The sequence below is a fragment of the Aromatoleum toluolicum genome (assembly GCF_012911005.2).
In the GTDB taxonomy this organism is placed as follows: Bacteria; Pseudomonadota; Gammaproteobacteria; order Burkholderiales; family Rhodocyclaceae; genus Aromatoleum; species Aromatoleum toluolicum.
Genome location: NZ_WTVS01000001.1, coordinates 114,311 through 171,837, shown reverse-complemented (window position 1 = coordinate 171,837; position 57,527 = coordinate 114,311). Strand labels below are relative to the sequence as shown.

Below are 57,527 nucleotides of genomic sequence, written 5' to 3'. Positions count from 1 at the left end.
CCCGAGTTCTTCACGAACTTCCCTTCGCGGCGTGCCGCACAGGCAGGGATCTTGTCGGCGTGGGTGGGCTCGTTGCTCGTGATGCTCGTCACTGCGGTGTCGGCCGTCCCGCTGGGCGTCGCCTCGGGCATCTACCTCGAAGAGTACGCGCCGAAGAACCTGCTCACCGATATCATCGAGATCAATGTGACCAACCTCGCCGGTGTGCCGTCGATCGTGTATGGCCTGCTGGCGCTCGGGGTGTTCGTGTACACCTTCGGGTTCGGGCAAAGCATCCTCTCTGCGGGTCTGACGCTCGGTCTCCTCATCCTCCCCGTGGTCATCGTGGCGACCCGCGAATCGATCCGTTCGATTCCCTTGCACATCCGCGAGGCGGCCTACGGATTGGGTGCGACGCGTTGGCAGGTGACCCGCGACCACATCGTGCCTTATTCACTGCCGGGTATCATGACCGGAGTCATCATCGGCATGTCGCGGGCCATAGGCGAGACGGCTCCCATCATCACCATCGGAGCGCTGACCTTCATCGCGTTCCTCCCGGAGTCGCCCGTCGGTCCTGAGTTCCCCTGGGTGAACTTCGAGTGGCTGACGTCGGGTTTTACCGTGATGCCGATCCAGATGTTCAACTGGACTTCGCGTCCGGAAGAGGCTTTCCAGCAAAACGCTGCGGCAGCCGGTTTTATCCTCGTCCTCATGACATTGGCGATGAATGCGGTCTCTATCTGGATTCGTTACCACGTGCGCAAGGACATCAAATGGTAAGCGTTGCTACGATGCGAATGAGCGAACAAACTGCCGCGGACACTCAAGTGCAGCCTGATGCTGCCGCAGGCGCGGCGCGGAGCCTGAACTCCCCCGAGACAACGGCGCGGATCGGGAGCGGAGTGCCCGTGAAGGCTTCCGTGGAGAATTTCAGTTTCTATTACGGCGATTTCAAGGCGCTCAAGTCGATCAGCATGCCCGTGCATGAGAAGCGCGTGACCGCCCTGATCGGACCATCCGGATGCGGCAAATCAACGCTCCTGCGGACTTTCAACCGCATGCACGATCTCTATCCGGGCAATCGCTACGAAGGGACGATCCGGCTGCATCCGGACAATACCAACCTGCTGGATCCGGCCGTCGATCCCATCGAAGTGCGCATGCGCATCGGCATGGTCTTCCAGAAGCCCAACCCGTTCCCGAAGTCGATCTACGAGAACGTTGCCTACGGCCTGCGCATCCGGGGTGAGCGCAATCGCTCGGCGATCGACGACCAGGTGCGGGAGGCGCTGCGTGGCGCGGCCTTGTGGTCGGAGGTCGAGCACCGACTGCATGATCCGGCCACGGCATTGTCGGGTGGCCAGCAGCAGCGACTGTGCATTGCGCGTTGCCTCGCCACCCAGCCCGAGGTGCTGCTGTTCGACGAGCCGACGTCGGCGCTCGATCCGATCGCGACCGCCAGTATCGAGGAGCTGATCCACGAACTGCGGGACAAGGTCACGATCCTCATCGTCACGCATAACATGCAGCAGGCTGCCCGCGTGTCCGACTACACGGCATACATGTATCTCGGCGAGTTGATGGAGTTCGGCGAAACCAACCAGATCTTCGTCAATCCGACGCGCAAGGAAACCGAAGACTACATCACCGGCCGCTTCGGCTAGGTGCGCGGGCGGGACCTCGTCCGGCACTCACCGACTCTGGCGAACGACGGTCCCGAAGACATGGAATCGCCAGGGTGTATGTCGCGAGAAGAGGGGGCCTTCCAGTGGCCCCCGTCGGTCACGGTTCTCCCAGCCTTTCTTTACCTCGATGAGGCCTCACGTTACAATCGAAAAATTTCGCTGGGGCGCGGTGCATGAAACGAAAGCTAGTCGTCGGTAACTGGAAGATGAACGGCGACCGTGCGCGTAACAGTGCTCTGCTGGACCAGTTTCTGGGCGCCATGCCCGCGGGCGTCGACGTCGCGGTATGTCCGCCGTTTGCATATCTTTCACAGGTCGGAGAAATCCTGAGTGGCAGCGCTGTGGTGCTCGGCGCTCAGGATGTGAGCGAATTCCACGATGGCGCCTACACGGGCGATGTCAGCGTCACGATGCTTGCCGATTGGGGTGTCCGACTTGTAATTGTCGGCCATTCCGAGCGAAGGGCGTTGCATGGCGAGTCCGATACGGTAGTTGCCCGCAAGGCTGCTGCAGCACTCGATGGCGGGATTGTACCCATCGTCTGCATCGGCGAGACGCTGGCCGAGCGTGAGTCCGGGGTGACGGAGCAGGTGCTCCTGCGGCAACTGGACGCGCTTGCGGCTAATCTGTCGCCCGAGTTGCTGCAGCGTATCGTTCTGGCTTACGAGCCGGTCTGGGCGATCGGCACCGGTCGCGCTGCGACCGTCGAGCAGGTTCAGGCGGTGCTGGGATTCGTCAGGCGTTGGCTGGCGCGCCATCTCTCCGCTCCCGAGCGGATTCGCATCCTTTATGGCGGCAGTGTGAAGCCCGAGACGGCGAACGGGCTGTTCGGTTTGCCGGACGCAGATGGTGGCTTGATCGGTGGGGCTTCGCTTGATGCGCAGTCCTTTCTTGAAATCTGTCGAGCGGCAACGGTCGCGTAGGGCAGTTGAGATTCAAAACAGGGTCATATTATGAGCAATTACTTATTTTCTATTGTCCTGACCATTCATGTGTTGGTGGGGCTTGGCATCATTGCTCTGGTTCTGATGCAGCATGGCAAGGGGGCTGATGCGGGTGCAGCGTTCGGCGGTGGGGCGTCGGGCAGCGTGTTCGGGTCCTCCGGTTCGGCGAATTTCCTCAGTCGCACCACGGCAATACTCGCGGCGGTATTTTTCCTGACGAGCCTTGGGCTCAGCTACCTCAGTAACGGCAAGGCAGTTAAACCTTCCAGTGTCATGCAGGATGCTGCCGTGACCGCGCCGGCGTCCGCTGGGGATGCGGCCCCTGCTGGTGCGGCGGGCGACTCGAAGGCGCAGTCGATCCCGAAATAAGTTCCCCTCGGGTCTTTGCGGGATACGGGAAAGGTCGTATAATTTCTAGCTGTAACGAACGTGCCGACGTGGTGAAATTGGTAGACACGCCATCTTGAGGGGGTGGTGGCGAAAGCCGTGTGAGTTCGAGTCTCACCGTCGGCACCAGAACACTGAATCGCCCGCGAAAGCGGGCGTTTTCATGCAGTGGATTAATAAAAAAACTAAAACAATCTGAATTTAAGACGGGGTGTCACGCAATGCTGGAAAACTACTTTCCTGTTCTGATGTTCATCCTCGTGGGGCTTGGTTTCGGCCTTGTTCCTGTCATCCTTGGGCGGCTCGTCGCGCCCTATCGTCCCGGCAGCGAAAAGCTGTCTCCGTATGAGTGTGGCTTCGAGGCATTCGAAGATGCGCGCATGAAGTTCGATGTGCGTTATTACCTCATCGCGATCCTTTTTATACTTTTCGATCTCGAAATCGCCTTTCTTTTTCCGTGGGCGACGGTGTTCCAGGAATTCATTGCGGCCGGTCAGGTTGCATGGTTCGTCTTCGGTTCGGTTATGGTTTTCATCGCCGTGCTGGTCATCGGTTATGTCGTCGAGTGGAAAAACGGTGCGCTCGACTGGGAGTGATGCATGAGTATTGAGGGCGTCTTTCGCGAAGGGTTTGTAACTACTTCGCTCGATGCAGTAATCAACTGGACTCGCACGGGGTCCCTCTGGCCGATGACCTTCGGTCTGGCTTGCTGTGCGGTCGAGATGATTCATGCGGGTTGTTCTCGTTACGATCTCGATCGCTTTGGTGTCGTGTTTCGGCCCAGTCCGAGGCAGTCGGACCTGATGATCGTGGCGGGGACTCTCTGCAACAAGATGGCGCCGGCGCTGCGCAAGGTGTATGAGCAGATGGCCGAGCCGCGCTGGGTCATCTCGATGGGGTCGTGCGCCAACGGTGGTGGCTACTACCATTACTCGTACTCGGTCGTGCGCGGCTGTGATCGCATCGTGCCGGTCGACGTGTACGTCCCGGGTTGTCCGCCTACGGCTGAAGCGCTGCTCTACGGCATCATTCAGCTCCAAAACAAGATCAAGCGCACGAATACCATCGCGCGCTGACGGATGGTTCATCTATGAGTCCCAAGCTTGAGCGTCTGAGCCAGGCCCTGCAAGAGGTCCTGGGTGACAAGTTGCGGTCGATTGTGGTCGATCGTGGTGAGGTGACCATCGACGTTGCGCCCGAAGATTATCTCGGCGTTGCTCAGAGCCTGCGTGATCACGCGGATCTGTGCTTCGAAGAACTGATCGATGTGTCCGGTCTCGATTATTCGACGTACGGGAATGGCGCCTGGGGTGGAAAGCGCTTTGCGGTTGCCGTCCATCTCCTTTCGGTTGCGAAGAACTGGCGTCTGCGCGTGAAGGTCTTCGCGGCTGACGACGATTTTCCGGTGCTCGAATCCGTCGTCGGTGTCTGGCCGAGCGCCAACTGGTACGAGCGTGAGACCTTCGATCTGTACGGAATCATGTTCTCGGGTCACCCGGATCTGCGGCGGATCCTGACGGACTACGGTTTTGTCGGTCATCCATTCCGCAAGGATTTCCCGGTCACCGGGTACGTCGAGATGCGCTACGACGCGGAGCAGGGTCGGGTTGTCTATCAGCCCGTTACGGTCGAGCCGCGCGAAAACACGCCGCGCATCGTGCGCGAAGAGAATTACGGGGATGTCGGCCATGGCTGAGATTCGCAATTACACGATCAACTTTGGTCCTCAGCATCCGTCTGCGCACGGCGTGCTGCGTCTGGTTCTTGAGCTGGACGGCGAAGTCGTCGAGCGCGCCGATCCCCATATCGGGTTGCTGCACCGGGGGACGGAAAAGCTTGCTGAAACACGCACTTGGATCCAGTCGGTGCCCTACATGGACCGTCTCGACTACGTGTCCATGATGTGCAATGAACATGCGTACTGCATGGCGATCGAGCGCCTCCTAGGAATCGAGGTGCCGATCCGTGCGCAGTACATTCGCGTGATGTTCGATGAGGTCACGCGAATTCTGAACCACCTCCTGGGTATCGGTACGCACGCACTCGACATCGGCGCCATGACGATGGTGCTGTACACGTTCCGCGAACGTGAAGACCTCATGGACGTGTATGAAGCGGTGTCCGGTGCGCGGATGCATGCGGCGTATTACCGTCCGGGTGGCGTCTATCGTGATCTGCCTGACCGCATGCCCCAGTACGAGGTCAACAAGTTCAAGAACGCCAACACGGTTCGCCAGTTGAACGAGAGCCGCCAGGGTTCGATGCTGGACTTCCTCGAAGACTTTACCAATCGCTTCAACGGCTACTGCGACGATTACGAGACGCTGCTGACCGATAACCGGATCTGGAAGCAGCGGACCGTCGGCATCGGGGTCGTGACGCCCGAGCAGGCGAAGGCCTGGGGCTTCACCGGTGTGATGTTGCGCGGTTCCGGCGTGGCTTGGGATCTGCGCAAGAAGCAGCCTTACGAGGTCTACGACCAGGTCGATTTCGATGTGCCGGTCGGAAAGACGGGCGACTGCTATGACCGCTACCTCGTCCGGATGGAGGAGATGCGGCAGTCCAATCGCATCATCAAGCAGTGCATCGACTGGTTGCGCAAGAACCCCGGTCCCGTGATTGCAGACAATCACAAGGTTGCGCCGCCCCCGCGTGAGCGCATGAAGGCGAACATGGAAGAGCTTATCCATCACTTCAAGCTCTTCACCGAAGGCATGCACGTTCCGGCGGGCGAGGTTTATGCCGCGGTCGAGCATCCCAAGGGCGAGTTCGGCGTGTATGCAGTATCCGACGGCGCGAATAAGCCCTACCGCCTGAAGATGCGTGCGCCGGGCTTTGCGCACCTTGCTGCGATGGACGAAATTGCGCGTGGTCACATGATTGCTGACGTCGTCGCGATCATTGGAACCATGGACGTCGTGTTTGGCGAAATCGACCGCTGAACGCTTGGTCTTGAAACGTCGGCAGGCAACCCGGGAAGACGAGTACGAAATGCTGAGTCAGGAATCGCTACAACAGATCGATCGTGAGATCGCGAAATATCCACCCGAGCAGAAGCAGTCCGCCGCGATGTCGGCGCTGCGCATCGCGCAGGTCGAAAAGGGCTGGCTGCCGAAGGAAGTCATCGAGTTCGTTGCCAGCTACCTCGGCATGCCCGCGATTGCGGCCTATGAGGTGGCGAGCTTCTACAACATGTATGACCTCGAGCCGGTTGGGCGTCACAAGATCACCGTGTGCACGAACCTCCCCTGTGCGCTGTCCGGGGGTGTTCATGCGGCTGATTACCTCAAGGAAAAGCTCGGCATCGACTTCAACGAAACGACCCCGGACGGGAAGTTCACGCTGAAGGAGGGCGAGTGCATGGGTGCTTGCGGGGACGCCCCCGTGCTGCTGGTGAATAACCATCACATGTGCAGCTGGATGACGAAGGAAAAGATCGATCAGATCCTCGCGGAGCTGGAAGACAAATGAGCGGAAGCGGACTGATTCTCGCCGGCGTCGACGGCGATCGCGCCTGGGGGCTGCAGGACTATGTTGCACGGGGTGGCTACTCCGCGCTGCGCAAGGTCATCAGCGAAAAAATCCCGCCCGAGACGATCATCGCGGAGCTCAAGGCCTCCTCGCTGCGCGGTCGAGGCGGAGCAGGCTTCCCAACCGGGTTGAAGTGGAGCTTCATGCCGCGCTCCTTCCCAGGGGCAAAGTACCTTGCGTGTAACTCGGACGAAGGCGAGCCCGGTACCTTCAAGGATCGCGATATCCTGCGCTACAACCCGCACACGGTCATCGAAGGGATGACCATCGCGGCGTATGCGATGGGTTGCGAGCGGGGCTACAACTATATTCACGGCGAGATCTTCGAGGTCTACGAGCGTTTCGAAGCTGCGCTTGCCGAAGCACGGGCGGCCGGCCTGCTCGGGCAGAACATCCTCGGTTCCGATTTCTCGTTCGAGCTGTTCGCCCATCACGGCTACGGCGCCTATATCTGCGGTGAGGAAACTGCACTGCTCGAGTCGATCGAAGGCAAGAAGGGCCAGCCGCGCTTCAAGCCGCCTTTCCCCGCCAGCTACGGTCTGTACGGGAAACCCACGACGATCAACAACACGGAAACCTTCGCGTCCGTGCCGTTCATCATCAACATGGGCGGAGAGGCCTTCCTCAACCTGGGCAAGGCGAACAACGGCGGCACGAAGCTGTTCTCGGTATCCGGTCATGTGAATCGTCCCGGCAATTACGAAGTTGCCATGGGGACACCGTTCGCCGAGCTGCTCGAGATGGCTGGCGGGATGCGCGGCGGGCGCAAGCTCAAGGCGGTGATCCCTGGCGGTTCGTCGGCGCCCGTCGTTCCGGGCAACGTGATGATGGACTGCACGATGGACTATGACTCGATCTCGAAAGCGGGGTCGATGCTCGGTTCCGGCGCCGTCATCGTGATGGACGAAACGACGTGCATGGTCAAGGCGCTCGAGCGACTGTCGTACTTCTACTTCGAGGAGTCCTGCGGCCAGTGCACCCCTTGCCGGGAAGGTACGGGCTGGCTCTACCGCGTCGTCCATCGTATCGAAAACGGACTCGGCCGGAAGGACGACCTCGACCTCCTGAATTCGGTGACCGGCAACATCATGGGGCGCACGATCTGCGCGCTCGGTGACGCCGCGTCGATGCCGGTGCAGAGCTTCGTCAAGCACTTCGGTTCCGAGTTCGAGTACCACATCGAAAACAAGAAATGTCTAGTGCCGCCTGAAGTCCAGTATGAAGGCAGCCAAATCTACGTGAGACCGTGATGCTAGAGATTGAAATCGACGGCAAGCAGGTGACGGTCGAGGATGGCAGCACCATCATGGATGCTGCCACCAAGATCGGTGCTTTCGTTCCGCACTTCTGTTACCACAAGAAGCTCTCGATCGCGGCGAGCTGCCGCATGTGCCTCGTTCAGGTCGAAAAGGCACCCAAGCCGCTTCCCGCGTGCGCCACTCCCGTGACGAACGGGATGAAGGTGTGGACACGCTCGGAGCAGGCGGTGAAGGCCCAGAAGGGCGTCATGGAGTTTCTGCTCATCAACCACCCGCTGGATTGCCCGATCTGCGACCAAGGTGGCGAGTGCCAATTGCAGGATCTGGCTGTCGGCTATGGCGGCAGCCAGTCGCGTTACGAGGAAGAGAAGCGCGTCGTTCTGAACAAGAACCTCGGTCCGCTCGTTTCGACCGACATGACCCGCTGCATCAACTGCACGCGTTGCGTGCGGTTCACAACGGAAATCGCAGGCCAGATGGAACTGGGCCAGGCCTTCCGCGGCGAACATGCCGAGATCATGCCGTTCGTCGAAAAGACGGTGGACTCGGAGTTGTCCGGCAATATCATCGATCTCTGCCCCGTCGGTGCGCTGACCTCGAAGCCGTTCCGCTTCTCGGCCCGTACCTGGGAGCTTGCGCGCCGCCGTTCGGTGAGCCCGCATGATTCGCTCGGTTCGAACCTGATCGTCCAGGTCAAGCACGATGTGGTCAAGCGCGTGCTGCCGTTCGAAAACGAGGACATCAACGAGTGCTGGCTGTCCGACAAGGACCGTTTCTCGTACGAAGGTCTCAACGGCGAAGATCGTCTCACCGTCCCGATGCTCAAGCAGGACGGCGTCTGGAAGGAAGCCGACTGGCAGACGGCACTTGAGTTCGCTGCGAACGGTCTGCGCAAGACGGCCAAGCAGAACGGTCCGGATTCCATCGGCGCGCTGGCTTCGCCGCATGCGACGGTCGAAGAACTCTATCTTCTGCAGAAGCTCACTCGTGCCATCGGGTCGGACAGCGTCGATTTCCGCCTGCGTCAGAGCGACTTCCGTGCAGATGGCTTCCGCGAAGGTGCGCCGTGGCTGGGCATGCCCATCAACGAGGTGGCTGGTCTCAACCGTCTGCTCGTGGTTGGCAGCTTCCTGCGCAAGGACACGCCGCTGCTCGCGCAGCGCGTGCGGCAGGCGGCCAAGCGCGGCCTGCATGTGAGCGCGATCAATGCGAGTGCCGAGGATTGGCTGTTGCCGATGAAGAACCGCGTGCTGGCCGCTCCGTCCGCGATCGTCCCCGTGCTCCTGCAGGTGGTTGCCGTCATCGCGGCCGAGAAGGGTGCAAAGGTCGCCGAGCATCTTTCCGCGGCCATGCCCTCTGCGGTGTCCGATGAGGCGCGTGCGATCGCCCTGAGTCTGGCGTCCGGCCGCAAAGTCGCTGTCTGGCTCGGCAACCTTGCGGTGCAGAGTGAATATGCTTGCGAGATTCAGCAGCTCGCTGAGGAAATTGCGCGCCTGACCGACGGTGTTTTCGGCGTGATCGGCGAGGCAGCCAACAGTGTCGGCGGTTATCTTGCGAAGGCAGTGCCCCTGGTTGGTGGCCTCAATGCGCGGCAGATGCTGGAGCAGCCCCGCAAGGCCTATCTCCTGCTGAATGCCGAACCGGACATGGATTTTGCGAACCCGGCACTGACGCAGGCCGTATTGGAGGCTGCGCCGTTGGTGATCGCACTGTCGGCCTTCAAGTCGCCGTCCCTGCTTGCCGCAGCGGATGTGCTGCTGCCGATCGCTCCGTTCACGGAGACCTCGGGCACTTTCGTGAACTGCGAAGGGCGTGCGCAGAACTTCAACGCAGTCGCTCGTCCCGTCGGTGATACCCGTCCCGGCTGGAAGGTTCTGCGGGTTCTCGGAAATCTTCTCGAGTTCGAAGGCTTCGATCAGAACGATTCGGAGGCTGTCGCTGCGGAGGCGCTCGCAGATGGCAACCGTCCGGATCTCGGTAATCGTCTGTATGGCCTCGAGTTCAAGTTCGCCGGACAGGCGACCGCGGGATTCGAAAGGCTCAGCGATGTGCCGATCTACGCTGCGGATCCGCTGGTGCGACGCGCCACGTCGCTGCAGAAGACGCGCGACGCGAAGGCCCCGGTGGTGCGCGCGAGTGCGGCGACCCTTGCCGCGATCGGCGTTGAATCGGGCGCGCGGGTGCGCCTGAAGCAGGGGCAGGGGGCGGCCGAGGTCCTGATCGTCGCGGACGATTCGATCGCGGCGAACTGCGTGCGTGTTGCGGCGGCCAACGCGGCAACCGCCGCCCTCGGCGCAATGTGCGGCGAGATCAGCGTGGAGCGTGTCTGATGGAAGCGTTGCTGGAACCCGTGTCGCAGTTTTTCGGTCCCGCGTGGCCTGCCGTCTGGACGCTCGCAAAGATCGTCGCGATCATCGCGCCGCTCATGATCGGCGTGGCCTACCTGACGCTCGCCGAACGCAAGGTCATCGGCTACATGCAGGTCCGCATCGGCCCTAACCGTGTCGGCCCGAAGGGGCTGCTGCAGCCGATCGCCGATGGTATGAAGCTCCTCTTCAAGGAGATCATCATTCCTTCGGGCGCGAGCAAGGGGCTTTTCATCCTCGGGCCGATTCTCGCGATCGCCCCGTCCCTAGCGGCCTGGTCGGTGGTGCCCTTCAGCGAGGGGATGGTGCTCGCAAACGTGAACGCTGGCCTGTTGCTGCTGCTGGCAATCACGTCGATGGAGGTGTACGGCGTCATCATCGCCGGCTGGGCATCGAACTCGAAGTATCCGTTCCTCGGATCCATGCGGGCGGCAGCCCAGATGGTGTCGTACGAAGTGGCGATGGGTTTCGCTCTGATCTGTGTGCTGCTGATCTCGGCGAGCCTCAACCTGAGCGACATCGTGCATTCGCAGGGGCAGGGTAGGTTCCATGACATGGGGCTGTCTTTCCTGTCCTGGAACTGGCTTCCGTTGCTGCCGATGTTCATCGTCTTCCTGATCTCGGGTATCGCGGAAACCAACCGCGCTCCGTTCGACGTGGTCGAGGGCGAGTCGGAAGTGGTTGCCGGGCACATGGTCGAATACTCGGGGATGGCGTTCGCGCTGTTCTTCCTGGCCGAGTACGCGAACATGTTCCTTGTGTCGGTGATGACGGCGGTGCTCTTCATGGGCGGCTGGCTTTCGCCGATCGGCGCGATTCCTGACGGTTTCCACTGGCTGGCACTGAAGACTGCGTTCTTCCTGTTCGTGTTCCTGTGGGTACGTGCGACATTCCCGCGCTTCCGCTACGACCACATCATGCGGTTGGGTTGGAAGGTGTTTATTCCGATCACCCTGGTATGGGTGATTGTGGTGGCGGTGTGGATGATGTCGCCGCTGTCTATCTGGAAGTGAGAGGCTGAAGATGGGTGCCAAGGATTACATCGGTAGCCTGTTCCTGACGGAACTGATCAAGGGCTTGGCGCTTACGGGGCGTCACCTGTTCGCGCGCAAGATCACGGTGCAGTTTCCGGAGGAGAAGACTCCGCAAAGCCCGCGTTTTCGTGGCCTGCATGCCCTGCGACGCTATCCCAACGGTGAGGAGCGCTGCATCGCGTGCAAGCTGTGCGAGGCGATCTGCCCCGCAATGGCGATCACCATCGAGTCCGATCAGCGCGACGACGGTTCGCGACGCACGACCCGGTATGACATCGATCTGACGAAGTGCATCTTCTGTGGCTTCTGCGAGGAGGCTTGTCCCGTGGATGCGATCGTCGAGACCCGCGTGCTCGAGTACCACGGCGAGCAGCGGGGCGATCTGTATTACACGAAGCAGATGCTGCTCGCCGTCGGCGACCGGCATGAAGCCCAGATCGCTGCCGACCGCGAAGCAGACTCGAAGTACCGCTAAGGGAGGGCGCCTGCGGGCGCCGCAAAGGACATGGATTTCAAGACCCTCGTTTTCTACATCCTGTCGGCGATCATGGTGTTCGCCGCGCTTCGGGTGATTACGTCACGGAACCCGGTGCATGCCGCACTGTTCCTCGTGCTTTCCTTCGTAACCGCGGGCGGCATCTGGCTGCTTCTGGCCGCGGAGTTCCTCGCGATCGTACTGGTGATGGTGTACGTCGGTGCGGTCATGGTGCTCTTCCTGTTCGTCGTGATGATGCTTGACATCAACCTTGATCGGCTGCGCGAGGGCTTCTGGAGCTACCTGCCGGTTGGCGCGCTGATCGGAATCCTGCTGGTCATCGAAATGGCGTTGGTGCTTGGGGGCCGGTACTTCGGTCTCGAGGCGATGCCAGAACCGCCTGCAACGCAGGCCGGTTACAGCAATACGCGCGAACTGGGGCGTCTCCTGTACACCGATTACGTCTATCCGTTCGAACTTGCCTCGCTGCTGCTGCTGGTGGCGATGGTCGTTGCCGTGTCGCTGACCCTGCGCAAGCGCAAGGGGCTGCGTCAGGTGCATCCGTCGGATCAGGTGGCCGTCAAGCGTGGCGATCGCGTCGAACTCGTTTCGATGCCCGCCGAGAAAGAATAAGAACTGCGGCAGTTTCGCGGGAACTGGTGCAATCAAGGGGTTATAGATGCTTTCGCTTTCCCACTATCTGATTCTGGGCGCGATCCTGTTCGCGATCAGCGTGGTCGGGATCTTCCTGAACCGGAAGAACCTGATCGTGTTGCTGATGGCGATCGAGCTGATGCTGCTCGCGGTCAATCTGAACTTCGTCGCCTTCTCGCACTATCTGGGCGATCTGGCCGGACAGATTTTTGTTTTCTTCATCCTCACCGTGGCAGCGGCGGAGTCTGCGATCGGTCTCGCGATTCTGGTCGTGCTGTTCCGCAACCTGCGGACGATTCACGTTGATGATCTGGACAGCCTCAAGGGTTAAGGAAGCGGCTCGATGACGGACATGCAAAAGCTCTATCTCCTGGTACCGCTAGCGCCTCTTGCTGGGGCGATTCTGGCGGGTCTGTTCGGCAAGGCCATCGGTCGTGCCGGCGCGCATATCGTGACGATCCTCGGCGTTGCGGTGGCGTTGGCCGCCTCGGTCGTGATCTTCCAGGATGTTCAGGCCGGCAATACATTCAACGGTACGGTGTACACGTGGATGAAGAGCGGAAACCTGACCTTCGAGGTCGGATTCCTGATCGATTCGCTCACGGTCATGATGATGCTCGTGGTCACGTTCGTGTCGCTGATGGTGCATATCTACACCATCGGCTACATGCATGACGATGCCGGTTACCAGCGCTTCTTCAGCTACATCTCGCTGTTCACCTTCTCGATGCTGATGCTGGTGATGTCGAACAACTTCCTCCAGCTGTTCTTCGGCTGGGAAGCTGTGGGCCTGGTGTCTTATCTGCTGATCGGCTTCTGGTACGAGCGCCCGACCGCGATCTACGCGAACCTCAAGGCCTTCCTCGTCAACCGTGTCGGCGACTTCGGCTTCCTGCTGGGGATCGGCCTGATTGCAGCGTACGCCGGCAGCCTCGATTATGCCGAGGTGTTTGCGAAGGGGAGCGAGCTCGCCGCGCAGGATATGGCCGGTACCGGCTGGCCGCTGATCACCGCGATCTGCATCTGTCTGTTCATCGGTGCGATGGGCAAGTCGGCACAGGTTCCGCTGCATGTCTGGCTGCCCGACTCGATGGAAGGCCCGACGCCGATCTCGGCGCTGATTCACGCCGCCACGATGGTGACGGCCGGCATTTTCATGGTGGCGCGCATGTCGCCGCTGTTCGAACTGTCCGACGTGGCCTTGTCCTTCGTTCTCGTCATCGGCGCGACGACGGCCCTCTTCATGGGCTTTCTCGGCATCGTGCAGAACGACGTCAAGCGCGTTGTCGCGTATTCGACCCTGTCGCAGCTCGGCTACATGACCGTTGCACTGGGCGTCTCGGCATATTCGGCCGCCGTGTTCCACCTGATGACGCATGCCTTCTTCAAGGCGCTGCTGTTCCTCGGTGCCGGCTCGGTGATCATCGGCATGCACCATGATCAGGACATGCGCAACATGGGCGGCTTGTGGAAGTACATGCCGATCACCTGGATCACCTCGCTTCTCGGATCGCTGGCGCTGATCGGGTTTCCGTTCTTCGCGGGCTTCTATTCGAAGGATTCGATTATCGAAGCGGTGCACGCCGCGACGATCCCGGGCGCTGGTTACGCGCTGTTCTGCGTGCTTGCGGGCGTGTTCGTGACCGCGTTCTACTCGTTCCGCATGTATTTCCTCGTCTTCCACGGCAAGGAGCGGTTCGGCAACAACCATGGCCATCACGACCACGAAGGCGACCATGATGACGAAGAGGTGTCGGCAGATCACCATCACGGTCTCGCCCCCGGCCAGAAGCCGCACGAGTCGCCGTGGGTGGTGACGCTGCCGTTGGTGCTGCTCGCGATTCCTTCCGTGGTGATTGGTTTCTTCGCGATCGAGCCGATGCTCTTCGGCGAGTGGTTCAAGGGCGTGATTCACGTCGGCAGCAATCACGTTGGTCTTTCCGAGCTTGCCGCGAACTTCCACGGTCCGGTGGCGATGGCCCTGCACGGCGTGCAGACCGCGCCGTTCTGGCTCGCGATGGGGGGCGTGGTCCTGGCGTGGTTCTTCTACATGGTTCGTCCGGACATCCCGGCGGCGATCCAGCGTACGTTCCGCCCGGTGCATGCGTTGCTCGAAAACAAGTATTTCTTCGATCGTTTCAACGAGATCGTGTTTGCGGGCGGTTCGCGACTGATCGGCAAGGGACTGTGGAAGGCCGGCGATCAGGCCATCATCGACGGCGTGGCGGTCAACGGAACGGCGAGGCTGGTGGGCTGGGTCGCTCAGATCAGCCGTCTGTTCCAGACGGGCCACCTGTACCAGTACGCCTTCGCAATGATCATCGGGGTCTTCATTCTCCTCACCTTCTGGTTCAACCTGGTTTGAACCAAACGGGTCGGTCTGTGAATAACGATAAACACGCGTCAGTTTTCGGCGCACTGAACGGAAAGTAACGATGACGGGTATGCCATTCCTCAGCCTCGCGATCTGGATACCGATCCTGGGTGGGTTGCTCGTGCTAGCAACCGGTTCGGACCGCAACGCGCCGCTGGCGCGGTCCCTTTCCATGCTGGTTGCACTTGTCGGGTTCGCGGTCACGATCCCGCTGTTCACTCAGTTCGACGCTAGCAGCAGTTCGATGCAGTTCGCCGAGTTCCTTCCGTGGATTCCGCGCTTCAACATCAACTACCACCTCGGCGTGGACGGCATTTCGGTGCTGTTCGTGCTGCTGAACGCATTCATCACGATCATCGTCGTGATGGCGGGCTGGCAGGTGATCCAGGAGAAAGTCGCCCAGTACATGGCGGCGTTCCTGATCATGTCGGGGCTGATGAACGGGATTTTCTCCGCGCTCGATGGCATCCTGTTCTACGTCTTCTTCGAGGCCTCGCTGATTCCGCTGTATTTGGTCATCGGTATCTGGGGTGGTGCGAACCGCGTCTATGCCGCGATCAAGTTCTTCCTTTATACGCTGCTCGGTTCGCTGCTGATGCTGATTGCCCTGCTGTACCTGTTCATGCAGGCCGGCGGCAGTTTCAGCATCCTCGACTGGCACAAGCTGCCCCTCGCGATGGATGCGCAGCAGTTGATCTTCTGGGCGTTCCTCATCGCATTTGCGGTCAAGGTGCCGATGTGGCCGGTACATACCTGGCTGCCGGATGCGCACGTCGAAGCGCCGACGGGAGGTTCCGTGGTGCTGGCCGCGATTGCTCTGAAGCTGGGCGCCTACGGTTTCCTGCGGTTCTCCCTTCCGATCGTGCCTGACGCATCGCAGGCGATGGCGCCGATGATGATTGCGCTGTCGTTGATCGCCGTGATCTATATCGGCTTCGTCGCCCTGGTCCAGACCGACATGAAGAAGCTGGTGGCGTATTCGTCGATTTCGCACATGGGTTTCGTGACCCTCGGTTTCTTCATGTTCAATGCCGTGGGACTCGAAGGCGCGCTGGTGCAGATGATTTCACACGGATTCGTTTCGGGCGCCATGTTCCTTTGCATCGGCGTGCTGTACGACCGCATGCATACCCGCAACATCGCCGACTATGGCGGCGTTGTGAAGACGATGCCGAAGTTTGCAGCCTTCTTCATGTTGTTTGCGATGGCGAACGCCGGCCTCCCCGGGACCAGCGGTTTCATCGGCGAGTTCATGGTTGTGCTGGGTGCAGTCCAGTTCAACTTCTGGGTTGCCTTCGCTGCCGCGACGACCCTGATCCTTGGTGCCGCCTATACGCTCTGGATGTACAAGCGCGTCGTCTTCGGTGTCGTCGGCAACAGCCACGTCGCCGAACTCGAGGACATCGGTACGCGCGAGTTCGCCTTCCTCGGGATCCTTGCGCTGTGTGTGCTGGCGATGGGCTTGTATCCCTTCCCGTTTACGGAAGTGATGCATGCGTCGGTTAATGAACTCCTGCGGCATGTTGCCGTGAGCAAGCTCTGAGCGAGCGGGCGAGACACTTTTTCGGATTGGTCAGAAGATGAATTTCGTCGTTCCCGACTTCTACCCCGCCGCGGCAGAGATTCTCGTCGCCGTAATGGCGCTGGTGATCATGTTGGCTTCCACCTTTGCTCGGCGCGTGGCCAGCGATCTCGCTTACGGGCTCGCACAGCTCACGCTCGTGTTTGCTGCGCTGGTCAGCGTGCTCGTGAGCCCGAACCTCCTCGCGGCGGTTGCGGCGGTGATCTCCGAGGTGCCGCTGTTCGGTGTTCGCCTCGCCGAGGTGTTGATGAGCCTCGCCGAGGGCTACGCGGCGAACGAGGTGGTCGCCACCTTCAGCGGGATGTTCATCGGCGACATGCTGGGCGGTCTGCTCAAGGTGTTTTCGCTGTTGGCGGTGGCGATCGCGCTGCTGTACGGCCGCGGCTACCTTGCCGACCGCAAGATGGACCGCCCCGAGTACTACCTGCTGTCGCTCCTGATGAGCCTCGGCATGATGGTGATGATCAGCGCGAATCACATGCTGTCGCTGTACATGGGCCTCGAGATGATGTCCCTGTCGTTGTACGGGATGGTTGCCTTCGATCGCGACTCGCCGCGTGCGACCGAGGCGGCGATGAAATACTTCGTGCTCGGTGCGCTGGCCTCCGGTCTCCTGCTCTACGGCATGTCGATGATTTACGGCGCGACCGGCAGCCTCGAGCTGTCGGGCATTGCGCAGTCGATCTACCATCAGGCCGCCAACAAGACGGTGCTGGTATTCGGTCTGGTGTTCATCGTCGCGGGCCTGGCATTCAAGCTGGGCGTCGTCCCGTTCCACATGTGGGTGCCCGACGTCTATCAGGGGGCGCCGACGGCGGTTACGTTGATGATCTCGGCCGCGCCCAAGCTCGCCGCCTTCGCGATCACGATGCGTCTGCTGGTCTACGGTCTGTTCGAACTGGCGGACCAGTGGCAGACGATGCTGATGTTCCTCGCCGTGCTGTCGATCGTGCTCGGCAACCTCGCAGCGATCGCCCAGACGAACATCAAGCGCATGCTCGCCTACTCGGGCATTTCGCACATGGGTTTCGTGCTGCTCGGCTTGCTCGCGGGGGTGGTCGACGGCGATCGCAACTTCGCGCTCAACGCCTACAGCTCGGCGATGTTCTATGCGGTGTCCTACGTGATCATGAGTCTGGCTTCGTTCGGCATGGTGATCCTGCTGTCGCGTGCGGGGTTCGAGGCCGAGGCGATCGACGACTTCAAGGGGCTGAACAAGCGCAACTCGTGGTTTGCGGCGCTGATGATGATCGTGATGTTCTCGATGGCGGGCATCCCGTTCTTCATCGGTTTCTTCGCCAAGCTTTCGGTGCTGCAGGCGGTGGTCGCCGCGGGCTACGTGTGGCTGGCGGTGTTGGCTGTCCTGATGTCGGTGATTGGCGCGTTCTACTACCTGCGCGTCGTGAAGATCATGTACTTCGATGAGCCGACCGACAGTACGCCGATCCGTGCCCAAGGCGAAGTACGTTTCCTGTTGTCCGCGAATGGTCTCGCGATCGCAGTGCTCGGCCTGCTGCCGCAAGGGTTGATGTCGCTCTGCGCCTATGCGCTCCTTGCCTCCCTCTGAGCCGGATCCGCTCGAAGAGAGTCCGCTCGAATCGCTCCCGGTCTACGACGGCGTCTTGTTGAAGGTCCGTCGGGACCGGGTTGCGCTGCCCGATGGCAGCGTATCGGTCCGGGAATACATTACCCATCCCGGGGCCGTCGTTGTCGTCGCAGTCCTGCCTGACGGTCGCCTTCTGTTTGAACGGCAGTTCCGTTATCCCCTGCGTCGTGCTTTCCTCGAATTGCCCGCCGGCAAGATCGATGCGGGTGAGGAGCTGCTTGCGTGCGCGCGACGTGAGTTGCGCGAGGAAACGGGCTATGAGGCCGGCGCATGGCAGTATCTTGGGGTGATGCATCCGTGTATCGGTTACTCGGACGAGCGCATCGAGATATTTCTCGCCCGCGATCTCACCCACGTGGGCGATGCGCTCGATGCTGGCGAGTTCCTCGAAATCCTGACCTTCTCCGCCGATGAGGCGGTTCGCGCGGTGATGGAGGGTGTGATTACCGATGCGAAGACGGTCACGGCCTTGTTCCGCGCCTTGCCCGAACTGGGGCTTGGGATTTCGCCGGTTCCTGCGTAGCTGCGTAGCATACGGGCAGGCCTGACGCCGCAATCGGGAGTCCACGCCGACCGTGAGCGAGCCGGCAGCACTGCGCAGGGCATTCAGTGCCCGCAAAAAAAAACGCGAACCGAAAGGTTCGCGTTTTTCATTCGGGCGTCCCTAAGGACGCCCGGGTTATCGTCAGCCGCAGGTGCCGACCGCGCCGCACGCGGTGCAGAAGTCGCAACCGTCCTTGCGGATCACGGAGTGGTTGCCGCATTCCGAGCAGAGTCCGCCCTGCATGACCTTCGGATCGCTGTTCTCGCGCGGGGCCTCGAGAATGCCCATCTCACGCACCGGATAGCCTTGCTCGTCGAGCACGCCGAGCATCGCATAGCGGTGGATGATGAGTTGTGCCATGTAGGCCACGGTGCTCGGGTAGTTCTGCTGGCGGCGGGTGCCCGGGACGAACGCCATGAAGTCGCCGAGCGGCTCAGGGTAGTTGAGCAGCTTGCGCAGCTTCATGCCGATCCATGCCGGATCCATGACGCGCATGTCGAGCGACAGGATGCGGGTAAGGCCGTCGAGGGCGCGCGGATAGTTGCCGGACAGCCATACCGAGTACGGGCGGGTGACGCCGTCGGGCAGGGTGATTTCCTTCAGGCCGAGGACGAAGTCCTCCGCTGTCGCCGGGTTGGCGATATCGACGGTCCAGGACAGCGTGCCGTCGGTGCCGGTCTTGGGTTCCTGCAGGCTGAAGAGGGTGTCGAGCACCGGCGTCGGCGTGTCATTCACCTCGAGCGCCCCGAGCTTCTCGCAACGGTAGCGCACCACCTGGGCAAAAGCCGAGACCACGCCCGGGAACATGGTCTTCTCGCCGTGCGGCGGGAAGGGCATTTCGAAGGATTTTTCGCCGATCGTGCGGGCCAGGGTCTCGAGCTTGAGCTTGAGCCAGCCGCGGTCGTTCGCGCGCATGTCCATCGACAAGGTCTTGGCGACGGCGCCGAGGCCGCGCGGCTGGTCTGCGCCGTTGACCCACACTTCGAACGGGAAGGAGCCGCCGTTATTGCCGACCTGGCCGACGAAGAGGGCGAAGTCGCCGGTCGGTGTGCCGAGCATGTAGGTCCAGGCCATGTTGCCGTCCGGCAGCTCGGGGCGGCCGGGCCAGCGCAGGCTGGAGAGGACGGGGGCGGGCAGGGTGTTGATCGACAGGCGCTTGTTCGGGCCGGAAAGCTCGACGTCCTGCGGTTGCTTCTGTTCTGACGACGGCGCCACGGAGAGCACGGAGCCCAGCACGGAGTTGGGGCGATAGGTCGCTAGCCCCTTGAGACCAGCCTTCCAGGCGGAGAGGTAGAGGTCTTCGAACTCGGTGTAGGGGTAGTCCTCGGGGACGTTTACGGTCTTGGAGATCGAGGTGTCGACGAACGGTGCGACCGCGGCGACCATGTCCTTGTGGGCCTGCGCAGAGATCTCGAGCGCAGTGACGAAATAGGACGGAAGGCTCGCGACATTGCCGCCGAGGTGCTTGTACAGGCGCCATGCGTAGTCTTCGACGGCGTATTCCTTGTAGGTGCCGTCGGCCATGCGCTTGCGCCGGGTGTATGTGTAGGAGAACGGCGGTTCGATGCCGTTCGACGCATTGTCCGCGAAGGCGAGCGAGATCGTGCCGGTCGGGGCGATCGACAGCAGGTGCGAGTTGCGCAGGCCGTGCTTGCGGATCTTGTCCTTGACCTCGGCGGGCAGGCGCGACGCGAAGTTGCCGCCGGACAGGTAGAGATCGGCGTTGAACAGCGGGAAGGCGCCACGTTCCTTGGCCAGGTCGACCGAGGCGAGGTAGGCGCGGTCGCGCATGTATTCGGAGATCTTCGCAGCGACGGTGCGGGCCTCGGGGCTGTCGTAGCGCTGGCCGAGCATGATCAGGGCGTCGCCCAGGCCGGTGAAGCCGAGGCCGACGCGGCGCTTCGATTGCGCCTCGTTCTCCTGCTGCTCGAGCGGCCAGTGCGTGACGTCGAGCACGTTGTCGAGCATGCGGATGGCGACGTCGACGACCTTGCCGAACGCCGCGTAGTCGAAGTCGGCCTTGTCGGTGAAGGGGCTCTTGACGAAGGGCGTGAGATTGATCGAGCCGAGGTCGCAGCAGCCATAGGGGGGCAGTGGCTGCTCGGCGCAGGGGTTGGTCGCCTCGATGGTTTCGCAGTAGTACAGGTTGTTGTCCTGGTTCATGCGGTCGAGGAACAGGATGCCCGGCTCGGCATGGTCGTAGGTCGAGCGCATGATCTGGTCCCACAGCTCGCGTGCGCGCAGCTTGCGGTACACCCACAGGCCGTCATCGCGCTGGTAGGCGCCGGCGGCTTTGAGATCGTCGATCGGTTCGGCTTTGTGCGCCAGCTCGACATCGGTGTCGGTGTCGACGGCTTCCATGAAGGCATCGGTGACGCCCACGGATATGTTGAAGTTCGTCAGATCGCCGTGGTCCTTGGCGTGGATGAACTCCTCGATGTCGGGGTGATCGCAGCGCAGCACGCCCATCTGGGCACCGCGGCGCGCGCCGGCGGATTCGACCGTTTCGCACGAGCGGTCGAAGACGCGCATGTAGGACACGGGGCCGGAGGCGTTGGAGAGGGTGCCCTTCACGAGGGCGCCCTTCGGACGGATGCTCGAAAAATCGTAACCGACGCCGCCGCCGCGGCGCATCGTCTCGGCGGCCTGGGCGAGGGCGGTGTAGATGCCGGGGCGGCCGTCGACGGCTTCCGAGACGGAATCGCCGACCGGCTGGACAAAGCAGTTGATCAGGGTTGCCTGCAGCTTGGTGCCGGCGGCGCTGTTGATGCGGCCTGCGGGGACGAAGCCTTTTTCCTGGGCTTCGAGGAACTTCGCTTCCCAGTGGGCGCGCTTTTCCTCGGCCTCGACGGCAGCGAGGGCCCGCGCGACGCGCGCGCGCACTTCGGAGACGCTCTGCTCGTCGTCCTTGGCATATTTTTCGATGAGAACTTCGCCCGAGATTTCCTGCGGGGCGAGCGTCGAGGCGTCGGCCTTGCCTTTGACTTGCGAATTGATCGTCGTGCTCATGGTCTTTTTGAGTCCGTGTGTGAGTCCGTTCGATGGTGTGTGGTTCGGCGTGAAGAATAGCTCGCCATGTTCGATTTTGCAAAAAAATAAAAATTAAAAAAAACAATACGTTAAATGTTTTTACGGTATGTCAAGCGCGACGCAATTACTATATCTAGTAGCACTCTTGGATGGCTCTCTAAGCTGAAAGTCGCGCCCGCAAAGGGTTTCGGCGCGGTGTCGGGAAGCTTCCGGTGATCGCCGTCCTGCAGGCGGGGACGGAAATATTTGTGCCCTTCCCAACGACGCGCTGCAGCATCACTTGCTGTTAAACTTCTTGCATAGAGCGTGCTCCGGAGTTTGCCCATGCAAGATGCCGAGCGGATAGCAGCACAGGCGGTCGAGCGCCACCGGCGAGAGCCCTCGCAATTGCTGCAGATTCTTATTGAAACGCAGGACGGCATCGGTCATTTGCCGGCAGCGTCGCTGACGCGCATTGCGGACCTGCTCGAATTGCCGCGGGCACGCGTCGAAGGTGTGGCCGGGTTCTACAGCTTCCTGCACACGGAGCCGGTCGGCCGCTACCGCGTCCTCTTTTCCGACAACATCATCGACCGGATGCTCGGCAGCCGCGGGCTGATGGAGAGCCTCTGTCGCCGGCTGGAGGTGGCGCCGGGAGAGGTCTCGGCTGGCGGGGAGGCGAGCGTCGACACCACGTCGTGCACGGGCATGGGCGATCAGGGCCCGGCGATCCTGGTCAATGGGCTTGCCGTGACGCGACTCGACGAGGCGCGTATCGAGCGCATCGCCTCGCTGGTACGTGCCGGCACCCCGGTGGCCGAGTGGCCCGCGGAGTATTTCCGTATCGATGACAACATCCGCCGGCGCGGGGCGTTGCTCGGGGAGGACTTTGTTCCCGGTGCTGCGCTGCAGGCGGCGATGGCGCGCGGGCGGCAGGGCTGGCTCGAGGAGATGCGCATTTCCGGGTTGCGCGGGCGCGGCGGGGCGGGTTTCACGACAGCGGTGAAATGGATGGCCTGTCGCGATGCCCCGGGCGCCGACAAGGTGGTGGTGTGCAACGCGGACGAAGGCGAGCCGGGTACGTTCAAGGATCGCGTACTGCTCGCGAGCCAGGCGGAGCGGATCTTCGAGGGGATGACCCTCGCGGCGTGGGCGACGGGCGCGCGGCAAGGCTTGCTGTACCTGCGGGGCGAGTATCGCTATCTGCTGAAGCATCTGCGGGCGGTACTGGCGCTGCGGCGTGCGGCGGGGCTTCTCGGGGCGCGGATCCTCGGCGAAGGGGGATTCGACTTCGATATCGACATCCATCTGGGTGCCGGTGCCTACGTGTGCGGCGAGGAAACGGCCTTGCTCGAATCGCTCGAAGGCAAGCGCGGCACGCCGCGGATCAGGCCGCCGTTCCCGGTCACGCACGGCTATCTCGGCCGTCCGACGGTGGTGAACAACGTCGAGACGCTGGCGAAGACCACGCTGATCGCCCTGCAGGGCGGTGCGGCTTTCGCGGCGACGGGAACGCCGCAGTCGACGGGCACGAAACTGCTTTCGATCTCGGGAGACTGTGCGTATCCCGGGGTATATGAGTATCCCTTCGGTGTGACGATCGAGCACGTGCTCGAGGACTGCGGGGCGCACGATCCGCAAGTCGTGCAGGTGGGCGGCGCGTCGGGCGTGACGATCGCGGGACACGAGTTCCATCGGCGCATCGCGTTCGAGGACGTACCGACGGCGGGGGCTTTCATGGTGTTCGATGGCCGCCGCGACCCGTTCGAGATGGCGCGCAATTTCGTGCATTTCTTCGCGCACGAGAGCTGCGGGTTCTGTACGCCGTGCCGCGTCGGGACGGCCTTGCTCAAGGGCTACATGGACAAGCTCGCGAGCGGGAAGGGGGCGAAGATGGATCTCGCCGATATCGAGTGGCTGGACCGGCTGCTGAAGAACGCGAGCCATTGCGGGCTCGGGTCGAGCGCGCCGAATCCGGTGATCGACACGCTGATCAAGTTCCGTCCGGCCTACGAGCGGCGACTCGTGTCGCTCGATTTCAAGCCGGCGTTCGATCTCGATGCGGCGCTGGAAACGGCGCGCCGCATGACCGGCCGCGACGATCCGGCCGCGCACCTGGATTGGCGGGAGGAGGTTTAGCGATGGGCGGGACGTTCCTGTTCGACGGGCGGCCGGTGCCGTTCGAGGAAGGCCAGACGATACTCCAGGCCGCACGCGCGGCCGGTCACTATATTCCGCACCTGTGCTGGCACCCGGATTTTCCGCCGCACGGCTCGTGCAAGCTGTGCATCGTGAAGGTTGGCGGGCGCCACGTTTCGTCCTGTGCATTGCCGGCGCGGGACGGGATGGAGGTGGAAAGCAATACGCCGGAGATCAACGGCGAGCGGCGGGCGCTGCTGCAGATGCTGTTCGTCGAGGGCAACCATTTCTGCCCTTCGTGCGAGAAGAGCGGCAACTGCCAACTGCAGGCACTGGCGTACGAGCTGGACATGAGCAGCGCGCGCTTTGCGCACTTCTACCCGGACCGCCCGGTGGACGCGTCGCATCCGGACGTGCTGCTGGATTTCAATCGCTGCATCTTCTGCGAGTTGTGCGTGCGGGCGTCGCGGGACGTCGATCACAAGGGCGTGTTCGCGCTGACCGGGCGCGGCATCCGCAAGCATCTGGTCGTGAATGCGGAGTCGGGGCGGCTTGCCGATACGGACTTCGCGGTGAGCGACCGGGCGGCGGACATTTGCCCGGTCGGCGTGATCCTGCACAAGCGGGTGGGTTTCGCGGTGCCGATCGGCGAGCGCAAGTACGACGAAGCCTCGATCAGCATCGTTGCGATGGAGAAGGGCGAATGAGCGACAGCATCGGTATGCCCCGCGTGCGCGTTGCGACGACCTCGCTGGCGGGATGTTTCGGCTGCCACATGTCCCTCCTCGACATGGACGAGCGCCTGCTCGAGCTGGCGAAGGTCGTGGAGTTCGACCGCTCGCCGCTGACCGACATCAAGCATTGCGGACCCTGCGACATCGGCCTGATCGAGGGGGGCGTGTGCAATGCCGAGAATGTGCATGTGCTGCGCGAGTTCCGCCGCAACTGCAAGACGCTGGTCGCGGTCGGCGCGTGCGCGATCAATGGCGGTCTGCCGGCGCAGCGCAATCATCTCGATCTCGGCGACTGCCTGCAGCAGGTGTACGTGAAGCGCGACGGCATCGAGGAGGGGGGCGTTCCGGACGACCCCGAACTGCCGCTGCTGCTTGACCGCGTACACCCGATCCACGAGGTGGTGCGGGTCGATTACTTCATACCGGGATGTCCGCCGTCGGGCGAAGCGATCTGGAAGTTCCTGACCGACTTGATCGGCGGTCGCACGCCGCGCCTGGCGCATCCTTTGTTGCGTTTCGATTGAGGTCTCGCATGGATTCGTCGCTTGAAACCGCTGCCGACAGGGAGCAATTGCGCCGGGTCGTGATCGACCCGGTGTCGCGCGTCGAAGGGCACGGCAAGGTGACACTGCTGCTCGATGAAGACGACCATGTCCGCGAGGCGCGTCTGCACATCGTGGAGTTCCGCGGCTTCGAGGTGTTCATCCAGGGGCGCCCGTACTGGGAGGTGCCGGTGATGGTGCAGCGCCTGTGCGGGATCTGTCCCGTCAGCCATCACCTTGCGGCGTCGAAGGCGATGGACCGGGTGCTGGGCATCCCGATCACGCGTTCGGCCGAGAAGCTGCGCCGCCTGATGCATTACGGGCAGATCCTGCAATCGCACGCGCTGCATTTCTTTCACCTGTCTTCGCCGGACCTGCTGTTCGGCTTCGAGTCCGAAGTCGGCAAGCGCAACATCGTCGGGGTCGCCGCGGCGTACCCCGAGGTGGCGAGGCAAGGGGTGCTGCTGCGCAAGTTCGGACAGGAGGTGATCCGTGCTACGGCCGGCAAGCGCATCCACGGCACCGGCTCGGTTCCCGGCGGGATGAATCGGCATCTCGCGGTGGAGGACAGGGACGCGCTGCGCGCGGAGATCGACCGCATGGTGGAGTGGAGCCGCGCGGCGGTCGAACTGGTGAAACGGCTGCATCGGACCGATCCTGCCCTGTACGACGAGTTCGGGCGTTTCCGCGCTAACGTGATGAGCCTCGTGCGGGCCGACGGGGCGATGGACCTGTATCACGGGGCGCTGCGCTTTCGCAATGCGGACGGGAAGATCCTGGTCGACAAGGTGCCGGACCAGTCGTACCGCAGCCTCATCCGGGAGCAGGTCAAGCCCTGGAGCTACATGAAGTTCCCTTACCTGCAGCAGCTGGGGCCGGACGAGGGGTGGTACCAGGTGGGGCCGCTCGCGCGGGTGCAGAACTGCGATTTCATTCCGACGCCGCTGGCCGAGGCCGAGCGCCGCGAGTTCATCGATCACGGCCGGGGCGAACCGGTCAGGGCGACGCTGGCCTATCACTGGGCGCGGATGATCGAGCTGCTGCATGCAGCGGAGACGATCCGCGACCTGCTGGGCGACGGCGACCTGCTTGAGGGGGCGCTGCTGGCGGATGGCGAGCGCGGGACCGAGGGGGTCGGCATCATCGAGGCGCCGCGCGGGACGCTGATCCACCATTATCAGGTCGGCGACGACGACCTCGTCACGATGTGCAACCTGATCGTGTCGACGACGCACAACAACCAGGCGATGAACACGGCGGTGCGGGAAGTCGCGCGTCGCTACCTGGACGGGCGGAAGCTGACGGAGGGCTTGCTCAATCACATCGAGGTTGCGATCCGCGCTTACGATCCGTGCCTGTCCTGTGCGACCCACGCGCTGGGCAAGATGCCGCTGGTGCTGGAGCTGGCGGACGCCGGCGGCGCGGTCGTGGATCGGGTGGTGCGTGACTGATCCCGGCCGGCTGGTGATCTTCGTCACCGGCAACGAATCGCGCGGGGACGATGCGGCCGGGCCGCTGCTGCTGCAGCGGCTTGAGGGCGACCTGCCGGCGGGTGCGCGGGTGGTGTGCGAGTTTCAGCTCCAGGTCGAGCATGCGCTGGAGCTGCGCGGCGCCGATGTGGCGCTGTTCGTCGATGCGGCCTGCGGCCTGGAGGCGCCTTTCGAGTTCGCCGAAGCCGACGGGAAAGGGCCGGTGTCGAGTTTTTCCCATGCGTTGTCGCCGCAGGCCGTGCTGGACGTGTTCCGCCGCATCGAGGGGGTGGAACCGCCTCCGGCCTTCATTCTGGGGCTGCGCGCGGTCCGTTTCGAGCTGGGTGAGGGCTTGTCGGCGCTCGCCGAGGAAGCGGTCGAGGCGGCCCTTCCATTTGCCCGCGAGCTGTTCCAGTTTCCGCAGCCGGACCACTGGCGTGCGCCGGCTCAGGCGCGTGCGCGTTCGTTGCCGAGGTTCGGGAAGAAGAGTGCGGTATAGCCCGCCAAGTCGAGTTCGGCACTTTCGCGGATGCGGCGCACGCTGGCCGGTTCCATTTCGAGCAGGGTCCAGATCGTGGGGTCCATGCGATCTGCCGCGGCGGTGCTCGATTCGTTTTCCTGGTCGGCGTCGGCAATGCGCGCGGCTACGTGCACCATCGCTGCCTCGTAGACGTAGTCGCCGCCGAGGCGCGGTACGGTCTGTGCTCCGACGATGTCCACGAAGCTCGTCGGCAGGCGCCAGTGTGCCATCAGCGCGGCGCCGACCTCGGCATGGTCACAGCCGACGATGCGACGTTCCGCCTCGTGCAGCGGTTCGTGGGTGGCTGCCGCGATGGTGCGTGCTTCGAGCGCGAGTTCCGGCACCGTCTGGTGCATCACCAGATGTCCGATGTCGGACAGCATGCCGATGACGAACAGCCGTTCGACTCCGATCATGCCCTGGTTCCGCCCGATTTCGCGTGCAGCGAGGCCGCGCATGACACTTCCGCGCCAGAAGCGCGGCATGTCGAGGTGGCGGGGCGCAAACAGGGAAAAGGCGCCGCTCACCGATATCGCAAGCACGAGGTCGTGCACCTGCTGGATGCCGAGAACCGTTACGGCGCGGGAGATGGTGTCGATCTTCCCGCCGTAGCCATAGAAGGCGCTGTTCGCAAGCCGCAACAGGCTGGAGGCGATAGCGGGATCGGCGCTGATGGCGTGGGCGACGCTGCTCGTTGACCCCGTCGGCGCGTCGAGTTCATCGCGGATGCGCAGATACACGGTCGGCAGGGACGCGAGCGTTATGACGTTTGTGACAAGTTCCTGTGCGGAGTGCATGACGGTGGTCCGAGGGGGCTTGTTCGATGGGCTAGTTCAACGGGCGCCGGTTGGTGGCGGGGCGTCGCCGGCGGGGGCGACGAGGTCGCGGTACGCGTGCCAGCTGGCGTGGCCGACGATGGGCATCAGTACCACCAGTCCGAGATGGAAGCTGAGGAATCCGATTATAGTCAGTATGACTATGAGCGAGGCCCACACGACCATCGCGCCGGGGTTGCGGGCAAGGGCGCCGATGCTGGCGAGCATCGAGGAAATGGCGTCCTGGTTGCGGTCGAGCATGAGGGGCACGGAGATCACGCTGGCGGCAAACACGATGCAGGCGAACAGCAGTCCGACGCTGAAATAGACGAGCAGGAACTCGAGATTCTCGAGCGTCACGAGCTGGTTGAGAAAGCCGCTGAGGTTGGGGAGCTCGTTGGTGTAGAAGAGGGCAAAGATGACCAGCGAAGCGCGTGCCCAGACGAGGAACACGACCCCGAGGACGACCGCGAAGATGCCGATGTTGCCGGCGTTGCGCCGCCACACGGTGAGCGTCGGCAGCAGGGCGCAGGTCTGTCCTTCCTCGTGCCTGCGACTGATCTCGTACAGGCCCATCGCGAGGAAGGGGCCAACCAGCAGGAATCCTGACGTCATCGCGGCGGTGTATTCGTAGGCGTGCTCGAACACCATCGTGACGAGCAGACCCATCGCCGCGAAGCAGAAGCCGTAGAACAGGCTGGGAATCGGACATGCGCGGAAGTCGCCTATTCCGCGTCCGATCCAGCGCAAGGGGGCGCCCGCATCGACTTCGCGGACAGTCGGAAAGACAGGTTCTTCTGCTGCAGTACCCGTATCGTTCTGCTGCGACATGGCTCTCTCCTGTTGGGGGTCTTGTCGTGCGGCAGCGAACGGGGCTTCCATGTTGTTGTGTTATGCGCTGGTGAGGAAGCCTCGCATGGCATCGCCGACCGCATCGGGCGCTTCGGCCATCATCGCATGACCGGCGCCTTTGATCACTATCATACGCGCGCCGCCGGGAACCTTGGCGAGCGCTTCGTGCAGGGGTTTGACGGCCTTGCGGGGCGTCATCTGGTCGCGTTCGCCGCACAGCATCGCGCACGGGACGGCGATGCGCGCTGCGGCGTCGAGGCCACCTTGGTAGGCATTGCATGCGGCGAGGTCGTTTGCGAGCACGCCTTCGCGCTGGCGTTCCATCAGGCGTTGGTTGAGGCCGGTGAGGGAGACGCCGGGGACGGGGCTCGCGCCGAGCTGCGAAGCCGGGGTGTAGGACCACTGGTTGATCATCCCGTGCGCGGCGGCGCGCTCGTGTGCGGCGGCTTCGAGCAGCGGTGGCGCGACGGGCATCGGTGCGACGCTGCCGATCAGGATGAGTTTCGAGATGCGCGCCGGCGCCTGCGCGGCCGTCTGGAGGGCGACGAGCGAACCCATGCTGTGGCCGGCGAGGGCGGCGTGGACGACGCCCGCGGCGTCGAGCAGGGCCTCGACCCAGTCCGCGAGGGCCTCGATGGTGGGCAGCGGGCTGCCCTGCGAGCGTCCGTGGCCAGGAAGGTCGGGTGCGAGCACGGCGAAGCCGTGGTGTGCGAGCTGGCGGGCCTGGTAGTTCCACACGCTGTGGTCGTGGCCGGCACCGTGGATCAGGACGACGACGGGCTGTTGGCGATCGAAGGGGCGGCCGCCGGTGTAGAGGTAGGCGGGCGTGTCGTTGACGCTCAGTTCCATGGCTTAACCCTGCTCGACACGGCTGGCGGCATAGAGGCCGCGGTTGAGGTCTTCGATGAGGTCGTCGACGCTCTCGAGTCCGACCGACAGGCGCACGGTGCCCTCTCCGATGCCAGCGGCGGCGAGGTCCTGCGCGGACATGCGGAAATGGGTGGTGCTGGCCGGGTGGATCACGAGGGACTTGGCGTCGCCGACGTTGGCCAGATGGGAGAACACCCGCAGGCCTTCGATGAAGGCTCGGCCGGCGGCGCGGCCGCCTTTCAATTCGAAGGACAGCACCGAGCCGGCGCCGTCGGGCAGCAGGCGGGCGGCGAGCGCGTGGTCACGGTGGCTGTCGAGGCCGGGCCAGGCGACGTGCGCGACGAGCGGATGGGCCGCGAGGTGTTCCGCGACCTTGCGCGCGTTGGCGACGTGGGCGCGCATGCGCAGCGGCAGTGTTTCCATGCCTTGCAGGATCTGGAAGGCGTTCATCGGCGACAGGCAGGCGCCGAAGTCGCGCAGGCCCTCCCGCCGTGCGCGCAGCAGGAAGGCGGCGATGGGCGATTCCTCGGCGAAATCCATGCCGTGGAAGCCGTCGTAGGGTTCGGTGAGCGTCGGGAAGAGGCCGGAGGCTTCCCAGTCGAAGCGCCCGCCGTCGACGAGCAGGCCGCCCACCGCAACACCGTGGCCGCCGAGGAACTTGGTCGCCGAGTGCAGCACGAGGTCGGCGCCGAGTGCGAGCGGGCGCTGCAGGCAGGGGGTGACGAGCGTCGCGTCGACCAGCAGGGGCACGCGATGGGCGTGCGCGATGTCGGCGACCGCGGGGATGTCGAGCACGTCGAGGCCGGGATTGCCGAGCGATTCGCCGAAGAAGAGGCGCGTCTCGGGGCGGACGGCGGCGCGCCAGGCGTCCGCGTCGTGCGGGTCGACGAAGGTGGTGGTGATGCCGAAGCGCGGCAGCGTGTAGGCGAGCAGGTTGTGCGAGCCGCCATACAGCGCGTGCGAGGCGACGATGTGGCCGCCAGCGCCCATCAGCGTGGTGATCGCCAGGTGCAGGGCGGCCTGTCCGCTCGCGACGGCGATCGCGCCGACCCCGCCTTCGAGCGCGGCAATGCGCTCTTCGAGCATCGCGTTGGTCGGGTTGGAGATGCGCGTGTAGACGTGGCCGGGGCGTTCGAGGTTGAACAGCGCCGCGGCGTGGTCGGTGTCGGGGAAGACGTAGCTGGTGGTGAAGTAGATCGGCGCGGCGCGGGCGCCGAAGGCGGGGTCGGGAGACTGGCCTGCGTGGAGCGCGAGGGTTTCGGGTCCGAAGGTCTTGGGTAGGGTCATCGGCAGTGCAGTTTCCTGTCCTCGGGGTGAGCGCGGCTCACGCCAGTTCGTTGGGGTCGAGCATGCGCTGGATGACGGCGATGCGGTCCTTGAGGGCGAGCTTGCGCTTCTTCAGGCGGCGCAGCAGCAGTTCGTCTTCCTGCGGGGAGTCCTGCAGACGCGAGATGGCGTCGTCGAGGTCGCGGTGCTCGTTGCGGAGCTCCGTGAGCCGGATCTGCAGGCTGGTGACGTGGTCGAAGGCTTCCTCGGACATCGGGTACCTGCTCGGGATGGGCGTGTGCACGCCATTGGAGGGTCGTTCAGACCGACAATCTTATGCGCCGCGCGGGGCAATGACAACTTGCTGCGCAGCATGGCCGTGCGATCCTTGGACCGCGCCGCGTGCCGTGGGGGATCGCTCCAGGCGGACGACGGAAGGCGGGGCGGCGGAACGCGCCTTGTCAGCCTGCAGGTCGACTCCGAGTTGGGCCTTCAATCCGGCGGGCTGGCGCGGGTGCGTGGGGAAGTCGCGCCGGGCGGCTTCGAGCTGGGCGCGGTTGGCGCTGAAGTAGCGGGCGGCCTTGAGCGCGCGCGGCAGGTTCCTGACGAGGTGCCAGAGACTCCAGCGGTGTTCCCGCAGGCGGTGGGCGAAGCGGCGGCGGTAGCCCTTGCTGTCGTAGAAGCGGCGGACGTGCCAGTTGTAGAGGGCGTCCATCTCCTCGCGCGAGGCGAAGCCTTCGGGACGGTAGATGAAGTTGAGGCAGTTCATCAGGCGCCAGTCTTCGCGGAAGTCGCCGCTGCTGCCGTCTGCGCATTCGTCCCAGATCGGCGCGCCGTACATGGGACTGAACTTGGTCATGTTCATCTCGTCGAGATCGAGCGACAGGATGAAGTCGCTGGTCGCGCGCAGCGTCTGCGGGGTTTCCCCGGGCAGGCCGAAGATGAAGAGGCCCTTGGCGCGCAGCCCCGCGGCGTGGATCTTGCGGACGGTGTCGCGCACGGCGTCGAGGGTGACGCCGGCCTTGTGGCGCTCCATCATCGCCGGGTCGGCCGATTCGATGCCGAGCGAGACCATCAGCGCGCCGGCGCGCTTGAGCTGGTGCAGCATCTCTTGCGAGGTGTGGCCGGTGCGGATGGCGCAGTTGAACTGCACGCCCAGCGGCTTTTCGATGAGCAGGCGGCACAGTTCGTCGACGCGCTTGCGGCTGGCGGTGAACAGGTCGTCGTAGAAATTGATGTGATGGACGCCGAACTTGTCGCGCAGGTGCTTCATGTGCGCGTAGATGTACGCGGCCGAATTGACCTTGTAGAGGCGCTCGAACACGGTGCGGTCGCAGAACGAGCAGGTGTAGGGGCAGCCGCGCGAGGTGATCATCGTGGCGCCGTGGCGTTTGGCGTACGAGAAGAGCGGCAGATGGTAGCCGTCGGGGAAGCCGGCGAGCTTTTCGTAGGCGGGGAAGGGCAGCTCGTCGAGGTCGAGGATGCGCGGCCGGCGCGGGTTGGCGACGATGCGCGGGCCGTCGCGCCACACGAGGTTGTCGATCGCGGCCGCGGGCTTGCCGTCGGCGAGGTCGAGCAGGGGGCCTTCGCCCTCGCCGATGCACAGGTAGTCGATCTCGGGGAAGTGCTCGAGCAGCGGCGCGCCGATCGACGAGGCGTGGACGTTGCCGAGCACGATGCGGATGTCCGGCCGCTGGCGCCGGATGCTTGCCGCCATGTCGACGGCGTCCATGAAAGCCGAGGTCGTCGCCGAGAAACCGACGAGTTCGGGTTCGGTGGCGAGGATGGCGGCGACGTTGGCCTCGATGCCGGGCGGCGCGAACGGGCCGAGGCAGTCGTGGACGGCGGTTTGGTGGCCGTGCTGGTCCAGCCAGGCAGCGAGCGACAGGATGCCGATCGGCGCCATCCGATTGGCCAGCACGGAGAAATCGGGCTGTCCGGGAACGAAGTTGAAACCGGCGGGATGGACGAGGGTGACGCGCATTGGGGGCGTCAGCCGCGGAGCGCAGCCAGGATCAGCTGGCGGTTCTCGCGGGCCGATTCGAGCAGATGGTCCAGATCCTGTTGGTTGATGCCGTGCGTGGCGGCGTCGAGCAGGCTGGTGCGGTGGTCCAGCCCGAGGAGCTTGTCGAAGGGATTGGGCGTTTCGGCCGCAAGCTCCGCGACGAAAAGGATGTCCGCGAGGTTCGCGGGGGGCCAGGAGCCGCCGTACGGATTGCTGCACTCGAACGCGTCCAGGATCGATTCGGGCAGTTCGAACACATCGAGCACGGCCTCGCTGACGGGTTCGCTCCAGGTGTTCACGAACGCTGCAAAACGTGGCAGATCGTCTTCCAGGGCGGGATACTCGGCTGCGCGGGCCAGCAGCAGGAACTGCCCGATGTCGGCCAGCATGCCTGCGAACATGGCGGTGTCGGGATTCACGACGCGCAGTTCGCGGGCGAGGGCGCCGGACCAGGCGGCGACATCGATCGCGTGCATCCACAGGCCGGAGGCGATGGTGCGCATCTTGGGCGAGCGGTGATCCTGCGCGAGCTGTTCGGCCGCCACGGCGAAGGCAAGGCAGCGCAGCGACGAAAGGCCGATGCGTCGCACGGCATCGGCGACGTTGGTGACGGGGGTGGCCTGGGGGTTGAGGGCGACGGCGTTGGCCATGCGCACCGTCTTGGCGCTGAGAACGGGTTCGGTCTTGACCGCCGCGGCGATCTCTTCGAGCGAGGACGCCGGGCTGTCGGCGAGACGCTTGATGCGCAATGAGACATCGAGCGAGGTCGGGAAGCTGAGATGGCCCTCGGCAATTTCGGCCTCGATCTGCTCGCCGAATGCTCGTGCCTGAGATTCGAAATCCTTCATTGCGCCCCCGGATGCATGTTGTTCGTGAAAGTCTACCCTGCCTGGACGTCCGTCCCGAGTCCGGCGCGGCGCAGGCCGCGCCGCGGTCAGTCGGTCGCGGGATTGCTGCTGCCGTCGAGCGCGCGGATCAGCGGGGCGATTCGCTCGAGGGGACACCCTTCCGTCTGCGCTTCGGCGCGCAGGTGCAGGTTGCGCGCGAGGTTGCGCATGCGCCATTCGATTTCGCGGATCACGAGATTGATTTCGGCGATGAGTTCGCTGTCGAGGTTGCCGACGCCGAGCGAATCGGCCTCCATGACGCCGGTGGAGCGCAGCGACTTGAGCAGGTTGTGGAGCAGGGCGAGCGCATTGGTGGCCGTATGTCGCACGAAGGGCGTCGGGGCCTGTGCGATCAGCGATTCGGCCTCTGCCATGGCGGCGTTGATGCGTCGGCAGCTTTCCTGGACGCGTGCGTTGAAGCTCCCCTCCGGCGTTGTCCCGAACACGTCGTCGCCATTGCGCAAGGCTTGCGTGATGACCGCGACCGCATCGTGGTCGAATTCTTCGGGGACGATGCGCAGCGCCAGCGAGGCGCGCAGGGCGGCGCCGTCGTCGCCGCGCGACAGGATGGCGCCGACGGAATCGGCGACCGCGAGCCACGCACCGAGCCGGCTGTGCCCGCTGCGGTCCACCTGGTTCGGGTAGCCGCTGCCGTCGAGGCGTTCATGATGGTGCGCGACGCACTGGCCGACAGCGGCCGGCAGCGTCGTGAGTTCGGCGATGAGGAGCTGGCCGACGCGCGGGTGGCTTGCCACGTGCTTCCATTCTCCCGGTTTGAGCCGGTAACTGTTGTTCAGGTAGTCGGGGTTGATGTACATCTCGCCGAGGTCGTGCACCAGGGCCGCCATCAGCAGGAGTTGGGCGTCGTGATCGGTCGCGTTCAGACGCGCGGCGATTCCGGCGCAGATGATCACGGTGGTCTGTGCATGCTTGAAGCTGCCTGTGCCCTTGGCATGCGCGGTGGTGAGCAGAAGGCGCAGCGGCTGCGGGAGCGGTACGTTGCGCATGCCGTTGATGAGCCCGATCGCGTCGCGGTTGACGATGCGGGCGAGCAGCGGGTTCTCTTCGATGTGTGCCATGCATGCGCTGGCGACATCGCCGAATGCGACGGCGCCCTCGACGGCAAGGGTCGCTTCGAGCGGCTTCGCGAGTTTGCGGCGCAGCAGTTTTTCCTGCAGGTCGGCGGATACGGGCTTGCCCTTCGCCCAGAGCTTGATCCCGCGTTCGTCGTAGATGTCTTCTGCAGCTTCCACCGTCCGCGTTTCCGCGAGTTCGACGATGTGCTCCAGGCAGTGCTGGTTGACCGTATTGAAGAGCATGTGTGCTTGTCCTGACAGCAGTGCCGGAGGCTGCTGTGCAGCCGGCATGATACCGACGAGTATTCTGGGCGCTTGCCGCGAGCCGATCAATAGGTGTTTTGCCCCCCCGTGCATGCGGGATTGGGAAAGTCCGCGCGGCGGATGCAAGCGGGGAGGGGCACGGGAATTTCCGGTTCTGTGACAAATGCATGTGGCGTGCATGGATTCTTGATGCGGATCACGTACTTTTCCGGTATTTCTCCATACGCTTATATCGCCAGCATGCCCCGCGCCGGACTATGTGTTGGTTCTCCGGTGACGGCCCGAAGGCGTGCGGATCATGTTTGTGGAGCGCATCGTGAAAGTACTTTTTGCACCTGCAGTGGGGCTGATGAATCGCTGCAGTTACCCGGTGAAGTTCGGCCTGCTGGGCCTGATCATCCTGGTGGCCTTTGCCAGCCTGATGCTGACCTTGGCACGCCAGTTGAATGCGACGATCGAGCGGACGGAGCGCGAACTCGTGGCGTCGGAGCTGTCGCGGCCGATCTCCAGGGCGGTCGAACTGATGCAGCAGCACCGCGGGCTGTCGTCGGCGATGCTCGGGGGCTTGGAGAGTGCGAGGGCGATGCGCGCAGACAAGGCCGTCGAGGTTGATCGTGCGCTCGAGACGCTGGAGGCGGCGCTGCCGCAATCCGTGCGCAGCAGCGGGTGGAGCGACATCCGTTCGCGCTGGAGTGCGCTGAAGCAGGAGGGGCTCAAGCTGAGCCAGCCCGAGAATTTCCAGACGCATACGCGGCTGATCGACAATCTGCTGGATTTCCAGATCGCGGTCGCGGACGAGTACGGCCTGACTTTCGATCCGCAGCAGGACAGCTACTACCTGATGTCGACGGCGGTGATCCGCATGCCCTACCTGCTGGAGCGCACGGGCCAGTTGCGCGCCAGGGGGTCGGCGGCGCTCGCGCGCGGCACGATCGACGATGCGGGCAAGCTCGGCGTGAGCGTGCTCGCGGGTGACGTGACCGAGGCGGTGAGCGATCTCGAGACCAACATCCGCAAGATTGTTGCACAGCGGCCGGACCTCGGACAGCGGCTGGAGTCGTCGCTCGCGGAAATGAACGGCAAGCTGGCGACCGTGAGCGGGGTGGTGCGCCAGATCCTCGCGGGCGACCTGCAGAGCACGTCGTCGTCGGCGTACTTCGGGATGACGACCGAGGCGATCACGGTGGGCTACCGGCAGATGAACGAAATCCTGCTGCCGACGCTGGACGAGCTGTTGCGGCAGCGCATCGCCGAGGCGCAGCGGGTGCTGCATTTCAACGTCGCCGTGCTGGTGGTCGTCGCGGTGGCGATCGCCTACCTGTCCGTCGGGGTGTATCTGTCGATCATGGGCAGCGTGAAGCGGCTCGCCGAAGGCAGCCACCGGCTGGCGGCCGGTGACCTGACGACGGCGATCAGGCTGCAGGCCCGCGACGAGCTGCACATGATCGCCGACAGCTTCAACGACATGGCGTCGACGATGTGTCGCCTGATCACGAACATCCAGAGCAATTCGGGGCAGGTGGCTGAGACGGCGCGCGGCATGGTGGAGTCGGCTCGCCAGATCGACACCGCTTCGCAACGGCAGAGCGAGGCGGCGTCGAGCATGGCGGCGGCGGTGGAAGAGATGACGGTGGGCATCGACCATATCGCCGGCAATGCGAGCAATGCCAACGAGCTCGCCCAGCGCTCGGGCAAGCTGTCGGGAGAAGGGGGCGAAATCGTCGAGTCGGTGGTTGCCGATATCGGGGAGATTGCGCGCGCGGTGTCCGGGTCAGCCGATACGATTACCGAACTCGACCGCAGCTCGGAGCAGATTTCGGCGATCGTGAATGTGATCAAGGAGATAGCCGACCAGACCAACCTGCTGGCGCTGAATGCGGCGATCGAGGCGGCGCGCGCGGGCGAGCAGGGGCGTGGCTTCGCGGTGGTGGCGGACGAGGTGCGCAAGCTGGCCGAGCGCACGACGCAGTCGACGCAGGAGATCGCCCAGATGGTCGGGGCGATTCAGCGCGATGCGCGCGATGCCGTGGAGAGCATGCAGGGCGGCGTGACGCAGGTGAATGCGGGCGTTGCGCGCGCCCAGCAGGCGGGGACGGCGATGTCGAGCATTCGCGACGAAGCGGGCCGGGTCGTGGAGACGGTGGCCGAGATTTCCGACGCCTTGCGCGAGCAGAGCGTTGCGTCGACCGAGATTGCGCGCAACGTGGAGACGATCGCGCGCATGGCCGAGGAGAACAGCGCGATTGCGGTCGAGAGCCACCGCACGGCGGATCGGCTGGAGAGCCTGGCGGGGAGCCTGCTTGCCGACGTGAGCCGTTTCAAGGTGGCCTGAGGGGTTTCACCGGATCATGTGTGGGTGGAGGGCGTGGCTTGGCGCAGGGTGTCCGAGGGCAGCTCACCGAACATCGCGCGGTAGTCCGACGCGAAGTGCGACAGGTGCCAGAAGCCCCAGCGCGCGGCGATGTCGGCGATCTGGTGGCTCGCCGGGTCGGCGGACTTGAGTTCGCGTCGCACGCCGTTGAGGCGCAAGGCCCGCAGGAAGCTGACGGGGTTCAGGTTGAGGATGTCCTGGAAGCTGTACTGCAGCGTGCGGCGGGAGACGCGCAGCTCGGTGCATAGGTCGGCGACGGTGATCGGTGCGTCGATGTGCGCGCGCATGTACTCGCGGGCGCGGTCGACGATGAGCTGGCGGGTGCGGCAGGGGGTGGCCGGGCGCGGCGTGTCTTCGCGCGGCGTGATGGCGGCGACGATGCTGCCGTAGATCGCCTGTTCGAGGCCCTTGCGCATCTGCGGATGGCGCAGCAATTCCGGGGTGGCCTCGAGGCTGGCAAGCACGGTGAGGAGGAAGCTGCGCAGCGTCGCGGCCTGGTCTGCCGTGGCTGGAATGATGCGCCGCTTGCCGATTTCGGCTTCCAGGTCGCGATGTTCGACGCGCAGTGCGTAGTCAGTGAAGGCTTCGTTGTCCGTCGTCACGGCGACTATGTCGTGCAGGCGTGGCGTGCGGTAGTCGAGGTCTTCGCCGCCTTTGAGCGTGATGATCGAGTCGAGGCTGCAGAGTTCGCCGCAGTACCAGCCGGTGCCGTCGATTTCGACGGGCACGCCGATCGTGCGCGAGCCTTCCCAAGATGTGCCGATCTCGTGCACGACCTGATTGGTCCGTTCGCGGAACACTTGGACATTGTCGAACCAGAATTCGTCGAATCGGCCCGTGAAGGTGCCGGCCGAAAGCTGGTCGTAGCGCTGATTCCAGTGTTGCAGGCAGGCTGCGTGGTCGTCTGCGTCGCGGGTGTCGAGATGTACGACGGAATACGCGTCGTCGCCCGCAGTGCGCGCGATGCCGTTGCGCCCGGCGAGGGTGTGAGCATCCATTTCCCGATTGTCTCCTGACCGGAAAGGGCCGTTTGTAGTTATGGCTTTGATTATCTTTCAAAACTAATACAAAAGTCCCACGCGGAACAGTGAAATCTTTCTAATGAACCGTGTCGCGCGGCCTGTCGGGGGGCGTCCCCGGCATCTCGTCGCGGATTGCCGATTTCGGATAACGGCTCCGGGGAACCGCTTCATACAATCGCCTCCATCGGTTGTACCGCTGCGCGAGGACGCGGCCGAGGACAACCGGAAAAAAAGCCGAATCGAACGGCACATCACATCAAGTGAGGAGACGACAACATGATCAAGACGACGACGAGCTCGCCTCGCCGCGCGCTCATCTGCATCACGCTCGCGGCGGTGCTGGGCAGCGGGGGCGCGCGGGCGGCGGCGACCGAGGCCGAGGCGGCAACGCTGGGCAAGGCCCTGACGCCGATCGGCGCGGAGGCCGCAGCGAGCAAGGATGGTGCGATTCCGGCGTGGAGCGGCGGGATGACGCAGGTGCCCGCCGGCTGGAAGCCGGGACACCTGGATCCCTTCAAGGACGACAAGCCGCTGTTCTCGATCGACGCGGCCAACGTCGACAAGTACGCGGACAAGCTCTCGGCCGGCCAGCTTGCGCTGATCAAGGCATACAAGGGCTACCGCATGGACGTCTATCCGAGCCGGCGCAGCTGTCCGGTGCCGGATTTCGTCGCCACGCAGACGAAGAAGAACGCGACGGCCGCGAAGCTGGGCGCGGACGGCTGGCAGCTCGAGCAGGTGTTCGGCGCCGGCGTGCCTTTCCCGGTGCCGAAGTCGGGTGCCGAGGTGATGTGGAACTACAAGCTGCGCTACACGGGCCTCGGCCGCCGCGCGCAGATCTCGGCGCTGATGCCGGAGAAGGATGGCAGCTACGTCGAGAACAAGCAGTGGGCGTACGAGATGTATCCGTTCAACGACCCGAAGGTGACCGGGCCGGCGGACGTGGGTGGCGTGGAGTCGAAGCTGCTGTACGACGTGCTGACGCCGCCGTCGCGCGCGGGCGAGGGTTACCTGATCCACGCCTACATCGACAAGCCGCAGGATGCGTGGATCTACTTCCCCGGTCAGCGCCGCGTGCGTCGCTCGCCGACCTTTGCCTATGACAATCCGATCGCGGGCTTCGACAACCTGTACTTCGTCGACCAGATCAACATGTTCACGGGCGCACTGGACCGTTACGACTACAAGCTGGTGGGCAAGAAGGAGATGTACGTGCCGTACAACTCCTACAAGCTGATCAACAAGAAGCAGAAGTTCAAGGACATGCTCGGGCCCGAGTATGTCAATCGCGATCTGATGCGCTACGAGCCGCACCGCGTGTGGGTGGTCGAGGCGACGGTGAAGGCGGACAAGCGCCATTCCTTCGCGAAGCGGGTGTTCCACTTCGACGAGGACTCCTGGGCCTTGCTGCAGGTGGATATGTACGACGCCAAGGGCAACCTGTGGCGTGTGCAGGAAGGCAGCCTGTGGGCCGCGCCTGACGTCGGGGCGTGCATGGCCTACGAGACCCAGATGTATGACCTGGTGGCGCGCCGCTACGTGGTCGACAACTGGACTGCCGAAGGCGAAGTGCTGGACCTGACGGCGGCGAAGGACGGCCGCGTGACGGCAGCGAACTTCACCCAGGACGAAATGCGCCGCCGCGGCGAGCGCTGACCACAGCCCACTCAAGGGAGAATCTCGATGAAAACAAGGACGATTTCGCATCGTCGGGGCGCGCTCGCGCCGTCGATTCTGGCTGTGGCGGTCGCGGCGGCGTGCTGGTCGCCGGCGAGCCATGCGTTCCGCTTCGGTTCCGAGGAGGGGATCTCGGGCAGTTTCGACAGTACCGTCTCGTACGGCGTGATGAGCCGCTTGCAGTCGGCGGGCTGCAAGACGCTCGGCAACGACAGCGGCGGCTGCAACAACGGCACGAACAACGACTTGTCGCAGGTGTACAACCTGACCAACGGTGCCGGCTATGCAAACGCCGACTTCAACTTCACGAACTTCGATGACGGCAACCTGAACTACAAGAAGGGCGACATCGTCTCGGCGGTGCTGAAGGGCACGCACGACCTGTCGTTGAAGTACCCGGGCGGCTGGAGCGCGCTGGCGCGCTTCAACTGGTTCGTCGATACGAAGTCGGACGACACGCGGCGCACGTCGGTGGCCGATGAGGCTTCCGGCGAGATGACGGTGCTCGACCTGTGGGTTGCGAAGACGTTCAGCCTGGGCGATCAGCCGGGCAAGGTGAAGTTCGGCAACCAGGTGATCTCCTGGGGCGAGGACATCTTCATCCTCGGTGGCGTGAACCAGATCAACGCGATCGACCTGCAGAAGTTCCACGTGCCGGGCACGCAGTTGAAGGAGATCTTCATTCCGGCGCCGATGCTGTCGGCTTCGCTGGGGCTGACCGAGAAGCTCGGCGTCGAAGGCTACTACCAGTTCGGCTGGAATGGTTTCAAGTTCGATCCGGTGGGGACCTTCTTCTCGGCCGCAGACGTGCTGGGCAAGGGGCGGCGCGTCGCATACGTGCCGACGAGCATCATCGAGGACTTCGCCGGACCGGGCGCCTGCGCGGGGCTGCCGACCGGACACTGCGGCGACAATCCGGGGATATCGGACGCGGACGCCGTCGCGGCGGGCATCGCGGTGCCCTATCTGGGGACCAACAAGCCGAAGAAGACCGGTCAGTACGGCGTGAACTTCCGCTACAACGCGGAGGAGATCGACACCGAGTTTGCCTTCACGTACCAGCGCTACCACGACAAGCTGCCCTTCCTCGGCTTCACGGGCAACACCGCGGGGGCGGTCACCGGGTACTTCATCGCTTATGGCGAGGACAAGGATCTGTACGCGATCTCGGCGAACACCAAGCTCGCGAACATCGCGGTCGGGGCGGAGCTGTCATACCGGCCCAACGACAGCGTCGGCATCGACCCGACGGTGCCCTTCGGCAACATCTTCGGCGGGCCGTCGAGCAAGTTCAGCATCTACGAGCACGGCAGCCATCCGGGTTTCGTCGAGGAGGAGAAGTACCAGTTCCACCTGACGGGCTTCTACACCTTCTCGCATAACGATCCGCTCGGCGGATTCGCGAAGGCGCTGGGGGCGACGGACGGCTTCATCCTCGCCGAGGCGGCGGTGGCGCATTACCCGGGGCTCGACACAAGCGGGGTGACGCCGTACTTCCTGCCGAACTATGCGCTGCCGGACAAGACGTCGTGGGGCTACGTGGTGGAGGCGGCGCTGAACTACCCGAACGTCGCCGGCACCGGCGTGACGCTGACGCCGCAGATCGACTGGTACCACGACGTCGATGGCACGACGCCGAACGGGCTGCCCTTCGTCGAGGGCCGCAAGGCGCTGACGCTGTCGCTGTTCGCGAACTACCGCGACGCGTGGAAGGGGGCGATCCAGTGGGTGACCTTCTACGGCGGCGGCGCCAACAACCTGATGCGTGACCGGGACTTCCTCTCGGCCAGCGTTTCGTACTCGTTCTGATGCAAGCGCCGGCGCTGCGGAGGCGTGACTTCCGCGGTGCCGGCATAACGGATACCCCAACATGATCGAGAAACTGGTGCTGGCGATGCAGCGCGCGTGCTTCAGGCACCGCCTGCCGATCCTGCTCGCGCTGCTCGGCTTTACCGCGGTGATGGCGCTGTTCGCGTCGCGCCTCGAGATGAGCGCGGGCTTCGACAAGCAGTTGCCGCAGAACCACGAATACATCCAGACCTTCAACCAGTATCGCGAGGTGCTGTTCGGCGCGAACCGCATCATCGTGACCGTCGAGGCGAAGAACGGCGACATCTGGAACGAGAAGGCACTCACGAAGCTGTACGACGTGACGCAGGCGCTGTTCTTCATGAAGGGCGTCGATCGGCGCACGGTGACGTCCTTGTGGACGCCGAACACCCGTGCGGTGCAGATCACCGAGGAGGGGATGAAGGCCGAGGACGTGATCGGCGGCGATGTGACGGTGAAGGCGCTGACGCCGGAGAACATCACCGCGATCCGCGAGCGCACGATCGTCGGTGGCTTCATCGGCAGTCTGGTCGCGAACGATTCGTCGTCGGCGATGGTGGTCGCCGAGCTGGCCGATCCCGACCCGCAGACCGGCGCGCGGCTGGATTACTCGGAGTTCAGCCAGCGGCTGGAGCGCGAAGTGCGCGATGCGTTCAGTGATGACGACATCCGCATCCGCATCATCGGCTTCGCCAAGCAGATGGGGGACATCTCGGAAGGGGCGACCAGCGTCATCGAATTCTTTGCGCTCGCCTTCCTGCTGACCGCGGCGGCCGTGTATTGGTATACGCGGTCGTGGATGCTTACCTTCCTGCCGCTGGCGTGTTCGCTGGTGTCGGTGGTGTGGCAGTTCGGCACGATCACGCTGCTGGGCTTCGGGCTGGATCCGCTGGCGATCCTGGTGCCCTTCCTGGTGTTTGCGATCGGCGTGTCGCATGGCATCCAGCAGGTGAATTACATCGCGAAGGAGGTCATCAACGGCGCCGACGGCTACACCGCGGCGAGCCGCAGCTTCACCGGGCTGCTGGTGCCGGGGACGCTGGCGCTGATCACGGCCTTCGTCGGCTTCGCGACGCTGGTGCTGGTGCCGATTCCGATGATCCGCGAGCTGGCGATCACCGCGTCGGTGGGTGTGGCGTACAAGATCGTCACGAACCTGATCATGCTGCCGGTGGTGGCGAGCTACTTCCGCTTCGACGACGCCTTCGTGCTGCGTGCGAGCAAGGTCGAAGGGCTGCGCAATCGCATGATGGCGTCCATCGGCGTGCATATCGCGAACCCGCGCAATGCGGCGATCGGCACGCTGGTGTGCCTCGCGCTGATGGTGGTGGCGGTGTGGCAGAGCCAGGGGCGGCACGTCGGCCATGTGCTGCCGGGCGCGCCGGAGTTGCACGACGATTCGCGCTACAACCAGGACGTCGAGGCGGTCGTCGCCCGCTATGCGCTGGGGCTGGACATGCTGACGGTGGTCGTTGAGACGCCCGCGGACGGCTGTTACCGGCACGACGTGATGAGCCATCTCGACCGCTTGAGCTGGTATCTGGCGAACGTGCCGGGCGTGCTGTCGGCGCAGTCGCTGCCGGGCATGACCAAGCTCGCGGCGTCCGGGGTGAACGAGGGCAATCCGAAATGGGCGGCGCTGCCGCAGGAGGAGCTGACGCTCGGCGAGGCGGTGCGCCAGGTGCCCGAAGGCATGCGCCTCTTCAACGCGGACTGCACGCTGCTGCCGGTGAATCTGTATCTCGCCGACCACAAGGCGTCGACGATCAAGGAGGTCGTCGCCGCGGTGAAGCACTTCCGCGAGATGCAGCCGTTCCCGGGCGTCACCGTGCGGCTGGCGAGCGGCAACGCCGGTGTGCAGGCGGCGACCAACGAGGTCGTCGAGCACTCCGAGCTGCCGATGATGCTCTACGTGTACGCGACGATCCTGGTGCTGGTGTTCGCGGTGTATCGCGACTGGCGCGCGATGGTGGCGTGCTGCGTGCCGCTGACGCTGGCGACCTTCCTCGGCTACTGGTTCATGAAGGAGCTCGACATCGGCCTGACGGTCGCGACGCTGCCGGTGATGGTGCTGGCGGTGGGGATCGGCGTCGATTACGCGTTCTACATCTACAACCGGCTGCAGATGCATCTCGCGCACGGCGAGGACATCGTCACCGCGTTCAAGCAGGCCTTGCGCGAGATCGGCGTGGCGACCGTGTTCACGGCCGTGACGCTGTCGATCGGTGTCGCGACCTGGTCGTTCTCGGCGCTGAAGTTCCAGGCCGACATGGGGATGCTGCTGACCTTCATGTTCATGATGAACATGATCATGGCGATCACGCTGCTGCCGGCGCTGGCGGTGACGCTCGACGTGCTGATCCCGCGGCGCGGTCCGGTGCGCGCGCCGCTGATGGCCCATTGAGGGGAACCCGATGAAAACAAGCAATCGAATCGGGCGGACCCTGGTCTGCCTGTGTTTGGCAACCAGCGCGGCGGTGTTCGCGGCCGGCCCGGCCGATGCCGCCAAGGTGCCCGCCCCGGCAATGAAGGCGCGGCTGGCGGCGAAAGTGCCGGTGACGGGACTGGTGCGCGCGGGCAATGCGTTGGTTGCGGTGGGCGACTACGGCACGATCGTGCGCTCGACCGACGAGGGCAAGACCTGGCAGCAGGCAGAGGTGCCGGTCAGCCTGTTGCTGACGGCGGTGCATTTCGTCGATGACAGTCGCGGCTGGGCCGTGGGGCACGGTGGCGTGATCCTCGTGACGACCGACGGCGGCGCGAACTGGCAGCTGCAGGCGACGCTCGACGACAAGCCGGTGCTGCTGTCGGTGCATTTCACTGATGCGCAGCGCGGCTACGCGGTCGGGGCCTACGGCGCGGCCTTCGTGACGAACGACGGCGGGCGCGGCTGGGCGCCGATGGCGGTTGGTAGCGGGCATGACGCCGACTTGCACCTCAACCACATCTTCTCGACGCGCGACGGCAAGCTCTTTCTCGCCGCCGAAATCGGGCTCGCGTTCCGTTCGACCGACCGCGGTGCGACCTGGACGAAGCTCGCGACCGGCGTGTCGGGGTCGCTGTGGAGCGGGCTCGAACGCGGCGACGGCGAGGTCGTGCTGCTGGGGATGAGCGGCAAGGTGATCGCGAGTCGAGACGGCGGCAACAGCTGGCAAGTGCGCGAGACCGGGACCGAGCAGTCGCTGACCTCGGGCCTTGCGCTCGCGAACGGCGGCCTGATCGTCGTCGGCGCCGGCGGCGTGGTCCTGCGCAGCAGCGATGGCGGACCGCTGCAGCTCGAGATCCGCCCCGATCGGCAGAACCTTGCAGCAGTGATGGCGGCCCCGACCGGAGCGGTGGTGGTTGCCGGACAGCTCGGCGTTGAGCGCCTGGCGCCTGCCCGATAAGAAGCAACAACACCGGAGACCCCTGCATGCTGACCAAACTGATGGCCCTGCTGTCCGGCGAACTCCAGGCCGAAGGGCTGGAGACCGGACCGTTCGAACGCCGCCACATCGCCGTCGCGGTGCTGCTGCTGGAAGCGATGTACATCGATCACCGCACCAGCGAGCGCGAGCACGCTGCCATCACCCGACTGCTGCGCGAGCACTTCGCGCTGCCCGAGGAGGCTGCGCAGCAACTGGTTGCGGTGGCCGACGAGCGCTTCGCCGAGGTGCTCGATGACTGGGAGTTCGCGGAAGCGGTGCGTTCGGGCTTCAACGCCGCCGAGCGGCGCGAAGTGCTGACGATGCTGTGGGAGGTCGCCTATGCGGACGGCGACCTCGAGCGGCTCGAGGAACGACTGGTGTCGCGGCTCGCGCAGCAGCTCGACCTCGATCGGGACGCAGTCGATGCGGCGCGGGCCACGGCGGTAGCGCGTGCCGGGCTGATCGACGATGGGCCGGACGCCTGATCCGCACGCCGGGCGTCGGCTCATCCGCCTTCCAGATCAAACCAACAAACCAACCAATAAGACAGAGGAGACAGATACATGGAGCGTTACCACGGACAACTGCTGAGCGACGGCACACGGCGCTTTCTCGAGAATCCCCGGCGCATGCTGATCGGCGCCGAGTGGGTCGAGGCGGCGAGCGGCGAGACGCTGGCGGTGGTCGATCCGGCCAGCGGCGAGAAATTCGCCAGCGTGCCGGCAGGCGGGGCGGAAGACATCGACCGCGCGGTCGCTGCCGCGCGCCGCGCCTTCGAGTCGGGTGACTGGCCGAAGATGCGGCCCGTCGATCGCGAGCGCCTGCTGCTTAAGTTCGCGGATCTGGTCGAGGCGAACGCGCAGGAGCTGGCCGAGATCGAATCGCTCGACAACGGCAAGCCGGTGACGATGGCGCGCCACGTCGATGTCGCGCTGGTGGTCGATTTCCTGCGCTACATGGCGGGCTGGGCGACCAAGATCGAAGGTTCGACGATGGACGTCTCGGTGCCCATCATCCGCGACCGCGAGTTCTTCGGCTTTACGCGGCGCGAGCCGGTCGGGGTGGTCGGCGCGATCATCCCGTGGAACTTCCCGCTGCTGATGGCGGCGTGGAAAGTGGCACCGGCGCTCGCGACGGGCTGCACGATGGTGCTGAAGCCGGCCGAGGAGACGCCGCTCTCCGCACTGCGTTTCGCCGAGCTGGCGCTGGAGGCGGGCTATCCGGCAGGCGTGCTCAACGTCGTGACCGGCCTCGGCCATACGGCGGGCGCGGCGCTCGCGTCGCACAAGGGGGTCGAGAAAGTCGCCTTCACCGGTTCGACCGAGATCGGCAAGCTGGTCGGCAAGGCGGCGCTAGACAACATGACCCGCGTGTCGCTGGAATTGGGCGGCAAGAGCCCGGTGATCGTGCTCGACGACGCGGACGTCAGCCAGGCGGCGGCGGGTGCGGCGCAGGCGATCTTCTTCAACCAGGGGCAGGTGTGTACGGCCGGTTCGCGCCTCTTCGTGCATAAGAGCCGTTTCGACGAGGTCGTCGAAGGCCTCTCGGGCATCGCCGCCGGCATGAAGCTCGGCGCCGGCATCGACCCGACCACGCAGATCGGCCCGTTGGTGTCCGCGACGCAGCAGAAACGCGTGCTCGGCTACATCGAAAGCGGCTTCGCCGAAGGCGCACGGGCCGCGGCCGGCGGCGCGGCGGGCGAGGGCGCAGGCTACTTCGTGAAGCCGACGGTGCTGGTCGATACGACCGACGACATGAAGGTCGTGCGCGAGGAGATCTTCGGGCCGGTCGTCGTCGCGATGCCGTACGACGATCTGGACGAGGTCGCGCGGCGTGCGAACGACACCCCCTACGGGCTCGCGGCGAGCATCTGGTCGAACGACCTGTCGCGCGTGCATCGCCTGATCCCGAAGATCCAGGCCGGCACCGTGTGGGTGAACTGCCACAACATCCTCGACAACGCGATGCCCTTCGGCGGCTTCAAGCAGTCCGGCATCGGACGCGAGATGGGGCGCGCGGTGCTCGACCTGTACACCGAATCCAAGTCCGTGATCATGGCGCTGTGAGTGCGGGGCGCCGCCTTGTCGCGATTGACCGGGCGGCGGATTTCCTCACCGGAGAGTGGAGACAGAAGTGAAGCCTGAGACCATAAAACACACGCGCAGACATCTGCGCATCGCCGGCGCGGTGGCGCTGGTGCTGGGGATGGCGGGCACGACGCCCGCCGTCGCGGCGCAGGACCCCGGGCGCGAAGTGATCGACAAGAAGTGCGCGAGCTGTCACCTCGAGGACGGCAAACTCACGCGCATCCCCGAGGTCCGCAAGACGCCCGAGGGCTGGGACATGACCGTCGTGCGCATGGGCATCTGGCACAAGGTCGAGCTGACGCCCGACGAGCGCCGTGCGGTGGTGAAGTACCTCGCCGACCGGCAGGGGCTCGCGCCGTCCGAGGCCGCAGCGTTCCGCTTTCTGACCGAGCGGCGGCCGAACATGCAGGATGCGCCGCCCGACGAGGAAATGGCGCAGATGTGCGGGCGCTGCCACAGCTATGGCCGCGTCGCGCTGCAGCGGCGCGATGAGGACGAATGGCGCAAGCTGATGCACACGCACCTCGGCCAGTTCCCCAGCGCGGAGTACTCGGCGCTGGGCCGCGACCGCAACTGGTGGGAGATCGCGCGCGACAAGATGCCCGGCCGGCTCGCGGAGATGTACCCGAAGAATACCGACGCATGGCGCGACTGGAGCCGCGCGAAGCACCGGCCGGCCGCCGGGCGCTGGATCGTCGCCGGCGAGCGGCCGGGCTGGGGCGCCTATACCGGCACGATGACCGTGACCGCGAAGGGCAGTGACCGCTACGAGGTCGGCTACGAGCTGCACTTCGGGCCGGGCAACACCGTGCGCGGCAAGGGCGAATCGCTCGTCTATACCGGCTACGAATGGCGCGGCACGGCGCAGCTCGGCAACGAGCAGACGCAGTCGATCTTTGCGCTGAGCGAGGATGGCGCACGCATGAGCGGGCGCTGGTTCCTGCGCAAAGCCGACGAGATCGGCGCCACGTTCGAGGCGGTGCGCGCCGACAAGGCGGCGAAGAACGCGCTGGTGTCCGTGAGCCCGCAGATGCTGCGGGCGGGCGAGACGGCGACGGTGACGGTCGCGGGTGCCGGCCTCGATGCGAAGCTCGATCTCGGGTCCGGGGTCGAAGTCGTCGAGTGGCTGGGCAAGTCGGCCGAGCAGCTGAAAGTGCGCGTGAAGGTCGCGGCCGACGCGGCGCCCGGCGTGCGCAAGGTCGCGGTGGGTGGGCGAGCGTCCGACAAGAGCGTCGCCGTGTATCGCCAGATCGACTCGCTGCGCGTCGAGCCGGCGTTCGGCATCGCGCGCGTCGGCGGCGGCACGAATCCGCCGGTGACCGCGCAGTTCGACGCCGTGGCCTTCCTCGACGGGGCGGACGGCAAGCCCGGCACCGACGATGACGTGCGCCTGGGCAGCGTGCCGGCGAAGTGGTCGACCGAGCCTTTCGATGAGCGTGCCAAGCACGACGAGGACCTCAAGTTCGCCGGCCACATGGAGCCGCACGGACAGTTCCTGCCGTCCTTCGCCGGTCCGAACCCCAACCGCCGCGGCCTCAACAACGTCGGCAACCTGTCGGTCGTCGCGACCGTCGCAGACGGCGAGCGCTCGCTGAACGCGAAAGGGCAGCTCGTCGTCACCGTGCAGCGCTGGAACCCGACGCCGCTGCGCTGAGGGCAAAGGAGAAGAGACAATGACTACAACATTGCAGGTACAACCCCACAATTACCGCGCGATCCGCAAGGGCGACCGGCAGGTGCTGCTGCACGTGCCGACGACTTCGATCTTCGAGCTGGACCCGGCAGCGTCCGATCTGCTCGGTCTGTTCGAATCGACCGCCGCGGTCAGCGCCGACGACATCCAGTCGCGCTTCGACGGGCGCTACACCCCGGCCGAACTGTGCGACAGCCTGAGCGACTTCGTCGACCTCGGGATCGTCGCGCCGCAGCCCAAGCACTACGAGATTCCGGCGCGCATCGTCGAACGCTCGCCGCTCAAGACGCTGGTGCTGACGCTCACCACCGGCTGCAACCTCGGCTGCAGCTACTGCTACCGCGAGGACCTGACTTCGCCAAAGAACTCCTCGGTGATGGACTACCAGACCGGCACGCGCTCGATCGACCTCTTGATGGAAGAGGCGAGCGAGAACGAGCGCGTCGGCATCGTGTTCTTCGGCGGCGAGCCGCTGACGCGCATCGCGGTCATCCGCGACCTCGTCGAATACGCCGAGGAGAAGGCCACTGCGGCCGGCAAGGAGGTCGAGTTCTCGCTGACGACCAACGCGACGCTGCTGACCGACGAGGTCATCGACTTCCTCGACGCGCACCGCTTCGGCATCACCATCAGCATCGACGGCGACCAGGCGCAGCACGACCGCCATCGCCGCACGATCGCAGGCGGCGGCACCTACAAGACGGTCGCGATGCGCGTGAAGCGGCTGCTCGAGCGCTACAAGTCCAAGCCGGTCGGCGCGCGCGTCACGCTGGCAAGCGGCAACCTCGACGTCGCCGGCATCTACAAGCATCTGCACGACGAGCTGGGCTTCTTCGAGGTCGGCTTCGCGCCCGCGACGGCGGGCCCGGATTCACCGGTGGGCCTGACCAGGGAAGAGCTCGACACCGTCTTCGAAGCCTTCAAGGCGCTCGGCCGCGAGTACGTGTCCGAGGCCAAGCGCGGCAAGCGCCACGGCTTCGGCAACATGCAGCAGCTGATGACCGACCTGTGGATGGGCACGCGCAAGGTCCTGCCTTGCGGCGCCGGCGTCGGCCTGCTCGCGGTCGGCACCAGCGGCAAGATCTCGCTGTGCCATCGCTTCACCGGCTCGGAGCTCGAGACCTTCGGCGATGTCGAGAACGGCATCGCGCGCGAGTCGCTGTCGCAATTCATGACGCGCGCACAGGCACCGAACAGTGCCTGCCAGGTCTGTCCCGCCCGCAGCCTGTGCGCCGGCGGCTGCTACCACGAATCCTATTCGCGGAGCGGCGACCCCTTTCAGCCGACTTTCGAATACTGCGACCAGATCCGCGAATGGACGGCCTTCGGCCTCGAAGCCTTCGGCGAGATCGGGCTCGCCAACCCGGCGTTCTTCAACGCCGCGATCGAACAAAGGAGTGCCCTGCAATGAAACGACTGCGAGCCCTGAACCACAAGGCGCATCTCATCGAACAGGCGGTGCACGACGGCCACCGTGAGGAAGTGCAGCTGATGAGCAGCGTCGTCGGCTGCACGACGACCTTCGACCCCGGCTGGGAAGTCGATGCCTTCGGCGGGCTGGCGAGCCTGTGTCAGCCGATGGAGGCCGACCTCTATGGCTGCACCGACCCGTGCTGGTGGCCGGCGCAACTCGCCGACAGCCTCAACACCGCGCGCGACTGGACCGACGGCAAGAACTCGGCGCTGCGCGACTGGCGCGAACTGCAGACGCTGTTCCCGGGAGACTGAGCGATGAGGATGCTGTCCATCAAGAAGGCGCCGATGGTTATTGTTGCCCTGTGCTGCGCCGCCGTCTCGCTGCCCGCGCTCGCGGCGGAATACCTGCTGACCGTCACGCGGCCCAACAACCTGCATATCGTCGACCCGGCGAAGCGCGCGATCGTGCGCACGATCAACCTGCCCGGCGACGGCATCCCCGGCGCGATCGCGGTGCCGAAGGACGCCAAGACCGCCTACGTGCTGACGAACCGCATGGAGAGCGTCGTCGGCGTCGACCTCGACAGCGGCAAGCCGGTGTTCCGCGCCGATTTCTCGACACCGCAGCGGCGCGTGAAGGGCTTCTTCGCGGTCGCGGTGAGCGAGGACGGCAAGGAACTCTACGTGCATCAGGCGCCGGTGCAGTTGGGGCGCTCCGAGTACAAGGTCGAGGACACCTACATCGCGGTGTTCGACACTGCCGATGGCATGACCGCCAAGCCGCGCCGCACCTTCCCGGCGCCGCGCCGCATCAGCCTGATGGCCGCGACCGGCAAGCCCGATCACCTCATCGCGCTCGGCTGGGACATGTACCTCTTCAACACCAAGACCGGCAAACTCGAGCAGACCTTCCCGGTGCGCCACTGGAACCGCCCCGGCATCGGCGAGCCGGACGTGCTCGCGATGTGGGGCACCTTCGAGCAGGCGCGCGCGCTGTCGACGCCGTACTTCGTCGCGAAGACCGACGTCCCGCCGGATTCGCCGGAGGCCTTCAAGGCCGGCATCGCGGTGTTCGACCTCGACTCCGAGACGTTGAAGGTCAAGGAGTTCGAGAACGCGACGACCGCGATGTTCTCCTCGGTCGTGAGCCCGGTAGCCCGCAACGAGGCCTTCCTCGTGATGAACCAGCTCACCAAGGTCGACACCGATACCGGCAAGCTCCTGAAACGCAAGGATCTGGAGCAGACCTTCTACGCCATCAATATCTCCGGCGATGGCAAGGAGATCTACGTCGGTGGCGCACTCGACAAGATCGCGATCTACGACGCGGATAGCTTCGAGAAGAAGGGCGAAATCCAGATGCCGGGCGGGGCGGACCAGTCGATCGGCTGGATGCGGGTCGTGAAGCGCTGAGCGCTGATCGCGATGTCGATGCGCGCGATTCGTGGTTTGAACCCGCCCCCGACGGGAGGCACTCCGCGCCTCGTTGGACGCGTGGCGGACGCCTCTGCACGAAGCGCCTCCCGTCGGGGGCTGCGCCGTGCGGATCGGGCACTGTGTGCTGATCGCAACGGACGAAGGGCGGGAGCAGCGAAGCGAATCCCGCCGTGCGGCGGTCGGTTGGTCACGGCGGTTTGGCTTGGGCATCGCGCGTTCGGATCGTCGGTCCTCCGGGCTCGGGGAATCGAACCATGATCCGTTTCGACGGAAGCCGCCCGAGGCCCGCGCAGGCGCTATCGTGGGCGCTGCCCCTGGTCCGGGAACGCGCCGGATCGGTCGCCACCGTCGTCCTCCTGTCCTGCCTCGGCTCGGCGGCCGCACTGCTGCCGCCCTATCTCACGCAACGCCTCGTGGACGAGGGCATCGTCGGCGGCAAGGTCGAGCTCGTGCTGTGGCTGTGCGCGGCCTTCCTCGTCCTGATGGTCGGAGGCGTGCTCGTCGAGACGCTGTCGCGCCTCACCTATCTGAAACTCTCCGCGCACGTCCTCTTCGGACTGCGCGAGCAGGTCTGGCGTCACCTGCAGACGCTTGCGCCGACGTACTACGCCCGCACACGCGGCGGGGAGATCCTGTCGCGGCTCGACGGCGATGTCGCCGAGGTGCAGCGCTTCGCGCTCGACGCGCCGATGGCGGTGCTCAACGGCGTGTTCTCGCTGATCGTCGCGCTGGTCTTGATGCTCTCCCTGAGCCCGATGCTCACCGCGCTCGTGTTCGCGCTCGTGCCCTTGCAGGTGGCGGCGCTGATCGTCTCGCGTCCGTGGCTCGAAAAGGGCTCGCAGGCGCTGCGCAAGGAAAGCGCCGCGATGTCGAGCTTCTTCGTCGAGTCGCTGCGCGCGATGAAGTTCATCCAGGCCTCGAACGCCGCGCGGCGCCAGGAAGCGGGACTGCGGGCGCATCACGGCGACTATTTCGCCGCGCTGCGCCGCTCGCAGCTCGCCTCGCTCGGCGCCGGCGGCCTGCAGCGCGTCCTGTCGGGCCTCGGCGTGCTGCTGGTGTTCGCGGTCGGCGGATCGCTGGCGGCAGGCGGAGAGCTGTCCGTCGGCGTCGTCGTCGCCTTCATCGCCTACACGACTCGTGCTGCCGGTCCGCTGCAGACGCTCGCAGGCGTGTTCATGGGCTGGCAGCGCGCGAAGGTCAGCCTGCAGCGCATCCATGAGCTCGCCGCCGAGCGGCCGACCGTGGCTTCGCCGGCCCGGCCGGTCCCGCTCGCGCAGCCGGTGCGGGGCGCGCTGCGGCTCGATGCCGTGCGCTTCGGCTATGCAGCCGAGGCAGTGCTCGCCGGCGCGACGCTCGACGTGCCGGCCGGCACCAAGCTCGCCCTCGTCGGTGCGTCCGGCGCCGGAAAATCGACGCTGATCGACCTGCTGCAACGCCACTACGACCCGCAGGCGGGGCGCCTGCTGCTCGACGGCGTGCGCCTTGACCTCCTCGACCTCGTCGAGCTGCGTCGCCAGGTCGTCGTCGTCGACCAGGAGCCGGTGCTGATGCCCGGGACGGTGCGCGACAACCTGCGCTTCGTCGCCCCCGACGCCGAGGAGTCCGCGCTGCTGCGTGCGCTGGACCTCGCCGGCCTCACGAAACTCGCCCACGCCCGCGGCCTCGACCGGCCGGTGGGCGCGATGGCGGCAGCCCTGTCGCGCGGCGAGCGCCTGCGCCTCGCGCTCGCGCGCGCGATCCTGCAGGACCCGGCGGTGCTGATCCTCGACGAGACGACCTCCGGCCTGGACCTGCCGGTCGCGCAGGCGATCATGGGCGCGGTCGATCGCGTCTTCGCCGGGCGCACCCGCATCGTCATCACCCACAACCTCGCATCCGTCGGCGCGGTCGATCGCGTCGTCGAGCTGCGCGACGGCCGCCTCGTCGAGCCCGAGGCGGCCCGGCCCGCCGCACCGCTGTTGAGGGTCGTATGAGCGTGACGGTCGGCATCATCGACGGCGGCTTCACCGGCGTACCCCCGCACGCATTGCATCGGGCGGCGCACTTCATCCCCGCCGCCGACGGAAGCGTCGGTCGCGAGCCCGCCGGCGGTCGCCCGCTGCCGCACGGTGAAGCGGTGGCTGCGTTGGTGCTCGAGGCCGCACCGGCGGCCCGTCTCATCGACGCACGCATCGCGTCGCACCGGCATGCGCCGTCGCCGGCCATGGTCGCCGCGGCGATCGAATGGTGTGCGGACGAGGGCGCACGCATCATCAACCTCAGCCTCGGCCTGCTCGAAGACCGCACGGTGCTGCGCCGGGCCTGCACTCGCGCGCTCGCGCAAGGCGTCGTGCTCGTTGCGGCGGCCCCCGCGCGCGGCACGCCGGTCTTCCCCGCGGCCTATCCCGGCGTGCTCGCCGTCAGCGGCGACGCGCGCTGCGCGCCCGGACAGTGGTCGCTGCTCAATGGCGAGACGTCCGGCGCTGCGGACTGGGGCTGTTCCCCTGCCGGACCGGGGAAGACGGCCGGCGGTGCGAGCATGGCGACGGCGCGCTTCACCGGCATCGTCGCCCGACATTTCATGCAATACCCCGCGGCGGACCCGCAAGGGCTCGCAGCTCACCTCGCCGCCCGCGCCAGCTGGCAGGGGCGGGAACACAAGAGAATCGGGGAGATCGATTCATGACAAGCACAGAGCACACCTCCACCCCCGACAGCGCGACCCGACCGATCGAACTGGGCTTTGCCCTCGTCGACGAACGCGAACTGGCCGCCTTCGCGCGGCATGAGCGCGTCACGCGCGATGACTACCTCGACCAGCTCGGTGAAGCCCGCGACTGCGTCACGCTGCCCGACGATGCCGAGCCCACGCACTTCTTCCTCGGCAGCGAGTTCTGCGAACACCTGCTCCCGAGCGTCGAATCGATCGATCGCGCCGTGGCGCTGTGCGAGCGCTGGGGCCTCACCTTCGGCCTCGTCACGCCGATCGCCTGCGACGGCCTGTTCGACCCGCTGCGCGCCGCGCTCGCGCGCCTGCCGGCGGGCTGCGAAGTCACCATCAACGACTGGGGTGTGGCGCGCCTCGTGCAGCGCGAATTCCCGGCGCTGCGCCCGGTCGCCGGACGCCTCCTCGGCAAGATGCTGAAGGACCCGCGCCTGCCTTCCGCAACCTGGGCGCGCATGTACCCCAACGGCCTGCGCGCGGGCCCCTTCCGCGACATCCTCGACGGGCTGGGCATCGGCCGCCTGGAACTCGACTTCCCGCCCTTTGGCGCCGCCGACATGTACGCCGGCATCGACTTTCCCGTCGGCGTGCGCGCGCCCTACGGCTACATCGCCAAGGGCCGCATCTGCAAGCTCGGCTCGCTGTCGCTCGACACGCCGGAGAAGTTCTCGCCCGGCCACCAGTGCCGCCGCGAATGCCTCGGCTTCAACGAAGTCGGCGCGCGCCCCGGCACCCACGAACTGCACACCTCGCAGCGCGGCAACACCATGTACTACCGCCACGCGCAAGGCATGGCCACGGCGGTTGCCGAGGCCGTGAACAACGGCTGGGTCAGCCGCATCGTCCTGTCGGGAGCCTGACATGAGAATCACCGCCCCCATCAGCGCCCCCGCCGAAGTCGAGCCGCTCGTGCGCGCCGGTGCGCGCGAGCTCTACTGCGGCGTCGTGCCGCCCGACTGGATCCAGCGTTTCAACACCTCCGGCGTCAATCGCCGCGTCTTCGGCAACCTCAACGGCTATGCGGACCTCGAACGCGTCGTCGATAAGGCCACCGCGCTCGACGCCGAAGTCTTCCTCGTCCTCAACGCCCAGCAATACGGCGAACAGCATCTCGACGCCCTCACCGAAATCGGCGCGCGCTTCCGCGGCATCGGCGGCAAGGCCGCCATCGTCGCGGACATCTCGCTGATCGCCTCGCTCGCCGCCAACGTGCCGGATCTCGACATCCACGTCAGCTCCGTCGCCACCTGTCGCAACGTCGAGTCCGCACGCTTCTTCGCTGCGCTCGGCGCCAAACGCATCATCCTGCCGCGCGACGTCACGGTCGCCGAGATCGCCGCGATCACGCAGGCGCTGCCCGAGCTCGACGTCGAAGCCTTCGTCCTCAACGACGGCTGCGTGTTCGAGGAAGGCGCCTGCCACACCGTCCATCTGCCGATGAACAAGGGCGGCCCGATCTGCATCGACAACTATCAGTTCGAGTATCAAGCGACCGGTGGCGACAAGCCGCAGGCGCGTGCGCTGCGCCGCCTGGAGCAGAACGATCTCGATTACAAGCGCTGGCTCTGGTACCGCTTCGGCAACGGCTTCTCGGTCGCGCCGAATTGGTTTCCGTGGGGCCCCTGCGGCCTCTGCGCGATGCCGGCGATGCATGCGGCGGGCGTGCATTCGGTGAAGATCGCCGGTCGCGAGGGCGCGAGCGAACGCAAAATCAAGAGCGTAGAACTCGTCGCCCGCGTGCTGGAGCGCATCGCGGCGGGCGAGGCGGAACACGCCGTGCGCGAGTTCGCCGTCGGCCTGCGCGACTCACCGAGCCACTGCGCCAGCGGCTACATGTGCTACTACCCCGAGGTGAGGAGCCGGCAGGCGACCGGCGATGCCGAAGGTAAGCTCCTCACGGCCGTCTGAAGCGGTCGGCCGGTGGAAAAAAAAGCCCGAGCTCTGGAGAGGGCTCGGGCTTGAATCCACACCAAAGGAGGAGAGGGTGGAGGAGACAGTTGAAATACTAGACGAAATAGGTGCGTAGTTCAATAATAAGCATGTGAGATCTTCTCATGCTGTGATTTACGCGGCAAATGACCGGCATCACCTCGGTCGCGGGTGACGGCGCCACATTGCATGGCTCCCGCAGTCGTGCGGACCCCTTGGATGTCGGACCCGGCGGCCTGCCCGACCGCAGGAATTGCGCACAACGGCGCGAATGACCGACCCCGCAAGCCGTGATCAGTCCTGTCGGCGCCAATCGAACGGCAGAAAAAGAAAAGCCCGGACGTTTGACGGTCCGGGCTAAATCCACACCAAAGGAGGAGGGTGGAGGAGACGGTTCAAATATTAACGACCGGGCTTGTGCGTTGCAATAAATTTGTACGACAAATTTTTTTATCGCGGTATCAGGCGCCCGAATGCACCGTAACGGCGACCATGCTCCCTGTCAGTCAGCGGAGCGAAGGCACGCGGGTGGCGCCGAGTCTGGCGCGCGATGTTCCTGGGGCGGGGCTATTGGCAATCGTGATCCGGCACTGGCTGCCGAACGATCGGGGGCCGGAAAAGAAAAAGCCCGAGCTCGGTTGCGGGCTCGGGCTAAATCCACACCAAAGGAGGAGGGTGGAGGAGACGGTTCAAATACTAGCGAAGCGGATTGTGCGGCGCAATAAATACGCGCTATAAATTTTTCTATGCATTGATCAGCTATTCGTATGGATGGCGGCGAGCTGCTGCGACGAAGCACGTTGATAGCACCAATGAAATGATGCATCGCACTATCGCCACGGCATGGACGGCTCACGCATCGGACTGGCGGCTCAGGCTCACACATTTCCGCGCGAGAATTTCGGTCGGGTCGAGCACGACGACCGTCTTGCCCGCGACAGCGAATGCTTCGTCCTCGTGCAGCAGCAGGGGAAGTTCCGTACAGCCGAGCACGATCACTTCCGCGCCCCGTCGGGCGAGCGACGTGAGCGCGCGCAGCAGGTCCTGGACGCACGCGCCTTCCGTAAAACCGGCCTTGACGCC

50 protein-coding genes and 1 tRNA gene (2 of these 51 running past the window's edge) are annotated in these 57,527 nt (G+C 64.8%); 40 read left to right on the top strand and 11 right to left on the bottom strand.

The window, feature by feature from the left end:
- The 20 genes from pstA to GPA27_RS00680 all read left to right on the top strand — a co-directional run.
- Window positions 1-762, top strand: partial view of a phosphate ABC transporter permease PstA gene (gene pstA / locus GPA27_RS00775; RefSeq protein ID WP_169136794.1) — the 3' portion only. It extends 162 nt beyond the left edge of the window; the window shows 762 of its 924 coding nt (coding positions 163-924); its start codon lies beyond the left edge, outside the window; the stop codon is at window positions 760-762.
- A gap of 17 nt (window positions 763-779) precedes the next feature.
- A complete protein-coding gene (gene pstB / locus GPA27_RS00770; RefSeq protein WP_246260884.1) occupies window positions 780-1,646 on the top strand; it encodes a phosphate ABC transporter ATP-binding protein PstB in 867 nt (288 codons plus the stop codon).
- Window positions 1,647-1,840: 194 nt separating this feature from the next.
- Window positions 1,841-2,590: a triose-phosphate isomerase gene (gene tpiA / locus GPA27_RS00765; RefSeq protein ID WP_169136792.1), complete on the top strand. Its 750-nt coding sequence runs from the start codon at window positions 1,841-1,843 to the stop codon at window positions 2,588-2,590.
- A gap of 30 nt (window positions 2,591-2,620) precedes the next feature.
- Entirely contained in the window at window positions 2,621-2,980 is a 360-nt protein-coding gene (gene secG, locus GPA27_RS00760; protein ID WP_169136790.1) for a preprotein translocase subunit SecG, read from the top strand.
- Window positions 2,981-3,042: 62 nt separating this feature from the next.
- A tRNA-Leu gene (locus tag GPA27_RS00755) sits at window positions 3,043-3,127 on the top strand.
- A 92-nt stretch (window positions 3,128-3,219) separates the two neighbouring features.
- Window positions 3,220-3,594 (top strand): NADH-quinone oxidoreductase subunit A, encoded by a 375-nt coding sequence (gene ndhC / locus GPA27_RS00750; protein WP_050416614.1) that lies wholly within the window; start codon window positions 3,220-3,222, stop codon window positions 3,592-3,594.
- 3 nt (window positions 3,595-3,597) lie between these two features.
- Entirely contained in the window at window positions 3,598-4,074 is a 477-nt protein-coding gene (locus GPA27_RS00745; RefSeq protein ID WP_018992218.1) for a NuoB/complex I 20 kDa subunit family protein, read from the top strand.
- Window positions 4,075-4,088: 14 nt separating this feature from the next.
- Window positions 4,089-4,694, top strand: coding sequence for an NADH-quinone oxidoreductase subunit C (locus GPA27_RS00740; RefSeq protein WP_169136788.1), 606 nt, complete (start codon window positions 4,089-4,091; stop codon window positions 4,692-4,694).
- A complete protein-coding gene (locus tag GPA27_RS00735; protein ID WP_169136926.1) occupies window positions 4,687-5,940 on the top strand; it encodes an NADH-quinone oxidoreductase subunit D in 1,254 nt (417 codons plus the stop codon). The genes GPA27_RS00740 and GPA27_RS00735 overlap by 8 nt, the downstream gene beginning before the upstream one ends.
- 49 nt (window positions 5,941-5,989) lie before the next feature.
- On the top strand, window positions 5,990-6,469 hold the full coding sequence (gene nuoE / locus GPA27_RS00730; protein ID WP_050416612.1) for an NADH-quinone oxidoreductase subunit NuoE: 480 nt from the start codon (window positions 5,990-5,992) through the stop codon (window positions 6,467-6,469).
- Window positions 6,466-7,779 (top strand): NADH-quinone oxidoreductase subunit NuoF, encoded by a 1,314-nt coding sequence (gene nuoF, locus GPA27_RS00725; protein ID WP_211164756.1) that lies wholly within the window; start codon window positions 6,466-6,468, stop codon window positions 7,777-7,779. The genes nuoE and nuoF overlap by 4 nt, the downstream gene beginning before the upstream one ends.
- Window positions 7,779-10,118 carry an NADH-quinone oxidoreductase subunit NuoG gene (nuoG, locus tag GPA27_RS00720; RefSeq protein ID WP_169136786.1) on the top strand — a complete coding sequence of 780 codons (2,340 nt, stop codon included), beginning with the start codon at window positions 7,779-7,781 and terminating at the stop codon, window positions 10,116-10,118. Before nuoF ends, nuoG begins: the two co-directional genes overlap by 1 nt.
- Window positions 10,118-11,167 carry an NADH-quinone oxidoreductase subunit NuoH gene (gene nuoH, locus GPA27_RS00715; protein ID WP_169136784.1) on the top strand — a complete coding sequence of 350 codons (1,050 nt, stop codon included), beginning with the start codon at window positions 10,118-10,120 and terminating at the stop codon, window positions 11,165-11,167. Before nuoG ends, nuoH begins: the two co-directional genes overlap by 1 nt.
- A 10-nt stretch (window positions 11,168-11,177) precedes the next feature.
- A complete protein-coding gene (gene nuoI, locus GPA27_RS00710) occupies window positions 11,178-11,663 on the top strand; it encodes an NADH-quinone oxidoreductase subunit NuoI (RefSeq protein WP_018992225.1) in 486 nt (161 codons plus the stop codon).
- 30 nt (window positions 11,664-11,693) lie between these two features.
- Complete coding sequence (locus GPA27_RS00705; RefSeq protein WP_169136782.1) at window positions 11,694-12,296, top strand: NADH-quinone oxidoreductase subunit J; 603 nt, start codon at window positions 11,694-11,696, stop codon at window positions 12,294-12,296.
- Between the two features lie 46 nt (window positions 12,297-12,342).
- Window positions 12,343-12,648, top strand: a complete 306-nt coding sequence (gene nuoK / locus GPA27_RS00700) for an NADH-quinone oxidoreductase subunit NuoK (RefSeq protein ID WP_018992227.1) — start codon at window positions 12,343-12,345, stop codon at window positions 12,646-12,648.
- A gap of 12 nt (window positions 12,649-12,660) precedes the next feature.
- Complete coding sequence (gene nuoL / locus GPA27_RS00695; RefSeq protein WP_169136780.1) at window positions 12,661-14,682, top strand: NADH-quinone oxidoreductase subunit L; 2,022 nt, start codon at window positions 12,661-12,663, stop codon at window positions 14,680-14,682.
- 70 nt (window positions 14,683-14,752) lie between these two features.
- Window positions 14,753-16,234, top strand: a complete 1,482-nt coding sequence (locus GPA27_RS00690) for an NADH-quinone oxidoreductase subunit M (RefSeq protein ID WP_169136778.1) — start codon at window positions 14,753-14,755, stop codon at window positions 16,232-16,234.
- Between the two features lie 37 nt (window positions 16,235-16,271).
- The gene (gene nuoN, locus GPA27_RS00685) at window positions 16,272-17,840 is read left to right on the top strand and encodes an NADH-quinone oxidoreductase subunit NuoN (protein ID WP_169136776.1); all 1,569 of its coding nucleotides are present in this window, start codon (window positions 16,272-16,274) and stop codon (window positions 17,838-17,840) included.
- Entirely contained in the window at window positions 17,818-18,402 is a 585-nt protein-coding gene (locus GPA27_RS00680) for an NUDIX domain-containing protein (protein WP_211164755.1), read from the top strand. Before nuoN ends, GPA27_RS00680 begins: the two co-directional genes overlap by 23 nt.
- Before the next feature lie 162 nt (window positions 18,403-18,564).
- Here the strand turns inward: GPA27_RS00680 and GPA27_RS00675 are convergent, their stop codons facing one another.
- Complete coding sequence (locus GPA27_RS00675; protein WP_169136774.1) at window positions 18,565-21,432, bottom strand: adenosylcobalamin-dependent ribonucleoside-diphosphate reductase; 2,868 nt, start codon at window positions 21,430-21,432, stop codon at window positions 18,565-18,567.
- 345 nt (window positions 21,433-21,777) lie between these two features.
- On the opposite strand from GPA27_RS00675, the gene GPA27_RS00670 reads away from it, so the two are divergent.
- Genes GPA27_RS00670 through GPA27_RS00650 form a run of 5 tightly spaced genes read left to right on the top strand, consistent with a single transcriptional unit; the run spans window position 21,778 to window position 26,815 of the window.
- Entirely contained in the window at window positions 21,778-23,571 is a 1,794-nt protein-coding gene (locus tag GPA27_RS00670; RefSeq protein WP_169136772.1) for an NAD(P)H-dependent oxidoreductase subunit E, read from the top strand.
- Window positions 23,572-23,573: 2 nt separating this feature from the next.
- Window positions 23,574-24,278, top strand: coding sequence for a 2Fe-2S iron-sulfur cluster-binding protein (locus tag GPA27_RS00665; RefSeq protein ID WP_169136770.1), 705 nt, complete (start codon window positions 23,574-23,576; stop codon window positions 24,276-24,278).
- Window positions 24,275-24,829 (top strand): NADH-quinone oxidoreductase subunit B family protein, encoded by a 555-nt coding sequence (locus GPA27_RS00660; protein WP_169136768.1) that lies wholly within the window; start codon window positions 24,275-24,277, stop codon window positions 24,827-24,829. Before GPA27_RS00665 ends, GPA27_RS00660 begins: the two co-directional genes overlap by 4 nt.
- Before the next feature lie 8 nt (window positions 24,830-24,837).
- Window positions 24,838-26,298 carry a Ni/Fe hydrogenase subunit alpha gene (locus GPA27_RS00655; RefSeq protein WP_169136766.1) on the top strand — a complete coding sequence of 487 codons (1,461 nt, stop codon included), beginning with the start codon at window positions 24,838-24,840 and terminating at the stop codon, window positions 26,296-26,298.
- The gene (locus GPA27_RS00650; protein WP_169136764.1) at window positions 26,291-26,815 is read left to right on the top strand and encodes a hydrogenase maturation protease; all 525 of its coding nucleotides are present in this window, start codon (window positions 26,291-26,293) and stop codon (window positions 26,813-26,815) included. The genes GPA27_RS00655 and GPA27_RS00650 overlap by 8 nt, the downstream gene beginning before the upstream one ends.
- On the opposite strand, the gene GPA27_RS00645 is transcribed toward GPA27_RS00650, so the two are convergent.
- From GPA27_RS00645 to GPA27_RS00610, 8 genes are all read right to left on the bottom strand, one after another.
- Window positions 26,764-27,633: an HDOD domain-containing protein gene (locus tag GPA27_RS00645; RefSeq protein ID WP_169136762.1), complete on the bottom strand. Its 870-nt coding sequence runs from the start codon at window positions 27,631-27,633 to the stop codon at window positions 26,764-26,766. The two genes, GPA27_RS00650 and GPA27_RS00645, sit on opposite strands and share 52 nt — an antisense overlap.
- Before the next feature lie 36 nt (window positions 27,634-27,669).
- Entirely contained in the window at window positions 27,670-28,482 is an 813-nt protein-coding gene (locus GPA27_RS00640) for a DUF2189 domain-containing protein (RefSeq protein WP_169136760.1), read from the bottom strand.
- A 60-nt stretch (window positions 28,483-28,542) separates the two neighbouring features.
- Entirely contained in the window at window positions 28,543-29,352 is an 810-nt protein-coding gene (locus GPA27_RS00635) for an alpha/beta fold hydrolase (RefSeq protein WP_169136758.1), read from the bottom strand.
- Between the two features lie 3 nt (window positions 29,353-29,355).
- Complete coding sequence (locus tag GPA27_RS00630) at window positions 29,356-30,660, bottom strand: O-acetylhomoserine aminocarboxypropyltransferase (RefSeq protein ID WP_169136756.1); 1,305 nt, start codon at window positions 30,658-30,660, stop codon at window positions 29,356-29,358.
- A gap of 37 nt (window positions 30,661-30,697) precedes the next feature.
- A complete protein-coding gene (locus GPA27_RS00625) occupies window positions 30,698-30,913 on the bottom strand; it encodes a DUF465 domain-containing protein (protein WP_169136754.1) in 216 nt (71 codons plus the stop codon).
- A 60-nt stretch (window positions 30,914-30,973) separates the two neighbouring features.
- Window positions 30,974-32,623 (bottom strand): B12-binding domain-containing radical SAM protein, encoded by a 1,650-nt coding sequence (locus GPA27_RS00620; protein ID WP_246260883.1) that lies wholly within the window; start codon window positions 32,621-32,623, stop codon window positions 30,974-30,976.
- 8 nt (window positions 32,624-32,631) lie between these two features.
- Window positions 32,632-33,492 (bottom strand): HDOD domain-containing protein, encoded by an 861-nt coding sequence (locus GPA27_RS00615; protein ID WP_169136752.1) that lies wholly within the window; start codon window positions 33,490-33,492, stop codon window positions 32,632-32,634.
- An 86-nt stretch (window positions 33,493-33,578) separates the two neighbouring features.
- On the bottom strand, window positions 33,579-34,850 hold the full coding sequence (locus tag GPA27_RS00610) for an HD-GYP domain-containing protein (protein ID WP_169136750.1): 1,272 nt from the start codon (window positions 34,848-34,850) through the stop codon (window positions 33,579-33,581).
- A 337-nt stretch (window positions 34,851-35,187) separates the two neighbouring features.
- Between GPA27_RS00610 and GPA27_RS00605 the strand changes: the two genes are divergently transcribed.
- Window positions 35,188-37,203 carry a methyl-accepting chemotaxis protein gene (locus GPA27_RS00605; RefSeq protein WP_169136748.1) on the top strand — a complete coding sequence of 672 codons (2,016 nt, stop codon included), beginning with the start codon at window positions 35,188-35,190 and terminating at the stop codon, window positions 37,201-37,203.
- Between the two features lie 14 nt (window positions 37,204-37,217).
- Here the strand turns inward: GPA27_RS00605 and GPA27_RS00600 are convergent, their stop codons facing one another.
- Window positions 37,218-38,240: a helix-turn-helix domain-containing protein gene (locus GPA27_RS00600; protein WP_211164753.1), complete on the bottom strand. Its 1,023-nt coding sequence runs from the start codon at window positions 38,238-38,240 to the stop codon at window positions 37,218-37,220.
- A gap of 300 nt (window positions 38,241-38,540) precedes the next feature.
- Here GPA27_RS00600 and GPA27_RS00595 point away from each other — a divergent pair, with 300 nt between their 5' ends.
- The 14 genes from GPA27_RS00595 to GPA27_RS00530 all read left to right on the top strand — a co-directional run bounded on the left by GPA27_RS00595 (window position 38,541) and on the right by GPA27_RS00530 (window position 56,423).
- Window positions 38,541-39,920, top strand: coding sequence for a DUF1329 domain-containing protein (locus GPA27_RS00595; protein ID WP_169136746.1), 1,380 nt, complete (start codon window positions 38,541-38,543; stop codon window positions 39,918-39,920).
- 27 nt (window positions 39,921-39,947) lie between these two features.
- Entirely contained in the window at window positions 39,948-41,750 is a 1,803-nt protein-coding gene (locus GPA27_RS00590) for a DUF1302 domain-containing protein (RefSeq protein ID WP_169136744.1), read from the top strand.
- A gap of 61 nt (window positions 41,751-41,811) precedes the next feature.
- A complete protein-coding gene (locus GPA27_RS00585) occupies window positions 41,812-44,175 on the top strand; it encodes an efflux RND transporter permease subunit (protein ID WP_169136742.1) in 2,364 nt (787 codons plus the stop codon).
- A 10-nt stretch (window positions 44,176-44,185) separates the two neighbouring features.
- Entirely contained in the window at window positions 44,186-45,157 is a 972-nt protein-coding gene (locus GPA27_RS00580; RefSeq protein ID WP_169136740.1) for a WD40/YVTN/BNR-like repeat-containing protein, read from the top strand.
- A gap of 26 nt (window positions 45,158-45,183) precedes the next feature.
- Window positions 45,184-45,663: a tellurite resistance TerB family protein gene (locus tag GPA27_RS00575; protein ID WP_169136738.1), complete on the top strand. Its 480-nt coding sequence runs from the start codon at window positions 45,184-45,186 to the stop codon at window positions 45,661-45,663.
- Window positions 45,664-45,741: 78 nt separating this feature from the next.
- Window positions 45,742-47,244 (top strand): aldehyde dehydrogenase family protein, encoded by a 1,503-nt coding sequence (locus GPA27_RS00570; RefSeq protein ID WP_169136736.1) that lies wholly within the window; start codon window positions 45,742-45,744, stop codon window positions 47,242-47,244.
- Window positions 47,245-47,311: 67 nt separating this feature from the next.
- Window positions 47,312-48,919: a quinohemoprotein amine dehydrogenase subunit alpha gene (gene peaA / locus GPA27_RS00565; RefSeq protein ID WP_169136734.1), complete on the top strand. Its 1,608-nt coding sequence runs from the start codon at window positions 47,312-47,314 to the stop codon at window positions 48,917-48,919.
- A 19-nt stretch (window positions 48,920-48,938) separates the two neighbouring features.
- Window positions 48,939-50,369 carry a quinohemoprotein amine dehydrogenase maturation protein gene (gene peaB / locus GPA27_RS00560; protein ID WP_169136732.1) on the top strand — a complete coding sequence of 477 codons (1,431 nt, stop codon included), beginning with the start codon at window positions 48,939-48,941 and terminating at the stop codon, window positions 50,367-50,369.
- Window positions 50,366-50,686, top strand: a complete 321-nt coding sequence (gene qhpC / locus GPA27_RS00555; RefSeq protein WP_169136730.1) for a quinohemoprotein amine dehydrogenase subunit gamma — start codon at window positions 50,366-50,368, stop codon at window positions 50,684-50,686. The genes peaB and qhpC overlap by 4 nt, the downstream gene beginning before the upstream one ends.
- Window positions 50,687-50,689: 3 nt before the next feature.
- The gene (gene peaD / locus GPA27_RS00550; protein WP_169136728.1) at window positions 50,690-51,787 is read left to right on the top strand and encodes a quinohemoprotein amine dehydrogenase subunit beta; all 1,098 of its coding nucleotides are present in this window, start codon (window positions 50,690-50,692) and stop codon (window positions 51,785-51,787) included.
- Between the two features lie 278 nt (window positions 51,788-52,065).
- Window positions 52,066-53,784, top strand: a complete 1,719-nt coding sequence (locus GPA27_RS00545) for an ABC transporter ATP-binding protein (protein ID WP_169136726.1) — start codon at window positions 52,066-52,068, stop codon at window positions 53,782-53,784.
- The gene (qhpE, locus tag GPA27_RS00540; protein ID WP_169136724.1) at window positions 53,781-54,476 is read left to right on the top strand and encodes a subtilisin-like serine protease QhpE; all 696 of its coding nucleotides are present in this window, start codon (window positions 53,781-53,783) and stop codon (window positions 54,474-54,476) included. Before GPA27_RS00545 ends, qhpE begins: the two co-directional genes overlap by 4 nt.
- Window positions 54,473-55,375 carry a hypothetical protein gene (locus tag GPA27_RS00535; RefSeq protein ID WP_169136722.1) on the top strand — a complete coding sequence of 301 codons (903 nt, stop codon included), beginning with the start codon at window positions 54,473-54,475 and terminating at the stop codon, window positions 55,373-55,375. The genes qhpE and GPA27_RS00535 overlap by 4 nt, the downstream gene beginning before the upstream one ends.
- Before the next feature lies 1 nt (window position 55,376).
- Window positions 55,377-56,423: a U32 family peptidase gene (locus GPA27_RS00530; RefSeq protein WP_169136720.1), complete on the top strand. Its 1,047-nt coding sequence runs from the start codon at window positions 55,377-55,379 to the stop codon at window positions 56,421-56,423.
- 873 nt (window positions 56,424-57,296) lie between these two features.
- Here GPA27_RS00530 and cuyB read toward each other — a convergent pair.
- Window positions 57,297-57,527, bottom strand: partial view of a cysteate racemase gene (cuyB, locus tag GPA27_RS00525; protein ID WP_169136718.1) — the 3' end only. The gene runs 1,230 nt beyond the window's last position; only the last 231 of its 1,461 coding nucleotides appear in the window; its start codon lies off the right edge, out of view; the stop codon is at window positions 57,297-57,299.

Bases quoted from the DNA above. Each gene is read 5' to 3' on its own strand.
- GPA27_RS00705 (WP_169136782.1), top strand. From the start codon at position 11,694: ATGGATTTCAAGACCCTCGTTTTCTACATCCTGTCGGCGATCATGGTG.
- GPA27_RS00635 (WP_169136758.1), bottom strand. From the start codon at position 29,352: ATGGAACTGAGCGTCAACGACACGCCCGCCTACCTCTACACCGGCGGC.
- nuoI (WP_018992225.1), top strand. From the start codon at position 11,178: ATGGGTGCCAAGGATTACATCGGTAGCCTGTTCCTGACGGAACTGATC.
- GPA27_RS00680 (WP_211164755.1), top strand. From the start codon at position 17,818: ATGCGCTCCTTGCCTCCCTCTGAGCCGGATCCGCTCGAAGAGAGTCCG.
- GPA27_RS00610 (WP_169136750.1), bottom strand. From the start codon at position 34,850: ATGCTCTTCAATACGGTCAACCAGCACTGCCTGGAGCACATCGTCGAA.
- nuoH (WP_169136784.1), top strand. From the start codon at position 10,118: ATGGAAGCGTTGCTGGAACCCGTGTCGCAGTTTTTCGGTCCCGCGTGG.
- nuoL (WP_169136780.1), top strand. From the start codon at position 12,661: ATGACGGACATGCAAAAGCTCTATCTCCTGGTACCGCTAGCGCCTCTT.
- GPA27_RS00660 (WP_169136768.1), top strand. From the start codon at position 24,275: ATGAGCGACAGCATCGGTATGCCCCGCGTGCGCGTTGCGACGACCTCG.
- GPA27_RS00735 (WP_169136926.1), top strand. From the start codon at position 4,687: ATGGCTGAGATTCGCAATTACACGATCAACTTTGGTCCTCAGCATCCG.
- GPA27_RS00575 (WP_169136738.1), top strand. From the start codon at position 45,184: ATGCTGACCAAACTGATGGCCCTGCTGTCCGGCGAACTCCAGGCCGAA.
- GPA27_RS00645 (WP_169136762.1), bottom strand. From the start codon at position 27,633: ATGCACTCCGCACAGGAACTTGTCACAAACGTCATAACGCTCGCGTCC.
- GPA27_RS00615 (WP_169136752.1), bottom strand. From the start codon at position 33,492: ATGAAGGATTTCGAATCTCAGGCACGAGCATTCGGCGAGCAGATCGAG.
- pstB (WP_246260884.1), top strand. From the start codon at position 780: ATGAGCGAACAAACTGCCGCGGACACTCAAGTGCAGCCTGATGCTGCC.
- peaB (WP_169136732.1), top strand. From the start codon at position 48,939: ATGACTACAACATTGCAGGTACAACCCCACAATTACCGCGCGATCCGC.
- peaD (WP_169136728.1), top strand. From the start codon at position 50,690: ATGAGGATGCTGTCCATCAAGAAGGCGCCGATGGTTATTGTTGCCCTG.
- GPA27_RS00690 (WP_169136778.1), top strand. From the start codon at position 14,753: ATGACGGGTATGCCATTCCTCAGCCTCGCGATCTGGATACCGATCCTG.
- secG (WP_169136790.1), top strand. From the start codon at position 2,621: ATGAGCAATTACTTATTTTCTATTGTCCTGACCATTCATGTGTTGGTG.
- GPA27_RS00630 (WP_169136756.1), bottom strand. From the start codon at position 30,660: ATGACCCTACCCAAGACCTTCGGACCCGAAACCCTCGCGCTCCACGCA.
- tpiA (WP_169136792.1), top strand. From the start codon at position 1,841: ATGAAACGAAAGCTAGTCGTCGGTAACTGGAAGATGAACGGCGACCGT.
- GPA27_RS00655 (WP_169136766.1), top strand. From the start codon at position 24,838: ATGGATTCGTCGCTTGAAACCGCTGCCGACAGGGAGCAATTGCGCCGG.
- GPA27_RS00545 (WP_169136726.1), top strand. From the start codon at position 52,066: ATGATCCGTTTCGACGGAAGCCGCCCGAGGCCCGCGCAGGCGCTATCG.
- nuoF (WP_211164756.1), top strand. From the start codon at position 6,466: ATGAGCGGAAGCGGACTGATTCTCGCCGGCGTCGACGGCGATCGCGCC.
- nuoG (WP_169136786.1), top strand. From the start codon at position 7,779: ATGCTAGAGATTGAAATCGACGGCAAGCAGGTGACGGTCGAGGATGGC.
- GPA27_RS00640 (WP_169136760.1), bottom strand. From the start codon at position 28,482: ATGTCGCAGCAGAACGATACGGGTACTGCAGCAGAAGAACCTGTCTTT.
- qhpC (WP_169136730.1), top strand. From the start codon at position 50,366: ATGAAACGACTGCGAGCCCTGAACCACAAGGCGCATCTCATCGAACAG.
- ndhC (WP_050416614.1), top strand. From the start codon at position 3,220: ATGCTGGAAAACTACTTTCCTGTTCTGATGTTCATCCTCGTGGGGCTT.
- GPA27_RS00600 (WP_211164753.1), bottom strand. From the start codon at position 38,240: ATGGATGCTCACACCCTCGCCGGGCGCAACGGCATCGCGCGCACTGCG.
- GPA27_RS00535 (WP_169136722.1), top strand. From the start codon at position 54,473: ATGACAAGCACAGAGCACACCTCCACCCCCGACAGCGCGACCCGACCG.
- GPA27_RS00620 (WP_246260883.1), bottom strand. From the start codon at position 32,623: ATGCGCGTCACCCTCGTCCATCCCGCCGGTTTCAACTTCGTTCCCGGA.
- GPA27_RS00740 (WP_169136788.1), top strand. From the start codon at position 4,089: ATGAGTCCCAAGCTTGAGCGTCTGAGCCAGGCCCTGCAAGAGGTCCTG.
- GPA27_RS00675 (WP_169136774.1), bottom strand. From the start codon at position 21,432: ATGAGCACGACGATCAATTCGCAAGTCAAAGGCAAGGCCGACGCCTCG.
- GPA27_RS00580 (WP_169136740.1), top strand. From the start codon at position 44,186: ATGAAAACAAGCAATCGAATCGGGCGGACCCTGGTCTGCCTGTGTTTG.
- nuoK (WP_018992227.1), top strand. From the start codon at position 12,343: ATGCTTTCGCTTTCCCACTATCTGATTCTGGGCGCGATCCTGTTCGCG.
- qhpE (WP_169136724.1), top strand. From the start codon at position 53,781: ATGAGCGTGACGGTCGGCATCATCGACGGCGGCTTCACCGGCGTACCC.
- GPA27_RS00745 (WP_018992218.1), top strand. From the start codon at position 3,598: ATGAGTATTGAGGGCGTCTTTCGCGAAGGGTTTGTAACTACTTCGCTC.
- GPA27_RS00665 (WP_169136770.1), top strand. From the start codon at position 23,574: ATGGGCGGGACGTTCCTGTTCGACGGGCGGCCGGTGCCGTTCGAGGAA.
- GPA27_RS00625 (WP_169136754.1), bottom strand. From the start codon at position 30,913: ATGTCCGAGGAAGCCTTCGACCACGTCACCAGCCTGCAGATCCGGCTC.
- nuoN (WP_169136776.1), top strand. From the start codon at position 16,272: ATGAATTTCGTCGTTCCCGACTTCTACCCCGCCGCGGCAGAGATTCTC.
- GPA27_RS00570 (WP_169136736.1), top strand. From the start codon at position 45,742: ATGGAGCGTTACCACGGACAACTGCTGAGCGACGGCACACGGCGCTTT.
- GPA27_RS00670 (WP_169136772.1), top strand. From the start codon at position 21,778: ATGCAAGATGCCGAGCGGATAGCAGCACAGGCGGTCGAGCGCCACCGG.
- GPA27_RS00590 (WP_169136744.1), top strand. From the start codon at position 39,948: ATGAAAACAAGGACGATTTCGCATCGTCGGGGCGCGCTCGCGCCGTCG.
- GPA27_RS00530 (WP_169136720.1), top strand. From the start codon at position 55,377: ATGAGAATCACCGCCCCCATCAGCGCCCCCGCCGAAGTCGAGCCGCTC.
- GPA27_RS00595 (WP_169136746.1), top strand. From the start codon at position 38,541: ATGATCAAGACGACGACGAGCTCGCCTCGCCGCGCGCTCATCTGCATC.
- GPA27_RS00585 (WP_169136742.1), top strand. From the start codon at position 41,812: ATGATCGAGAAACTGGTGCTGGCGATGCAGCGCGCGTGCTTCAGGCAC.
- nuoE (WP_050416612.1), top strand. From the start codon at position 5,990: ATGCTGAGTCAGGAATCGCTACAACAGATCGATCGTGAGATCGCGAAA.